This is a genomic window from Methanosarcina sp. 1.H.T.1A.1 (assembly GCF_000979295.1).
GTDB lineage: Archaea > Halobacteriota > Methanosarcinia > Methanosarcinales > Methanosarcinaceae > Methanosarcina.
Map to the genome: position 1 here is coordinate 1 of NZ_JJQY01000055.1, position 43356 is coordinate 43356.

A 43356-nucleotide genomic window follows, 5' to 3' on the forward strand; every position below is an offset into this window, starting at 1 on the left:
AGATAACAATACAAGATAACAATACAAGATAACAATACAAGATAACAATACAAGATAACAATACAAGATAACAATACAAATGATGTTTAGAAGCCGAGCATCAGATTAATAATTTTATTTCATTATAAGCAAGCATGTATAGAGTAAGTCTTAGATATAGATAAACAAACATGGTATTTATTTAGCAAAGAGCAAAGTTAGATATGTTAGATATGTTAGATATAATAGAATTATAAAGTAACAGTACAAATAAGAAAATATTTAAAAGCCATAGTTAAGACACAGGAAGATTCGTAATTTCAGGAATCATAATTTCGTGAACTGCCCCCAGGCTAAAGACCTGGAGGTTTTACATTTCTTCCTATAAATTTCATGGACCTTGAATCCGTAAATCCTTGGATCCATAAATCCCTGGATCCATAAATTATGAAAGTTTTGGAAGTTTTGAGAATCTGTCGTTTCATGCACATTGTGGTTTATGAGAGTCAGGGTATTCATCGGAGAGTAAGCGCTTATGACAAAAATAAAAATAGCAATTGCAGGAATCGGGAACTGTGCAAGCTCTTTGATACAGGGCATCGAGTACTATAAAACCGAAGATAAGGATCCCATAGGACTTATGCACAGGGACATTGGAGGGTACGGGCCCAGCGATATCAAAGTTGTTACTGCCTTCGACATTGATGCAAGGAAGGTAGGAATAGATGTGTCCGAGGCCATTTTTGCTCCCCCGAACTGCACAGCGGTTTTTTGTCCTGATATCCCCTCCACAGGTGTGAAGGTTAAGATGGGCAGAGTTCTTGACGGGTTCTCTGACCACATGAAGAATTATGGGGAAAATTACACATTTGTTGTCAGCAGAGAGCCTGAAGCCACAAAAGCAGACATCGTAAAAGAGCTGAAGGATTCAGGAGCCGAAATGCTTCTTAATTACCTTCCTGTCGGTTCTGAAGAAGCTGTCCGTTTCTATGCCGAATGCGCTCTTGAAGCCGGAGTGGCTTTAATCAACAACATGCCTGTTTTCATTGCAAGCAATCCTGAGTGGGCAAAACGGTTTAAAGAAAAGAATATTCCTGTTATCGGAGACGATATCAAAGCCCAGCTTGGAGCAACGATTACCCACAGGGTCCTTGCAGACCTATTTGAAAAACGCGGTGTAAAGCTCGAAAGGACATATCAGCTGAACACTGGCGGAAACACCGATTTCCTCAATATGCTCAACAGGGACAGGCTTGTTTCCAAGCGTGAATCCAAGACCGAAGCCGTACAGTCCGTGCTCTCGCATAGGCTTGAGGATGAAAATATCCATATCGGACCGAGCGACTACGTTGCCTGGCAGAAAGACAACAAGGTCTGTTTCCTTCGCATGGAGGGCAAGCTCTTTGGGGACGTGCCCATGAACCTTGAACTGAGGCTCTCGGTAGAAGATTCCCCTAACTCCGCAGGTGTGGTAATTGATGCCATTCGCTGCTGTAAGCTGGCTCTTGACCGCGGGATAGGAGGAGTGCTGTACTCCCCGGCTTCCTACTTCATGAAGCATCCGGCTATCCAGTACCCTGATGATGAAGCATACCGCAGAACCGAAGAGTTCATAGCCGGAACACGAGAACGTTAAAGCAAGACGGAAAAAAATTCCTGAAGAAGAAATTCCTGAAGGAGAAGAAATTCCTGAAGGAAAAGAAATTCTTATTGAAGACAGTTTTGAGGCCAGAAAATCCCGGAAACATCCGGGAATTTTACGTTTTTCTGTTCCTGAATATTTCCTGCTGACTGAAATTTTTCTACGGAATTGATCTCAACAGAATTTATCTCAATGTTTTTACTGATTTAACGGATTCCTTCAGCCGTAATTTTAAACTCCGCATTTGTGCCTTCGGGACGGGAGCGGTGTTTGAAGAGAGTGGCGCGCCTTGTCCCTTCACCTGTTTTTTCCAGCTGGATGATCGTCTTTGAGATATGTTCCAGGGAACTGCCCCCCAATGGACGCACCCCTCCTGCAATAATATTTGAATATACCTGATTTGTTATAACTGCAACAAAACCGTGTTTGCGAGCCAGAGCATGCAGAAACCCTATCTGGTTGGCAAGTTCTCTGCGGCTTTTTATACCGGCCTCCTCATCTTCGAGTTCAAACCTGTAGTATGAAGTTGCAGAATCCAGAATCACAAGCCCGATATTCTCACCTGCTATCCTCTCAACCTCTCTTACGGACGCATACTGCTCTTCAAAACTCAGGGGTTCGTAGATAATTATGCTCCTGGCTATTTCCTTGGCATTTTCCCCTGCAATCTGCTTGAAACGAACAGGAGAAAGCCCTTCCGTATCTATGAAAATGACTTTCTGTCCCTGCTTTACACATTCCACTGCAAGCTGGATACAGATATTTGTTTTTCCGGTTCCTGCGGCTCCGAAGACCTGAGTTACGATCCCTCTCTCGAAACCTCCTCCCAGGAGGTCATCAAGGGGTTTACAACCGGAAGATAATAGTTTCTCTATGGCGTGACACCTCTCTTTGCACTTGACAGAAGTATGAAAGACCCATGATATAATGCTTTTTTCATAATTTTCAACATATTCGGACAGAATAAAGATTTTCAAGGACGAATAAAAGTATTTAAGTAGACATAGAAGAAATGCTCAGGTTTGAATTCTCAGACCTGAAGAAACGGAGAAAAAAATTTTCATGAATATCTTGAAACTGAAAATATCCTTTACTAATATATTGCAATGTTTTCAAGGAATAAAGCCATATAGATGGTATCCATACCTATATCCATTAAAGTACCACCCATATAAAATAAAGTCTTCTGTACTTGAAAATAGTCCCACAAATCAGGTATTTTTTAAAAAACAGAAGCCCATAAGATTGTCACCAGATCTGATAACAAACAACGGTCTTTGTATACAAAGTAAGAGGGTAATTGTATTCAAAGATGAGTTGAAAAACCATTATAAGTAAGATCTGGCATTTAGAATAATTACCTGGAAATTAAGAGAACCTTCACTCAATAGAGTGAAAAAATGATATCAAGAGGGGCACTCTTTATAAAAAGCATGCCCTGTTCCTATATTGCTGACTAGTCTGGGAGAGTTATTATAGAATAAACCGGGTTGGCTAAGGAATAGTACCCATGCGGGGTTTTGTTTTATTGCTTTGATGCGCTCTGCGCCGGCATACTCACTCTCCGCACACCATAAATAAAACGAGGAAGTAAATAACGAAACATGTAAAAGGCATGTAAGAAACATGTTAAGAAGACTGTACCATTAAATCAGAGGGGCGCAAATTATGGCAAAAATAATAGTTTACACAACGGAACGTTGTCCGAAATGCAATAAATTGAAAAAATTCCTGGAAGCAAATTCAGTACCCTTCGAAGTAGCAGATATGTCCACCCCGGAAGCTCTGACCGAACTGCGTTTCAACGGGGTCTTCACAGTGACAGCGCCTGTATTACAGATCAATAGTGAATTCCTCACGTATACCGAAATATTCCGTGGGGAAGAAGTGAATCCGGAAAAACTCCGGGGAATTCTGTGACAAACCCCGCTAAGCTTCAAAACGACTTAAATAATTTCCATATCCCTCCTTAAAACAACAACTGAAGATGAGAAAATGACAGGCGATATTCTCTTAACCGATGATGAATTATCTGATAATCAGCCAGTGCAAAAGACACTTGACGGGCTCTCCACCTCTTCCCTCCCCAAAAAAGACCAATTATCTGATAATCAGCCCGTACAAAAGACACTTGATGGGCTTTCCGTCTCTCCCCTCCCCAAAGTAAGGACAACAGAAGGTTTCATCCTTAACTGGGACAGGAATATCATTGTAAGCCAGCTCCTGAAAGAAACAAAATTAAGTGAGATCTTCTACAACAAGCCTGCAATCACAAAAGAAGAAGCTGTTGATATTGCAAAAGAAGCGGAAAGGATCATCCGAAAGATGAATATCAAATTTCTTTCAGGACCTCTTATCCGGGAAATAGTCAACAATATTCTTCTTGACAGGGGGCGCGTAGAATGGAGAAATATCATGACAAGAGTCGGAGCTTCGGTCTACGATGCCTACGAAATCGACTCCGGATACGGCTTTGGGGCAAACGATAATGCAAACCAGCTGAACAACGCTGAGACATCCCACAAAAGAAAAGCCGACAAAATGTCCAAAGAGCAAAATCTCCTTCTGATGCCAAAAGAGCTTGCAGACCTGCACCTGAACGGGGACTTCCATATCCACGACCTCGAATACATGGGCACAAGGCCTTTTTGCCAGGACTGGGACCTCCGCTACTTCTTTTATTATGGGCTCATGCCTGATGGAGTAGGCACCCAATCAAGTGTTGCAAAACCTGCAAAGAATGCAGAGGTAGCTTTCCTTCATGCTGTAAAGGCAATGGGTTCGGCTCAGACCAACTTTGCAGGCGGGCAGGGCTTTTACAATTTCCTGACCTTTATGGCTCCCTATCTGGAAGGCAAGTCCGAAGTTGAGATAAGACAGCTTATGCAGATGTTCGTCTATGAAATGATGCAGATGATGTGCGCAAGAGGCGGGCAAACTGTCTTTTCATCCGTGCAGCTTTCCCCCGGGGTTCCGAAGCTCTGGAGAAACATTCCAATTGTTGCCATGGGCAAGGTCTGGGACGGCAAGCAGGCCCCCCTCAGAACCTACGGAGAATTTGAAAAAGAGGTCCGGCTTGGATTTAAGGCCATTATGGATGTCATGCTTGAAGGAGATGCCTGGGGCAAACCTTTCAGCTTCCCGAAGCCGGAAATTTCTCTCGAACCTGACTTTATGGAAGAAAACGAGGAGTTCAACAGGGCTCACCCCGAGCTTCCGACATATCAAGGGCTTTACAGGATGACCTTTGAACTGGCTGCCAAATTCGGAACTCCCTACTTTGACAACCAGCTTCCCGAGTACAGGGGCGCAGGAGAAGGAATTTCATGTTACCAGTGCTGTGCCTACCAGTTCTCTTCAAACCCTACCGACGATAAAGACTTCGGTGACAAGCTTCATTTCAAAGATGGAAGGCATTTCTCTATGGGCTCATGGATGGTTCTGTCCTTAAACTGTCCCAGGGCTGCATACAGGGCTGAATATGATGATGAGAAACTTTTCACCGAACTAAAGACCCTTATGAACAGGGGTGTGGAAGTTTTCAAGATCAAGCGAAAATGGATGAACAGCCTGATCAAGAAAAACAGGATTCCCTTTGCAGCCCAGTGTCCCAAGGACCCGAACACCGGAGAAAAAGGAGCAATGGCTGTGGACTTCGACAGCCTTGTGTATACTATTGGAGTAATAGGAATTAATGAGATGGTCCAGTACCACACCGGCTACCAGATCCACGAATCTCCTGTTGCATATAAGCTCGCCATCCGGGCTATGTTCGAAATGAAAATGCATGCTCAGAAGCTCTCAAAGGAAAACGATATGGAAATTGCCCTTGCAAGGACTCCTGCGGAAACTACAGCCCAGCGTTTTGCAGTCTCAGATCTCCTGCACAGGGAATATGCCGACAAAGCCGAGCTCACAATTAAAGGGGACCTGGAAACCGCAAAGAAAGATTTCAATGAGACCCACGATCTGCCCATTTACTATACCAACGGGACTCATATCCCACCAGGTGCCGATATCTCTCTGCCTGAAAGAATAAAGTATGAGCACACTTTCTTCCCGATAGTAGACGGTGGAAACATCATGCATATCTGGCTTGGAGAAGGTAAACCGGATCCTGACGGCCTGCAGGAACTTGCCATGCATATAGCAAAGAACACACAGACTGGGTACTTTGCCTTCACACGGGACATGACCGTATGCACTGACGAGGGATATGTAGCCGCCGGCCTGCTTGACAAATGCCCGAAATGCGGATCTGAAAATGTGCAGCACCTATCAAGGATTACTGGCTATCTCCAGTCCGTGGAAGGCTGGAACAAAGGTAAGCGCCAGGAACTCAAGGACAGAAAACGCTACAGCACAAGGGAACTCAAATGAGTCCCCTTAACCCTTTTTACGCAAACTGGAAATGGTAACTGCTATGAAGGTAAACTACGCAGGCACTGTTTCGATCTCAACCTGTGACTGGATAGGAAAGGCTGCAGTCACCATCTTTTTTAGGGGATGTCCTCTTCGCTGTCCTTACTGCCAGAACCATCCGTACCTTGAAGGGCCGGGTCTTGTGGAACTTGACTTTGTGAAAGAGCAGATTAAAACATCGAAACCTTTTGTAAGTGCGGTTGTTTTTTCGGGAGGGGAGCCTCTCATGCAGGACGCTGTTGTCCCCCTTGCAGAGTTTGCAAAAAATCTAGGGCTTGCAGTTGGGATCCACACAAACGGTTGTTACCCTGAAAGGGCAGCAGAACTGGTTGAACGGAAACTGGTTGATAAGTTCTTTATCGACGTAAAAGCCCCTCTTGACGATCCCGAGCTTTATGGAAAGGTTACCGGATGGAAAGCGTACAATGGGGAAAGCAGTACCGTCAAAAAGACTCCAGAAGAGATCACATCAGCCATTGCAAAAACGATCGAGACTGCAGATGCCAGCGGCCTGGAACTGGAACTCCGGACAACAGCGATCAGCGGCTTTATAGGAAACGAGAAGGAAATTTCCCTGATAGCAGCCTGGATTTCGGAACATATAAAAAATAGAGAGGTTACCTATGTGCTGCAGCAGGGAATCCCGGAACACAGCCTGCAGGAAGACCTCAGGAAAAACAGGGTTCTGGAGAGAGAGGAACTTCTTGAACTAGGGAAAATAGCAAAAGGATTCCTGGAAAACGTAAGGATAAGGACAAAAGAAGAAGGGGAAGAAATTATCTGATATTGTCTAGCATCATTAAGTAATCTTACTGGTGTCTGATATTTACCGATATTTATTACAATATTTATGGCATTTTACTGGCACTTTTTCCCTTTTTTTGCCTGTATTCCCCGGAACAGATTTTGATCAATTCACTCTTTCATCTTTCTATTAATATGTATCTGATTCTTTTTTATCGGATTCATTTTAACAGAAAAAAATATGTTTAAGGTTCAAATGAATTTGAAGTTTACAAAAGTCTTATACATGCCAAAGCATAAAGGAAACTGATTAAACCCCTGGTAAAACCCCCTTTATCCGGAATTCAATTATCCTGTACCTGGAAGTACAGATATCCAGGAAGTACAGATACCCAGGAATGTTTCCCCAAAGTAGCTCCTGGGATATTCCTGCTGTACTTTGCCAATATATCAAAAACTCCTGTATGCACGCCACCAAACTTTTGTGTAACCTCCGGGGTTACAAAAGTTACATAAAGGAGATAGACTCAGTCCATTTTAACCCGGAGAAGGGTACGTATCTATAAAAAAGGAAAGCGGAAGTCATCGCTTCCAAAAAATGACCATGAAAGAAACAAAAGTATCTTCAATCGGAGAGCGCTCTCTAATCTCCCGCTTATCTGAGATTTTCAATGCCCCTGAAGGAAAGGAAAGAGGACAGGAAGGAATCATTATAGGCGCTGGTTCCGATGACTGTGCCGTCCTTGACCTGAAAGGTGAAGACTGTCTGGTTGTTACGACTGATATGCTGCACAGGACCACGGACTTTCCGGTAGAGATGACTCCCTGGCAGATGGGATGGATGTCCGCAGCCGTAAACCTGAGCGATATTGCAGCCATGGGCGCAGAACCTGCTGGGCTCCTTATGGCAATAGGCATGCCTGCAGACACTGAAATTGCTTTTGTAGAGGAACTTGCAAAAGGCATACAGGCGTGCGCCGAGTTCTGCGGGACTGCTGTTGTAGGAGGTGACCTCGATACCCACGCAGAACTGACAATTACAGGGACAGCTCTGGGAAGAGTTAAAAAAAGTCAGCTCCTCCTGCGAAAAGGGGCAAAGCCCGGAGATCTTGTATGTGTTACAGGATATACAGGATCAGCCGGAGCCGCCCTTGAAGCGATTCAGTCAAAAAAGTCGGTCAGCGAAACCGTCCTGAAGGCTCTTTTTGAACCTGTACCCCGCACGCAAGAAGCCAGGAAACTTGCTGAGTCAGGTGCAGTCACATCCATGATGGATACAAGTGACGGACTTGCAATGTCTCTTTACGACCTTGCCAGGCAGAGTAAGGTAGGTTTCAGGATCCGGGAAAATGCCCTCCCCATCCTCCCGGAAGTCAGAGAGTTTGCCTCAGGTCCCGGGGAACTGCCGGAACTTGCCCTTTACACAGGCGGAGACTTCGAACTCATTTTCACAGTTGACCCGGAACGGCTGAAAAAAGTACAAAATATATGTAACTTGACTATCATAGGGGAATGCACAAAGTACGAAACGGGTATTGTACTCGAATCCCCGGAATTCAAGCTAACAACTATAGAACAGCGGGGATACCAGCAGCTAAAAGCCGAACCGGCTGATTAGCTTTCCTGAATAAACTGATGTTAACCCCCATAAACTAAAAGCCTGGAGTGAGAGAAAAAAATTAAAAATTATTGGCTGAGAAAGCTCACACGATCACAAAAAAAGAGCAAATTTCAGGCTAAACAGACTAAATTCGTAACTATAAAATTAGTAACTATATAATTTATGCACAAGGTTCAGAAGGATAGAATATGAAAAAAGCTAGTTTACAAATTTTTACAGCAATTCTGGTGCTGGGGCTATTCTGTGGGACTGCATCTGCAGTTCCAAGTATAATAGGAGATGTCACGCCCTCACAGAATTCTCCTGTTACAGGAACAGTGGGTGCAACTCAAACGTTCACCATTCCTTTAAACGAAACAGCAAGCGTTATATGGACTGAAAATGGTGTGGCCACAACAATACCAACTGAAGCAAACAATATTACAACTCTCAATCACGTGTTCAAGTTGGGTTCTTACCAGGTGGTCGCTTCCATAGAAGGAGTAGGACAAATAGCAGCCTGGAATGTGGAAGGTAAACAAGCAGTTCCGGTGATTACCTTATCGGACCCTTCGTCATCAAGTGTCAGCAACAACGCAGGAGAATTAAGGAAGTTCACCGCAACTGTGAACCAGATATCGAATATGACATGGTACCTTGATGGAAATTTCCTTTACACAAACCAGTCTGTAGATTCGTCTTCATATACGAGCAGTTCTGCAACAGTGGGTACACACACAATCAAAGTGGAAGCAGCGAACATTAACGGAACTGCAGATCCACAATCCTGGACATGGACGGTAGGAACAACAGTTCCGGTGATTACCTTATCTGACCCCTCGTCATCAAGTGTCAGCAACAACGTAGGAGACTCAAAGAAGTTCACCGCAACTGTGAACCAGATATCGAATATGACATGGTACCTTGATGGAAATTTCCTTTATACAAACCAGTCTGTAGATTCGTCTTCATATACGAACAGTTCTGCAAAAGTGGGTACACATACAATCAAAGTGGAAGCAGCAAACGTTAACGGAACTGCAGAATCAAAATCCTGGACATGGACGGTAGGAACAAACGGCGTACCTGTCACTGTTGACCCATCAGAAGGGACAGTTGAGATCGCTCAGGGAGGATCCAAGACCTTCTATGTCAATTATACACAGCCTATCAAAGTTGAGTGGTTTGTCAATGACGTGTCGACGAAAATCGAAGAAGGTGTAACTTCCTCTTCATACGAATTTAAAGGAGATACTACCGGCGAATACAATCTTAAAGCAGTGGCCAGTGACCCCAGCAACACTTATACTTCATCGACAAAAACATGGACTGTGAAAGTCCAGTCCAAGTACTATTCAAGCGGGAACAGGATCTGGGAAGAGGGGATGGCCACTACATACACATGGAATGCCCAGAGTTACTCAGGCTTCTATTATGACCTTGATACCGGAGTGTCTTCTGAAGAGATGACCATCACGGATATAGGCAGAAACATAGGTGACGGAGACATCGAGTACAGCACAAAACCTACTACAACTGACTTTGAGCACGGAGAATGGGGCTCATACCAGATAATAGGATTTATGGCAGAGAAATACTTCGCAGGCTACATTAACGAGAACACCACAGTTGAAGGAATAGACGATGTAAGCCTGATATCCGACGGTGTACTTGCCAAAATCCTGATCGACAGTGATGATAAAAAGTCCGCATATTCAGGAGACGCCCTTGTGCTTGAAGATGGTTATTCCCTGAACATTGTGGAAGTAGATGTTAATGGAAAATCCGTCTGGGTCCAGCTTGAAAAAGACGGAGACGTCGTGGACGATGATTTCATCACCTCTGGCCAGGACTACACCTATGAAGCCGAACTCGGAGAAGCAGAAGACGTACCCATAATCATTGCCCATTTCGGCACGGTTTTTGCAGGTGCTGAGACCTCTGCAGTCTTCATACAGGGTCTCTTCCAGGTCTCGGACAACTATGTGGAACTTACAAATGGAGATTCCTACGGGGAAATGGAAGTAACATCCCTCAGCAGCAGTGAAATAAAAATGAAGAATGAGGACGATATAGGCCTTGATAAAGGTGACACAATCGACCTTATGGGTAAGATACAGCTTCAGGTAGCTGATGACAACACACTGCGCTTTGCCCCTGTCCTTGATACCACAGAGGAAGGAACTTACGAACTGCGCGGGACTGTATACGATAAAGATGTCGATGGGGACTCTCTACCAACCTGGACACCCTACAACTTTGAAGGCTTCTATTACAACATAGATGAGGGAATAGGGACCGAAAAGCTGGAAATCCAGCAGTTTAGTGACAGGGAAATTCCCTCAGGAAAACTGGTCTACACGTCCTCACCTCAACCTGTTGAGTTTGAACATGACGATTGGGGCAATTTCACAGTTGTCGGGTTCATGGCAGAAAAATACTTTGCAGGATATCCAGATAATACCGCCGACGGAAAAATTAATGATGTGAGCGTTCTTTCGGATAATGTCCTTGCCAAAGTCCTTACAGACAGCGATGACAAAGAGTCCATGTACTCGGGTTCTGCCCTTGTGCTTGAGGACGGCTATTCTTTGAACATCCTGGAAGTCGATATTAATGGAGAATCCGTCTGGGTCCAGCTTGAAAAGGACGGAGACGTCGTGGACGATGATTTCATCACCTCTGGCCAGGACTACATATATGAAACCGCACTCGGAGAAGCAGAAGACGTGCCCATAATTATTGTCCATTTCGGCACGGTTTTTGCAGGCGCTGAGACCTCTGCTGTCTTCACACAGGGCATCTTCCAGATCTCGGATGATTACATTGAAATTAATAATGGGGATACCTTCGACGAGATGGAGATCACCAGCGTCTCAGAAAGTGGCATCACAATGAAGAACGATGATGATATCGGGCTTGGTGATGACGATACCATTGACATTATGGGCGACGTCAAGTTCAAGACAGCTGATGACAACACTCTCAGGTTCTACCCCTTCGTTGAAGTCGAAGGTGAAGGCGGATCCAGCAAGGAACTCGCGATAAGTTTGCCTGATGAGATTATTGTAGGCGAAACTTTTGAGATCAAGGTGAATGCAGGTAATGACTCAATAGAAGGCGTCAACGTAAAGGTCGACACGGCCAGCGCAGGCAAAACCAATGCAGATGGAATTGTTGAGTACACTGCCGAAGAGGAAGGAACCTTCAAGATAACCGCCGAAAAGGACGGGTACACCACCGCAAACAAGAACGCAAAAGTCATTCCTCCGAAAGAGAAGATGAGCCTCACTGTCTCTCCTGAAACAGTGTATAAAGGAGATACGATTACCATAGAGGCATTAAAAACAATTGGCGGAGACCCTATTGAAGGTGTAAACGTCTCAATCAATAGTAAAGCCCTTGGAAAAACCGGATCCGATGGAAAGATTACGTTCACCACGGAGGAAGTCGGTAAAATCAAAATCAACGCTGCCAGAGAGGGATTCCTTGACAAGAGCGTTGAAGTCGATGTGAAGGACTATGAAGCTATCTTCGAGTTCTCCAACCTGGTAATTGACCCGATAGAGGTCAGAGCCGGAAAGGAAACAACAATCACTATTAATGCCGAAAACACGGGTAATGCTGCAGGGAATTACAGCGTGGAACTGTTTGTGAACGAAAGTTCGGTTGATTCAAAGCAGATTTCCCTTGATATAGGAGAAAGCACATCAGTGACCTTCAAACACAGTGAAGAGGTCCCAGGCATCTATAATGTAAAAATAGGAGGGCAGGAGGCCACCTATAAGGTAAAAGAAAAGTCTTCTATGTGGCTTTATGCCCTGATAACTATTATCCTGTTACTGGGCGGCGGGATAGCTTACATGTTTACCAAAGGCGGCTGGAATGCGGCAACCATGCAGGCAAAGATAGATGAACTTATAAAGTCGGCAAACCTGAAAAAGTAAAAGTAGTAAAAGTAATAGAAAAGCTGAGAAAACAGGAAACTCAAACAAAAAAGAATTTAAATTCCCGCGTTAACTGAAAAACGCGGGTTTTTTCTATTTTTAAAAAAGAGATTCGATTATTAAGTACTTATTTTAAATCTTTAGATTTAGCAGGTAGTTTACTCCATCTTCTTGATCGCACGTTCGATGGCATCTATCAGGCTGTTCTTCGGGGCGATGGTTGTGACGGGGATGTTCAGTATTTTTTCCACTGTGGGACCCACGATTGGGGCACAGACCAGGGCTTTTGCTCCGTCCCTTTCGGCATTTACAGCTGAAATAATTGCTTCTTCCATAGATGTTGCCGAGTATTCCCTGATGGTGACAAGCCTACCCCCAATCTTTTTCTTCGTCTCAACGATGTTATCGAGCACCGAGCGGGCAGCAATTACGGCGATAAAGTCCCCGCTGTCGGACTCCTTAATTTCACGGATCGTTTTTACAATCTGGCGGAGGGTTTTGATGTTGGGGTCCCGGTTACCCGATAGGATCTTATAAAGGGTACTTGGAGGGATGCTTGCTTTTTTAGCAAAATCCACAGCAGTCAGATTAAGGTCCTCCTTAATTACAGCGGAAAGTGTTTTCTGAAACACTTCATCGGACTCAAATGCGGATTTGATGACCTTGTCTGCAACATTCATTAAAATTCAACCTCTGATCCTGTAAAAAATTTTAATAAATATAAAGGATTCACGTTTTACAGGAGTTTTGTTCCTGAATGAGAAATATCTCCAGATGTATTAATACATTTGGGTCATAATAGAAAGGCATTTGAGAAAGTATATATAGTAAATTTCGAAGAGCATTAGGTGTAAGAGACTAATCTTCATTTTCACGGGAATTGTTCTTTCAAACAAGAAATGAAAGAATGGGAGGAGAGAATGGCTTTTTAAACAGAGTTATAAAAAGCCAACAAAAAAGGGGGGGAAAAGACCTGCAGATTTTCCCGAAGAAAGCCCGATCCCAGTATATCTTATTTAGCAGGTGAGATATTATTGTTAGAAGAGATAATTATTGAGGTGAAGTTTTGAGAAAATCAAGCATACTTATCCTTACTTTACTGCTGGTCGCATCTATCTTCGTATCCGGTTGTGTATCCGAAGATACGGATGAAAACGTAACTGTAGAGGCTCCTGCAATTACTGAACTGAACATCGGCTACCAGCCGAGTACCCACCAGATTGCATACATGACTGCCTATGAGAAAGGATGGTGGCAAGAAGATCTTGCACCTTACGGAATTAAAAAAATAAATGAATACCAGTTTCCGACAGGCGCTCCTGAAATGCAGGCTATGATGGCTGGAGACCTGGACATAGCCTATGTTGGGGCAGCCCCTGCTATTAAAGCCCTTAGCAGTGGACTTGATGCAAAGATTATTGAACCTGTACAGATAAATGGCTCAAGTCTGGTTCTCAGGCCTGAGAACGAGTATGAAAGCCCTAAAGACCTGAAGGGACTCAAAATCGCCACCTTCCCCCCAGGAACAATTCAGGATACCCTGCTCAGAGACTGGCTCACGAAAAATGGACTTGACGTTGAGAAAGATGTGACAATCATTCCAATGGGCCCCGGAGACGCTGTTACTGCTATCTTAGCCAAGCAGGTTGATGCGGTATTCCTGCCTCACCCCTCCCCTACAATTATCGAAGAAGAAGGTAATGGGCGTACTATCGTACAATCTGGAGAGATGAGTCCAAACCATGCCTGCTGTGTGCTCCTGGTTAGTGGAAAACTTATCAGGGAACATCCGGATCTTGTGGAGCAGATTGTGAAGACCCATATAAAGGCAACCGAATACAACACGGAAAACATCGATGAAGCTGCCCAGATATATTCAAATAAGACTACTACAGATCTTGAAACTGTAAAGACTTCTCTTGAGGAATGGGATGGAGCCTGGATTACAGATCCTGCACTGATTGAAAACTCAACTGTCGAGTATGCTAACATTCAGTATGAACTCAAATATAACGAGAAAAATCTGACAGAAGAAGAAATATTTGACACCAGCTTCTACGAAGCAGCCATAAAAGAGGAATAAAAAGAGTTTTAAAGAAAATTTTTGAGATAAGTTCAACTGCCTCTATTACAAGAAGGGGCAGTTTGAACTCCAATTTGTTCTAAAAACGGAAAACTGCCGGAAAGATAAAAAACTAAGAATCCTTTTAATAAGACATGAAAATTAATTTCATAAAAACAATTGAAGAAAAAGGCGTTGAAGCATTATCACTTATATTCGTAGTTGCTGTATGGCAACTTGTCGCGGATAGGATCGTACAGAACAAATTGCTTCTGCCGAGTTTTTATGATGTGGTAATCGCTTTTTCCGTGATTGTCAAAAACGGGCTAATTTTTATGGATACCCTGACAAGTTTACTTCACTTTTCAATTGGTATTGCTGCTGCGTTTATACTCGGAATCCCTCTGGGAATAGCCATGGGATGGTTCAAAGCAGCAAACAGGGCACTCGACCCTATAATAGAAATCCTGCGTCCGATTCCTCCTCTTGCCTGGATCCCCTTTGCAATAATATGGTTCGGGCTTACCCATCAGGCAGCAGGTTTTGTTGTGTTTGCAGGAATGATCTTTCCCATTATCATCAATACCTATACGGGTTTCAAAAATGTACCGAGGGTTTATGTTGAGGCAGCAAAGGTTCTCGGTTGTAACCGGAACATAGACCTCATCCGCTTTGTTGCGATTCCCTCAGCCATGCCCTCAATTGCTGCAGGAATCAGGATTGCAATGGGTGTAGGCTGGATGTGCCTTGTAGCTGCAGAGATGTTCGGAGTCAGCAACATGGGGCTCGGCTACCAGATATGGCATAATTATTACCTGCACAGGATGGATTTTGTACTCGTCTATATGCTCCTGCTGGGGTTCATAGGTCTTTTAATAGACCGCTTCTTCAGATACTATGTGGATGAAAAAATGTTAAAATGGAAATCAGGAACTGTGGTATAAAATGGGGCAAGTAAGTGTAAAAAAGGTTTCACGGATCTTCGGAAAAAAAGAAGAGGGGTACGGGACCGAAGCTCTGCTTAACATAAGTTTTGATGTGCAGGATGGAGAGTTTATCTGCCTCCTCGGGCCTTCAGGCTGCGGGAAGACAACACTGCTCCGGATAACTGCAGGGCTTGAGACCCTGACCTCAGGGGAGATTACACTCAATGGAGTTCCTATAACAGGCCCTGATCCCAAAAGGGGCATGGTTTTCCAGCAGTATTCTCTCTTTCCATGGAGAACCGTTATAGATAATATCACCTTTGGGCTGGAAATGCAGGGAATCAAAAAGAGCGAAGCCCGGAAACAGGTGGAAAAGTACCTGGACCTTGTGGGTCTTGGCCAGTTCAAAAACAGCTATCCACACGAGCTCTCAGGAGGTATGCAGCAAAGAGCAGCCATTGCAAGAGCTCTTGCTAACGAGCCTGAGGTCCTCCTTATGGACGAACCTTTCGGAGCTCTTGATGCCCAGACTCGAAATGTACTTCAGGATGAACTCCTGAAGATATGGGAACAAAAACATGTAACATTCATTTTTGTAACGCACAGCGTGGACGAAGCTGTCTTCCTCTCTGATAGGATAGTGGTTATGACCTCAAGGCCCGGAAGGGTAAAGGAGATTGTAAAGGTGGACTTACCACGCCCACGTAGCCGCACAAGTCCGGAAGTAAACAGTTTAAGGGACCATGTCCTCAAACTTCTGGAAGAGGAACGGTTCAGCAGGTAAATTGTTGAAAAAAGTGCAGTTATCGAAAGAGGAAGTTATCGAAGAAGGAGCTCCTTGAAGGCTTGAAGGAAAAGAAACTGCTAAAGAGGAAACTGCTAAAGAGGAAACTGCTAAAGAGGAAGCTGCTAAAGAGGAAGCTGCTAAAGAGGAATTTACTGAAAAAGGTGCGAATAAATCGTGAACAAATCGAAGATCATTGTTCGGCCCGAATAATTACTTTTGTTAGCGGCTCTACTCTTTTCACGGCAACCTTCCCCACAAGCTCAAGAGTCCCTCCCGCTTTTACTGAACCGAAAGAGCAGCCAGGTCTTGCACGGATGTCCCCCTCACAGGCCGCAACATTTACCCTTGCTCTGTCAAGGAGAACAAGTTCGGAAACCGTTTCTATACTCCCTAGAATTTTTGCTGCCGCAGAGATAAGGGCACTTTCGGCTTTCACATTGCCCTGAATAATCGAACCTTTCCCGAGTTCAAGCCTGCCCGATACGGTGAGACTTTTCCAGAACTTCACTTCCTGCCCGACAATAACATTGCCGTTCAGCATAAGGTCCTCTTCAAAAAAAGCTCTTTTTTCAATCACATAAGTGTTAGACCGGGGGTGGTACTTGATAAAGCGCATCATTAAAAATCACTCTGGGTTACTGTCCCCGACTATCAATCAAAGAAAGCCGCAAACAACTGGTTTTTAAGACATCGGGAAAAACTTTGTCAATTGGATTTCAAAGTATGATTGAACACCTATTATATAATAGCATCGAATGTTCACTATTGGAGGTCCCAACAAAGATTGGTAAAGGTTAATGTATGAACAAAGGAAACTAAACCAGGAAGAACAGACTGAAAAAAAGAGATTCCGACACATTCTGGAAGCCGGAAATTAGTGAGAATATCTGAAATTAGCAACAAAAAGACTGAAAAATGCTTTATTTATGATTTTTCAGTCCTATTGTCCTTATATTAAATTGTCCTGCTTACTCAACGAGGCTGGCAAAACCGTATTTGGGAAGTACCCTTTCGATTTTGATCCTGACCTCGTCGCCGACCTTGGTGCCCGGGACAAATACTACAAAGCCCTCTATGCGGGCAATGCCGTCTCCCTGGCGGGCAAGGTCCTGGATTGTAACATCGTAGACTTCGCCTTCTTCAACAGGAACAGGGCTGCTTTCTTCTCTGAACATTAAAATCATTCCTTTAATTTAGTAATATTTGGCGTAACAGAGTCGTTTTTCCGGTTGCACTTACTCGACAACGCTTGCAAATGCAAATTTCGGAAGTACCCTTTCGACCTTAATGCGAACTTCATCGCCGACTTTGGTGCCTGGGACAAAGATTACAAAGCCCTCTATTCGAGCAATGCCGTCTCCCTGGCGAGCAAGATCCTGAATTGTAACATCGTAAACTTCGCCCTCTTCTACAGGGACTAAGCGACTTTCTTCTCTGAACATGAAAACCATTCCTTAATTATTTGAGTTAATTTTTAGCATTAATTAAATTGATTCTTTTACCCACACTTACTCGACGACACTTGCAAATGCGAACTTGGGAAGAACCCTTTCGACCTTAATCTGGACTTCGTCTCCAACACTGGTGTTAGGAACAAAGACTACAAAACCCTCAATACGAGCGATGCCGTCTCCCTGGCGAGCGAGATCCTGAATTGTAACATCATAAACTTCGCCCTCTTCGACAGGGACTGAGCGACTTTCTTCTCTGAACATTATAAATCATTCCTTTAATATTACTTTAATTAAAACTTAACATAATTAACTGATTTCTCAACCCAAACTTACTCGACAACGCTTGCAAATGCAAATTTCGAAAGTACCCTTTCGACCTTAATCTGGACTTCGTCGCCAACACTTGTATTCGGGACAAAAACTACAAAGCCTTCGATACGGGCGATGCCGTCTCCCTGGCGAGCAATATCCTGAATAGTTACGTCGTAAGTTTCGCCCTCTTCAACGGGCACAGAAATACGTTCTTCTCTAAACATTAGATTCATTCCTTTGACTTTTTTAATCAGCTTATGAAAGCTCCATCGATAGAACAGAAAAGAGTAAAAACAGTACTTAACAAGCCAAACTTGAAAAACCAAATTTAGGAAGTACGCATTCTACTTAATCTATTACGGTGAACTAATCCCCAATAGAGCTTCAGATAAGTTAATTAATTGGTCATACTCATATCCGCTTGTATATAATATTTTGCTTTAATACATTTCAAAAAAGAAAAGTAAAGAAGTTGGGAGATTATCTGAAAATTGATTTCTAGAGTTCAGGATTCTTACTTCAAAAACACAATAAGTAATGACAGTCATTAATAATTAATATAAAAAATAAAACTGCCCATAATAAAAGGCAGTTTTACCATAAAAAGCAACGTGTTCATATAAAAGAAAGATTCGTCCGGATCTTAAGGGAACGCAGAAAAAAAACTCTGCGTTCATATTCTAAAAAATGTAGTGAGTGCTTCCTTAAGCGCAACCTATAAATAATTGAAATACATTGTGAGAGTCGCTCATAAAATGAGAACTACAATGCGTGGGCTCGTAGCTTAGTCAGGCAGAGCGATGGACTCTTAATCCATAGGCCGGGGGTTCAAATCCCTTCGAGCCCGCTAATTTCACTAATCTCTTTTTATAGTTTTCTTTCATAGAATTCGTTTTCGGAAATCCTTTTCAAACCTTTATCCGACTCCTTAAATCTTAGCCGCAGATGATTCAGATAACCCGGCTAAAGAGTGTTTCTGAAGTCTTAAGCAGTATGCTGATGAGAAACCTTATGCCCTATGTTCTCCTAAGCATTGTACAACTTTCAGATCTATGCAACTCTAACAGATATCTTTCTAAACAACTCTAAAGACCTTTCTGAAACCCTCTCCAGTAAAAGAACCAATCGAGCCAGAACCAATCGAGTATGGAAGAGAGAAATAAGAGTTAAAGGAAGAAGTTATCAACCAGAAAGACAAAATTCGAAATCAAAAAAAATATTGGAGTACGACCCTGATGCCAAAAGTAAGTGTTGAAATCCCTCAGGAACTCCTGGATGACCTCAACAGGCATGTGGGAGATAACAAAAAATTCGTCAGCCAGTCTGATGCTATCCGAACTTCCATTCGTAAAATGCTGGACATGATGGACGACATAGATAGAAGGCGCGGAAGGCTGAATGAGTAACTTATAAAATTAAAAAAGAAGCTCATGAAGCCAGAAGACAGGAAAAGTCATGCGGAAGCAAAAAACAAAAACTTAATCAGAAGGCTGATCTGAACCAGAAAATTTTCGAAAATTATCGGAGACGCCTGAAAAAACACCCCATTATTTCTACTGTGTTTTGACATCAGTGGACTAATTTTATGAGATTTACAGGGTCTAGCAGAGTTTCCACTGGAGAGAAAAATGAGGGCTGACCTGGATATAGTTAAGAGAGTTTTCTGAATATTTCTGGTTGACTTATCAAAAAGAAATGGTTTCAGGGTTAACAACTTTCCCTGAAATCCCTGATGCCCTGCGCAACGTTCGAAAGCAGGATAAATGCTATCCTCTGATTGGGCCAGGCGCCCAGACCGCAGTCAGGACCCACATACTTTATCAGGCCGCCAAACCGCCTATAAGCCAGCTTCAGCCTTTTTGCAATAACAGCCGGAGTTTCCAGTTGTGTAACAATTTCGGGAAGATACTGCTGATCCTTCCAGACGTTGGTACAGTATTTCTCATTCAGGACCCCTGCCAGGGAGTAGATATCTGTTCTTGCGATTCCGAGCCTCAGGAAAGAATCCGTGTCTTCAAGCACTTTTTTGTCAATAAGCTCCAGATAGGAAGGCGTGCCTGCAGACTCCACCCCTATCACATTGATTGTAGGAGTCTCACAGGCAAAATTGTAGTAGAGGGGCGAATGAAGATGGATTTCCACATCAGCCCCCCTCTTACTCGCTGCCTTGGAGGCTTCGGTAAGGGCAGAGACTATATCGTTCTCCTCAAAGGCAAGTTCAGGGTTCAGCCCTATGCTTGGCTCATCAATTGAAACTGTTGCGATCTTGAAATGTTTTGCAGATTTCATAGAGTTCCGGACGAATTTGTTTACGTTTTTTGCAAAAAGAGAATATATGTCCGTATACCGTGTACCCCCAAATTCCTTAAGGTAAAGTTCTGTTGGGCCGGTTACACAGATCCGGACCTTTAAGGTTTCCCCGAATTTTTCTTTATAGGCTTTTGCAACCGTTTCCAGAGCCTCAAGCTCTTCGATCCTTGCACACTCCAGTTTTACCTCAAAGGGGCTTTCAGTACAATCAGAGTCCCGGATAACCTTCAAAAACTGTTCATTCATATCCTGGTACTGAGGATAAGTAGGGACCTCTACGCCTGCATCGATTTTCTGCTGAAAGGCATCATTGATTACAGTAAAGAGTTTCTCATCTTCTGCTCTTGTTTTAAAGGCGTTTCGGACCCATTCCTTGCCGACTCCTTCAGGGAGGGGATAGCTTCCGATATCGTCAAAGATGATTTCTTGCATGCCCTCTTAGTATACCTTTAAGAATTTAGCATTATTGGAAAGACAGTAAAATTATAAAAAGACAGATGGGAAAAACGGGGAATTTACCTCTCAGAGCAAATTCCCGTGAAACAAATTCATTAACCAGGGAGAATCGTTATAGGAGCTGCTTCTTTTCTGCATTAAATGCGTTGATGCCTTTTGCGGTATTCTCAAGCAGCCTGAAAGCAAGTTCCTGGTCAGGCCAGTATGCCAGCCCACAGTCCGGACTTGCATATTTTATGCAGTCCCCGAGAATAGAAGAGGCTTTCTCAAGCCGCTTTTTAATGACCTCAGGCGTTTCCATGTCAGTTACAATCTTTTGCATGTACTCTTTTTCTTTCCAGGCATTGACTCCATAGGTCTCGTTAACCATGCCCATAAGGCTGGAAATATCAGTCCTCGAGACCCCGAGCCTTATGTAAGTATTCGAATCCTCCAGGACTTTTTTGTCCATGAGATCTATGTAAGAGGGAGTTGCAGCATACTCAAACCCGATAACATTGATAGGGGTCTCGCAAACAAGTTTATACTTTAATGGAGAGTGCAGATGGATCTCCATATCTGCTCCCTGTTTTCGCGCGTAGGTAGAAGCCAGAGTAAGGGCAGAGATGATATCAGAGTCAGAAAACTGGATTCTATCGTTCATTCCAAGACTTGGTTCGTCCAGAGAAATAACCCTGATTTTGAAATTTTTCGCAGCTTTAAAAGCCTGTTTTATGAAATTCTCGATATTCAGAGCCATGATATGATATGCATCTGAAAAAGCAGTTGCTCCGAAAGCCTGAAGGTACAGGTCCGTAGGGCCAGCAACGCAAACTCTAACCCCCAGAGTTTCCCCTGTCTCTTCCCTGTACTGCTTTGCAACCTCGTCAATTATCTCGAGCTCAAGGATTTTTGCGTGCTCCTCTTTTACCACATAAGGCTCATAACAGTTCTTTTCATCTTTGATTATGTCCAGAAACTGCCCGATCATATCCCGAAACTGCGGATAAGTAGGAACGTGCACTCCAACATCGATTTTTCTCTGGAAAGTCTCCCTTACCAGAGAAAAGAGTTTTTCGTCCTCGTCCCGGTTTTCAGCTGCAACTTTCACCCATTCCCTCGTGAGACCCTCAGGGGTGGGAAGGCTGCCTCCGTCTATAAAAGTGATGTCCTGCATATGCGTAATGTAAGACAGATCGGGTATTATAAGTATTGGAATTACTCTGGATAATAAATTTAAAAGCATGGATGCTGAAGCTTTTTTAATTACAGAATGGACCCTGAGGTTTCTAAAAAAAGAAAGTATAAATTATTTAATTAACTGATTATAGAAAGAAATTTAAGGCATTGAAGATTATATAATAAAAGAGGTCTTTAGGGAAAAATTCCCTTAAAAGTTTCCTGTGAGAAAAATAAGGAAATTAAAGGGAAATAAATTAAGGCTTGATTGGGGGAAAATAGCTAGATATGGCCTTAACTGGAATAAAATAGATTAGTTGTCACACCATAAGAGACGCATCACTTTATGGAAAAAATAAATATGCTTCTTTGAGGTCATTTCTGGAAACTGATCCAGAAAGAAGAGCTTCCGGAAACTGAGTTTTTCGGAAATTAAGTTTTCCAGAGACTGACCCAGGAAACAGGATCAAGAATTGGATCAAGAGCCAGATCAAGAATAAAATCCCATACTTTCAGCCCTTTCCTGATATTGTTGAAATAATCCTCAGAATTCAACCAAAAATGTGTCTTCGACCAGATATATCCGGGTACAGAAAACCACCAAAATACACTACGAGAAAACCACCAAACTATACCTGGATGCAACAAAACCCCGGCTTTATAGTTTATTTAGAGCCATCGAAATTTAAAGCTGGAGACATGATGTCCAAATTAATAAGAAACACTATAAAATATGTATCAGTAAACACCATCTTACAGACTCTGAATGTGTCTGTCAGATATTTAGCTAAAATAAGTTGTAGCTCTGAAGTATCTGGAGCACTAACGATACCTGGTCTGCTTTTGAGCATGCAGAAAATAACTTCTGTTTTATCCAATCAGCTGCCACGGACAGGGTTACTTAATATCATTTTTTCATACAGTAGCCTTTTTCCATACAGCTTAAAAGTTTCCTTAAGAAATGGCTGTAAGAAAAAATTATTTTCAGGTACACAGCAGAGGGCTTTGACTTTTATTACATACTGTAAAATGTCCAATTTGGGGGTATGAACGATGAAAAATGAAATAAAGTTACTGAATGAATATTATCCCTGGAAAGAAGTAAAATTTAAGGGAGCCAGATGTTATCTAAAAGGAAACGTCTTTTTCGAGAATAACCTCCTGAGTCCGGAAAAACTTGCTGAGTTGATATCCCCTTTAATCTGTAAAGAGGGGCAGGGCAAGGAAAAAGAAATCAGAGATCTTCTCAAGCAATTAAATGGGGAGTTTGCGTTTGTTGCCGAAACTAAAAATACCATACTTTGCGCTGTTGATAAAACAAGAAGCATTCCTTTGTTTTATATAAAAACAAAAAACAATTTTATTGTATCAGACAGTGCCTACTATTTAAAAGATAAAATTAACCAGCACCTGAATGAGGAAAATGCAGCAGAGTTCATGGTTGCAGGATACGTAACAGGTAATGAGACACTCTTTAAAGACATAAAGCAGATAAGAAACGGGGAATTTTTAAATTATCAGAAAAATGAAAAGAGTCTGAAATCCTGTTGTTACTTCAGATTTTTACATGGAGACTACTACGAACTACCTGAGACCGAATTGCTTGAGATGCTGGACCAAACCCTTGTAAATACCTTCTCAAGGCTTATAGACAGCACCAGCAAGCAGGGAAAGCGGCTGGTAGTACCTTTAAGCGGTGGGCTTGATTCACGCATCATTGTTGCAATGCTGAAAAGGCTTGGAGTTAATGATGTAATATGTATGAGTTATGGAAGGAAGGGCAGCCGAGAATCAGAGATAAGCAAACAAGTTGCAGAAGCCCTCGGATATGAGTGGCTTTTCGTAGAATACACAGCGAAAAAATGGCGTGAATGCTATAATTCAAAAGAAGCCGACTTATTCAGGATATGGGCTGGAAACCTATCATCTCTACCACATATGCAGGACTTTCCGGCAGTAAGAGAATTGAAGGTCCAGGGAAAGATTCCAGAAAATTCAGTATTCGTCCCCGGACACAGTGGAGATATGCTTGCAGGCAGCCATATTCCTCCATATTGCCTCGACAATTCCGCGGATTTCAATTCGGAAGCCTATCTGGCAGCTTCCTTGAAAAAACATTATAATCTCTGGAAATGGCCTTATGATCAGGAGCTTGAAAACATCTTCAAACAGAGGATAAGCAAATCAACATCCGGACTGGAAATCAAAGATAATGAAACATTTGCAAACGCAATAGAATACTTTGATTTTAATGAAAGACAGGCAAAGTTTATTATCAATTCAGTCAGGGCCTATGAGTTTTTCAGATTTGGGTGGAGAATTCCGTTCTGGGACACAGAATTGATCAACTTCTTTTTGAAAGTTCCGATAAAATACAGAATAAACCAGGACCTCTACAAGAAATATGCCAGAGACTGTCTGTATTCAGGGGATCTGGAGATACTTAAAAAAATCGATTGTACTACCGATATACTGAACCTCAAGATCCTGGAAAAGCGCTCAAGGTATGAAAAACTCCTTCATTACAGTACATTCATTCATAGCTACTATGATGAAAAAGTGAATAACCCGGTATGGGGAAGATACTTTGAAAACCCTCTTATCTCGAGACTTCGAATTAAAATTTCCAGATATGAGAACGAAACTATTGAAGAATATCCACTACTGAAAACGATTCTGGAATACAGAAATGAAGAAAAGTACCCTCTATCAGTGAACGGAATAAGTGCTCTGGAATACCTGGCAGGCATCAAGGGAGAAGCTTATTCGTCCAGAAGCAAGAAGGTTGTGAAGCGGGCTGGTGCCCCGGAAAAAAGGCCTCTTTAATTAATAGAGGCTGAGCAAAACTCACGATAAGATTTGGGGAAAAGGGCAGGTAGAAAATTTCTGAACTTTGCAGTTATTCTTTTCTCCCTCTTCTTATCCCAACGTTCTGCCATATACAAGCAGAATTCGGCTGGCAATTTACTTGAAGAAACTGCAAAACTGAAGATTATCGAGAACATTGACAAAAATAGGATAAATGAAAGATTTAATTTGCTTATTTCTCTGATAACAGAAGATTAAGTAATTGGATTTATTTAATGTGTTTTCGATTAAACTGACTTTCCGAAGATGTCCTCTGAAAAATACAAAAAATAAAGAGATTGAAGAAAAGCCAACCAATTCAAAAAAATGGTCCGGTAAAACTGTAATTGAATATATCGAACAATCAGACACCGAAGTTCAGGACCGTTATTTACAAGAAACGTGAGAAACATCGGGCATTTTGGAACAGGTGATTTGGAGATAACCATACGATCCGATGAAGATTTGAAAAAAACAGAAGATCTTATAAGGCAAAGTTACGATAACAATTAAGACTAAAACTCCTATAAAAAGAAAAACAGAAAAGGGAAAAAAGAATCCTCCGAAAACAAAAATCTCCCCATTTTTCAGATATTCAATACCTTTTCTTGTACTTTGCAAGGACTTCTCTATTTGCCTCAAAAGCTTTCTCTTCAATGTAACCCTTTTCCCGGGCCCATTCAAAAAAGCTCTGGAGAACCTTTGCAGCTGTTCCGATAAATTTTTTACCTCCTCCTACTTCAACCACGTAGTCATCAAGGAAATCCTTAATTCCGGCGGGGCTGAGATGCTCAGGGCCAAAAACATCAAAGTAATTTTTGTTTTCGCGTTCAGGTCGGGCGGCACAAAGAGCCATGTCTTCTTCTGACAGATAATCTTCAGCACTGAGTTCAAGGAATTCCTCGTAAAGAAGAATCACATCTTCACAGTCCATGAAGGCATCAGGCTTTAAACAAGCTTCCTGTTCACTCAAGAATGTCCGAAAAGTTTCATTTATTGTGATCATACTTATCTCTGCAACGGTACTTTGTAGAGTACTATCAGTTTGCTATAAAAGATCTTATATTTTTCTAGAGAGGTTGAGTACAAAACTACTGTTACTGTTTCTATTTAATAGTGTTTCAAATGGCAAACCAAAAAAGCAAATCAAAACGAAAAATAAAAAACGGGAAATAAAAAACGGGGAATAAAAAAGAAAAAGAAAAAACGAGAAATAAAAAACGGAGAATCAAAAAGAAAAAGAAAAAACGAGAAATAAAAAAGGGGAATCAAAAAGAAAAAATAGAGAGGATAAAGAGAAAAATCAAAGGGAAAAAGAATATTTTATGTTCCCTTCCTTTTTTCTCATTTTCTATTAATCACTTCCGTTTTCCCCATTCTTTTTCACATTGATTCCGGAGCACCTATTCCCAGGGTATCAAGAGAGTTTGCAAGGACAATCCTTGCACAATCCACAAGTGCAAGCCTTGCAGCCCTGACCTTCTCATCCTCGGCTGCAATAACCGGGACAAAGCGGTAGAACTGGTTGAATGCATCGGCAAGTTCACGGGCATAGATAGCAAGGACGTGAGGCTTGAGTTCACGGGCTCCATGGTCGATTATGCTGTCAAACATTGCCATTTTCTTGATGAGATCGATTTCGCTGTCCTCGACAAGGAGAGAGGGATTAATCTCTTCCGCAGGGTCCCAGGCTGCTTCCTCTTTTGCTTTCTCAAGGATACTGCAGGCGCGGGCATGGGAGTACTGGATGTAGGGAGCGCCCTGCTTCTCAAAATCCAGGGCTTCTTTCCAGTTGAAAACTGTGGATTTTTCGGGGGAAACCCTGACTATATCATATCTCACTGCTCCTATTCCGACCATTTCTGCAACCTGTTTTTTAAACTCAGCTGAGGCTTCGGGGCGGCGGGTTTCTACCTGCTCGAATGCAGCTTCAGTGACCCTGTCAAAGAGGTCATCTGCACTTATGAACTGTCCGCGGCGGGTACTCATTGAGCCTTCAGGGAGAGAGACGAACTCAAAAATTACGACCTCAGGCTCCTTGATTCCAATTGAGTTCAGCGTCGCCCTGAGCTGGCCGGAAATAAGCTTGTGGTCTGCTCCGAAGATATCAATTATACGGTCTGTCTGCTCGGCTTTCCATTCGTGATAGGCAAGGTCGCGGGTTGTGTAAAGGGAAGTGCCGTTCGAGCGCTGGATAACAAGGGTCTTTTCAAACCCGTAATCCGAAAGGTCAACTACAAGGGCTCCTTTGTCCGTCTTTGTCCTACCGGTGGCCTTGATGCGCTCGACAATATCGTGCACTGCCCCGGATTTGAGGAAACTGGATTCGCTTACGAATTTATCATGAACGACATTTAAGCGGAGGAGGGTTTCTTTGATCCCGGAAACAGCCAGGGAAACTGCCTTCTCAAAACGTTCAATGGTCCTGACATCCCCGGCTTCAACCTTTTCCATAAGGGCATCGATTTCCTTTACATATTCAGGAGTTTTTTCCAGCTCGGCATTGGCTTTGATATATACGTCAGCAATTGCGGAGTCAGACTTTCTGGAAAGGTCAAGCTCAAAGCGTTCGCATGCCCAGGAAACTACCGCAATCTGACGCCCCATGTCGTTAACATAATACTGGACTTCCACATCGTACCCTGCGCGCCTGAGGATGCGGGCAAGAGTATCTCCTATAATCGAGTTGCGGATATGTCCTACATGAAGGGGGCCGTTCGGGTTTGCCGAGGTATGCTCAAGGAGTATTCTGTCCTTTGGAGCCCCACAACCGAATTTTTCTTTTTCTACCCGGACAGCAGTTACAGTTCTGTCCAGGTAGTGCCTGCCCGCAAGGAAGTTAATGTAAGGACCTGCGGCACTCACTTCTCCTATATATGAGCCTTCAGGAATTTCAATTGCAGAAACTATACGGGATGCAAGCTCTTTTGGGTTTTGCTTGTGCCTGCCTGCAAGCTTGAAGGCGACTCTGCTCGCAAGGTCAGCATGGGAAGAGGTTTCGAATTGAAGTTCGGAATCCTCAACCTCAAACCCGGCCTTTCGGATAGCTTCTTTTAAGATTAATGTAGCCTGATCTTTGAGTTCCAGGAACAAGATAAATCACCTGTATAAATTACCGTAAAAAACTAAAAGTCTTTAATGAAATTCTTCTGTGATAGATTTAATCTGTCAAATTCTGATCTACTGATCTGATCTACTGATCTGATTAATGTGATAGCCTTTAAGACATACTTTAATTTACCAACTTCTGATCCACTGATCTAAGGACAATTTAATTAAAAAAAGTATTGGGTAAAATTACTGGATAGGGGACCTTGCCCCTAAGTGAGCTCAGATTCCAGTACTGTACCTCAAAATTGCAGCTATGCCTCCAAAGGCGTTCATGAGCTGGGAACCTTCATCAAAGTCAGTGGATACGAAGATTAACTTTGAATTACTCTTGTCGGCAAGCTCTGAGAATTCGTCCACAATGTCCGTAACATCCGTAACCTCAAGGGACGAGCCGCATTTGGGACAGTTCCCGGCTGTGGGAGCAGGTTCTCCCGGTTTCCAGCGCCGTGTCCACTTATTTTCATATCCGCAGACACTGCATTTCGTAGTTACCCTTTCTGCACGCAGGTCTTCGGAGAGCAGGAGCACGTCCACTGAATTGATCTCGAGATTTGCCCTGACCTGGGCTTCCCCGTAAGCTACCTTACCCGAATCGGCAATCAGTTCCTTGAAAAAGTCTCTGACGGCATTCTTCTCTCCCATAAGCTCAAGGTCCTTGAGTTTATCCTCTGCGGCGTTAACAAGCTCGGAAAGCCCTGATTCATCGGTATATGCCGTATCAAAGAGCCCAAGGATTTTCTTAAGGAGCTCGTGGTGCAGGAACTCACCCGCATAGAACTCTTCCTTTGTCGGAGAGGGGCCTCCTATCAGGACGCCTTTGAGATCCTTGTGGTCTACAGCCATGAAAATCTCACTTGCAGCATCTCCTATCCTCTTGTAGAACTCATGAATTGCAATGAGCCTGAGCTGCTGGAAACGATGGGCACTCTGACCACCTTTTCTCTGCTTTCCAGGGACCGTTGAGGTAAGGTTGCGGAAAGCCTGGATTCGTTTTCCGACTAGAAGCCCTACGGTTGCTTCCCTGCGGTCAAGAACCAGAAGCCCGAAGGTGTTCTTATCCTTAAGCATATCCTCAAGAGGCTCAAGATAGAAAGATGAGTCACAGTGGTACTTGTAGACAGTGATGGGGTCAGGAGGGACAATTACCTCGCTTTCCATACTTGTCTTGTTGGCTCCGATATCCACAGCTCCTGTAAAGTACACTATCCCATTCTCAGGCACTTTGTCCAGGTATCTGAGCCTTGAGAGCAGAGACTCAATTGCTCCCTGCACATTCGTCTTCGTAAGCTTGGACTTTATATTTGCAGCCTGTCCGTGCTCGTCTTTTAATTGGTTTGTAACATCGAAAATCTGCTTGTCAGCAGGAATATAAAGGGAAATAAGCTCCGTGCTCCTTCCTCTCTTATCCCTGAGGCCTTCAAGCTTCTTTTTAAATTCGTACTTGTCGTGTGCGGATTGTTCAGTCATTTTAAGAATTCCCCGATGAATAAGGCAGTAAGATTCGTTATTATCGTGAGTCTGGTAGTAAATTGAGATTTGAGATTTGAGCTTTTTAAGCTAATCTTCAAACTGGCAAACTTAAGGTGAACGGGTTAGGTCTGTTTAACTTAGTTTGAGATTCCTGGATCCAGTGCAGATTTTCGATAAAAAATTATCAAATCCGGCATCATAGCAAATTTAGGTATTCAGTATGATATTTGTTTAGCATGTCGGTTGGCATACAACGGATAACCGGAGGATTTGATGAAGATAATCACACAGTGAGTTCCTGTCTCACCCGAAATCCGGGTATAAAAACCGCCTGGAACACGAAGAACCTTAGAGTGAGAAATACACCCTTTAGAAACCGGTATCTCAGCAAGTCGCTAAAGCTTGTATTTATGCTGCATAAACCTGCCAGGTTTCGCATTCTTTTGATCGCACTAGATATGAGACATAATATGAGACATAATCTTACTCAAACTGTATATAAGAATTAACGCCTTGATTTAAATTAATATTGGATTAACCCCTGCCGGGACGATATCCTAATTGAAACTTAGGTTTATATTTGTTTCTATCCCCGACTTGTTTTATATATTCACACAACTATAAAAGATTTCCTGTACGTTGACCTCTACTTTAGAATTCGCTTCCGGACAAAGGAGAAATAGAGAAAAACAGAAAAAAGGTTAGGTAAAAAAAGATTCGCAAATCAGGGTTTAATCCAGGCAGGAAATATTTTTCACAGGAGACTTTTTTCCGTCCTTTGAAAGCAGGACAACCCGGCTGATATCTGATTCATCTGTGATCTCGTACCCCAGATGCTTTGCAAGCTCTTTTGAAAACTCCAGCACCTCTGCATGGGTTGGCATGGCAGAGCGGTCAAGACGGAGGCGTGAAAATCCAAGGTGCATGTAAGCCTTTATTTCCACAAAATCCGGTGAGGCCTTTTTAATTAGTCTGGCATAACCCTCCGGATTGAACATATTTTCCCCCTTGACCAGTGTGGTCCGGATGACTGTTCTTGAGCTTTTCTCCTTCATAAAGTCCAGAGACTCGTTGATCCTGTCCCAGAGTGCAGGAGATTTTGGCTGGCAGACTCTGAGGTAGGTCTCGAGATCCGGAGCATCAAGACTCATGTATAACTGGGAAGGGTTGATCTTTGCAAGCATTGAAGGGACAGTTCCGTTTGTAACCAGAAAGGTAGTGAAACCTCTCTTTTTATATTCTTCGATAAGTTCAGGAAGGTAAGGGTAAAAGGTCGGCTCTCCGGACAGGGAGATTGCAACGTTATTCGGTTCATTGCCTTCAAGCCAGCGTTCCCTGAGTGCATTTGGAGAACCACCGAAACCTGTGATCAATTTGCGCTGGCAGGCGATGCTTTCCTCAACTATTTTTTCAGGAGAATCCCACTCCCCGGGCGCAGGGACCGGGACCTCAGTCGGACGCCAGCAGAAAAGGCAGCGCTGGTTGCAAATGAGAGTAGGGGTCATCTGGAGGCAGCGGTGGGACTGAACTCCATAAAACCTGGACTTATAGCAGAAACCCTGGTCATTCATTGCATGCCTGAGCCAGAGGCAGGTCTTTACTGCTGAATGGCGGCCTGCAAGGGCATAACCCTGTTTCTTCAGGAGAGTTGCAAAATCAGGGATATCAAAGGGGAGAGAGGTCTGCTCTTCATCCCGGTTTTCTCCCTGGACTTCCGGAAACTTTTCCCCAGAGTCTTCCTTTTCTTCCTTTTTTTCTTCAAGAGGCATTTTCCGAATATTAAATCTTTGTGGTATATATAAGGATCGGAAAATAATTTTAGAGAACTTCATAGGGCCAGAGAATTTAGAGAAATGGAGATTTAGAGAAATGGAGAATTTTATGGGGAATAGGGCTGATCGAAAGTTTTCGAGAAGAGGTTATCTGCCCTTACAGTCTACCGAATTAACCGGATCTGAGTTTTCGGACATGGACTTAATCAAATGCCAGGATTTTCACGTCAAAATCCGCAAGATCCACAACCGGAACTCTGGCTGGCACAGGCATCAGGTTTACACGCTTCTGGAACTCAGTCTGCGCCTGCCAGGTCCCGGAATTGACCAGTAGGACATTTTTGTATCGCTGGACTCCAAGGGTATGGACGTGACCTGTATGAATAATATCAGGAACAGGGTCAATTATAAAGTAGTCTTTTTTCTCCGGAGATATGGAAACCCTGCTCCCGTACGTTGGAGCCAGGTGCCTGCGCTTAAGCATCTCAAGGACTGCACCCGCAGGCTCCTGATACGAGACGCCAGGAACGCTTGCCACCAGATCGTCAATAGACCTGCCGTGGTAGATAAGGATTCGGACGCCGTCAAGGTCCACAAGAGCAGGGTTGCCTACGAAGGTGACATTCGACGGAAAATCCGCGCAGATCCTCTCAGGCAGGGCAGGCTGTGGTTCTGCCTGACGTACAGCGTCGTGGTTTCCAGGGCTTATGATCACGTGGATGTGTTCAGGAACTTCTCTGAAGTACTCTGCTGCTTTCCTGTACTGTTCATAGACATCCAGAATATCCAGTTCCATTTCCTGGTCAGGATAAATCCCGATACCGTCCACGAGGTCTCCTGCAACAACGAGATAACGGACCTGAGCTGCAATCTCCCGCATGTCTTCTGAGTCAGATTCTCCTTTCAAAAAGTCCAGAAAATCCAGCCAGGAATCTTCCAGGAACTGAGAACTGCCCACATGCACATCCGAGATAAGGACAGCTTTTCCGTGGCTTCCTGTCCTGCGCTGAACACTGTTCGGAACATCAGGCTGGAGGAGCTTTGTGGCAAGCATAAGCTTTCCGTCATTAGTAACCGAGCCTGTTACCCCTATGACCTCGTCCAGAAGAAGCCGCGAAGCAAGCTCAAAGAGTTCCTTGTCGCTATTTCGGATAAGAACTGAAAAAGAACCTGTAGGGTCTTCAATAGAAAAGATTTTGTGTCCGTTGGTGGTGGTGCTGATATCAGAAACCATCCCTATAATGGATATCTCTTCAGTGTTTCCGTCTGATCCGCGGCGAAAACTCCTCCTTTTCAAACTCTCTATAGGGCGTGCATTCATCCTGCCCCGGATGATCTCAGAGAGCCGGCTGTACCTGTCCTTGAAATATTGCACAAACTGCATATACTCCCCAACACAGGTAGAATGCCCGGTGATGTCGGAAAGCACGGTAACAGGGTTGCGGCCTGGAAGATACCTGACTTCCTCGTTCCTGGAACTCGAAGGAAAAGAATTTCCATGATTTGAAAAAAGAGAATCTTCCCTGGAAGCACGGTTAGAGGTCGAAGGAGAAACTGCATGCCCGAAAAAAGAGGAAGCTGGTTTATCTACACTTCTTGAAGAAGCAGAAGGATAAAAGGGATTGGAAAGAGATCCAGGAATAGATTCAGAAACAGAATCAGAAACAGAAACAGAATCAGAAACAGAATCAGAAACAGAATCAGAAACAGAATCAGAAACAGAATCAGAGACAGAATCAGAGACAGAATCAGAGACAGAATCAGAAACAGAATCAGAAATAGAATCAGAAATAGAATCAGAAATAGAATCAGAACCCTGAGAAGAAAGAATGTAAGGTTTAGTCTCCGGGTTGGAGTCCGAGACGTCAGCCGATGAAACCATATCCGGTTCAACACTTGAGAAAGATTCTGGTTCCTTAAGGGCATCCAAAGCAGAGTCAAACGCTTTTACAATGTGAGAGTCTGCAGGTTCTAAGGCAGGAGAGGAAATTTTATCTGGAGCTATTTGGGAAACTGTCCCGGGAGATGTTCCAGAGATAGGCCCGGAAACCGTTTTAGAAGTTTCAAAGCCCTTCAGGTCGACATGTTCAGGCTCAATAACGAAAACACAGTCATCAATAGTTGAAAGGATATATTTCAGAAGGTTTTCAGGGGAATTACTTAATTTGATTAGTTCTACGGCTTGCGGGCTTATCTGGTACCCTTCCTCTATAACTGCCCGTACAATATCGATCTCATTCATAATTCCTACCTGACTTTCTCGACCTGGCCTTATGGATACCAGCGTCTGTTGAACCTAATTTAACCTAAGATCAATCAACCTGAGGTCAAAAAGATTTAAGGCAAAGACCCACTTAAAATATAAAAACTAAACACATACAAAATTGCTTCGATGCCAGCAAAATAACATTTATATATTTTTAAAAAGTATTATCAGTTTTTATTCTCGTGAGAATAACCTATCAACAGAATTATATTTTAGATTCTGATTGGATGTTTATCTTCGTTGTCAGCCTTAGAGCCAATGTTTGTTGTTATCCAGACCACTTCGAAAGCGTTGAAAAAATATTAAGACCACCGGAGACTGCCAGGAACATGCAAGCATTCCAGAAACTCAATTTCCTGAACATCATAATTTTTCCCAGGTATCGGCATAATCAGATTTTTAAACAACTCAGATATCTAAACAACTTAGATCTATAAACAACTCAGATCTATAAACCTCAGATTTCTAAACAACTTAGATCTATAAACAACTTAGATATCTAAACAACTTATTCGGATTCCATGGAATTTCAGTCTATTTTTTCAGGAGTTGCATATAAAAATATCATAACCTGATGATAAATTGTAAGTTAAATATAGGATAAAAACAAATTGTATAGGCGAATATACTGAAAAGAGTCGTATAATAAAACAAAAAAGTCATGTACAGTTAAAAGCGTGAGAGTGAAATTCATACAAAAATATAAATTACATAGCTGATGAAATGCTGGCACAGGCAATACATATCAAGTCAACTACCCGCTAAATCTAAAGATTTAACAGGTTTCCTGCTGAGGGTTTATGAAATTTAATACGGTACCAGAAGAATAAGATAAAGGGAATAAAGGCTTACTATGAGCAAAACTAATACACAAAACAGTACCCGGGAGGAAGAAAGCTTCCTGGTTTCCCTTGGAAAGGATTTGCTGTCAGTTGCGGCTGTCCTGATAGCCTTTATGATTCTTTCCAAACTGGCATTCGGGCTCTGGACACCCATGGTCGCAGTGGAGTCCGGAAGTATGGAGCCGCATATGCAGGTAGGAGATATTATCTTCATCAAAAACATCGATCGAGTTGCTCTTGTTACCAATGAGGATGGGAAAGATTCAGGCTATATGACCTTTGGTGACTACGGAGACGTGATCCTCTATCGACCCTATGGGCAGGAAAGTACAACTCCTATAATACATAGAGCTATGTACAGGGTTGAAGCCGGAGAACCTATGTGGAAAAACGGTCCTGCTGCCCCTTACTCAGGATACATTACCAAAGGAGATAACCCTATGACCAACAAGCACTTTGATCAGGAAGGACAGATAAGTTACTATGTGCCTGTGAAGGATGAATGGGTAATAGGGGTTGCAAGATACAGGATTCCCTATCTTGGACATATCAGGCTTTTCTTTTCATGAACCTCTTGAGTTGTATAATCTCTCAGCTGTACATTTAACTTCAATCAACTTCCGTACTCTTCATAAAGATCCTGAACCAGATTTTTAATATCTGGTTCAAGCATCTTGTTTTTAACTTATTTTCCTTCAGATAGTTTCTATTTGTTTCTATTTATTCCTTAATCTGAACTTATTTCTCTATTCTTTTCACTTTCAAATAGTTTCACTTTAGAATAGTCCCTCAAACTTTCACCTTCGGCAGTTGTTCAAACCTTTTCCGTACTTTTTTGCGAAATCTTTTTGAGCTTTAACAAATCAGAGTAGACCGTAACTATAAGTGAATCTAAACTGAAAATAAGCCTAAAAAATAGAAGTAATTTAAAATGAAGTAGCAGGTAAGAGATTAGAAATAAAAAATGGATAAAGCAGAAGATAAGGAATAAAAAACAGCTGAAATCATAAGAAACATGAAACTTAAAAAACTGAAAATTGGCAGGACAGAGCTTCCCGGAAACCTTCTCCTTGCACCTATGGCAGATGTAACAAATCTGGCTTTCAGACTGCTTTGCAGGCAGTACGGAGCTGACCTGACGTACACAGAGATGATCAATGTAAATGCCCTGCTCAATGAAAGCAGGAAATCTTTTATTAGAGGGCTGAGTTCTCCTGAAGACAGGCCCTTCGGGGTTCAGCTTGTGGGAGGCTGCCCTGAGAAACTGAGGGAAGCTGCACTTATTGTTGAAGAGGCATACAGTCCTGAAGTTATAGACATTAACATGGGCTGCCCCGCAAGATGCATCACAGGAGCTGGCTGCGGCTCAGCTCTCCTCAATTCTCCGGAACTTATCTATGCAATAATCTCAGAGCTTACAGATGCCCTGAAGACACCTGTCAGCGCAAAGATCCGCCTCCTTGGGAGAGAGGAAAAAACTCTTGAAATTGCCCGCCTGATAGAAAAAGCAGGGGCTTCGGCCCTGACCGTGCACGGCAGAACAGCAACACAGATGTACTCAGGCAGCTCGAACCTTATAGAAATAAAGGCCGTCAAAAATGAGCTTTCGATTCCCGTTATTGCAAACGGGGACATAAGGGATGAGGAGTCGGCAGAAAGAACTCTGGAACTGACAGGCTGTGACGGGCTTATGATAGGGCGCGCAGCAATGGGAAACCCTTTTATTTTCAGAAGGATCAGGCACTACCTGGAAACCGGTGAAAAACTTGAAGCGAATGAGCAGTCCCGGCAACTGGAGGATTTTGAAAAATATATTGCCCTCCTTGAAGAACACAACCTGCTCTCATCCATAAACCTCAGGACGCACGCACACTGGTTTACCAAAGGACTGCCCGGCTCGCGGCAGGTCAGGGAAAAAATGAATGGTTTGACGGATGGAAAGGCCATAACTGAACTGATGAGAAGTTCCTGCCAGAAAAAATATTAAAAGATCTTATCTTTTTAGAAATGAACATTGTTTACAACAGTATTAGTAAAAAACATGGTTAAGAGACAGGTTAACCGGTGAAAAAGAATAATAAAACATCTAAAAAATAATTAGGAACTAGAAGTATATATAAACAATTTTTCGACTTTCACCGAAAAACTAATAATAATCTACACAATTATCCATGAACTATCAGGCACAAAACGGCGTAAACATATAATTGAAAATATATTACACTCGAGATACCTATGATCCATTAATTATGAATACTTTCAGGTTAACAATTTGCCGTCCAAAGTTTCGAATTACTGCAAATCTGCTTTTGCATATTGCAGTGGTGCCTGAAGAAAAAAACCAGATACGGACCCGTACAAGGGTAGGTACGGAGTTCCTAATCTGACAAGAATTAATAGAGATTAACATCAGGTTAACTCGATTAACAGCAGTGTGCCGACAACTAAATTATAAGGTGCCATACAGACTGCCGAAAACAGCGAAAAATATTAGAAAAACATTAAATTAAAACCGCGTTTAGAAGGAGAATCCAGATGAAGGAAATCAGAATACACGGTCGAGGAGGCCAGGGTTCTGTTACTGCGGCTGAAATGATCTCCATTGCAGCTTTTGAAGACGGAAAATTCAGCCAGGCCTTCCCCGCTTTTGGGGTAGAGCGCAGAGGTGCCCCGGTGCAGGCATTCACCAGAATCAGTGATAGTCCTATCAGGCTCCGAAGCCAGATCTACGCCCCGGATTACGTTATTGTCCAGGATGCCACTCTGCTTGAAACCGTTGATGTTGCAAGCGGGATAAAAGACGATGGAGTCATCATAGTAAACACCACCGAAAAGCCGGAGAGCCTGAAACTTGACACAAAAGCCAGGGTTATGACCGTGGACGCCACAAAGGTGGCAATGGACATCATAGGCCTCCCTATTGTGAACACTGTCCTCCTGGGAGCTTTTGCAGGCGCGACCGGAGAGATCAATGTGGAATCCATTAAGAAAGCCGTAAGGGACCGCTTTTCCGGCAAAGTAGCCGAAAAGAACGCACAGGCTATCCAGAAAGCCTATGAGCTTATCAGGAGGAGAGAAGCATGAAGATCCCAATCGGAGGAGTTTGTGAACCGGGTTCGACCCTGGTAAACAAAACCGGAGGCTGGAGAAACTTCCGTCCCGTATATATTTACGAAAAATGTACCAAATGCGGAATCTGCGAGATTGTGTGCCCTGACATGTCAATCCATCTCAAAGAAGACGGCTTTTTCGAATACAACTACGACTACTGCAAGGGATGCGGCATCTGCGCAAATGAATGCCCTGCAGATGCAATTGAAATGATTCTGGAGGAGAAATAATGCCGCTCAATTCAGCTGACAAGGCCAAAATGGTCGTCGTGGAAGGCTCCTACGCAGTTGCCCATGCAGCAAAGGTCTCCCGTCCAAATGTGATTTCCGCTTATCCTATCACCCCTCAGACCCATATCGTTGAGGACTTATCTCAGTTTATAGCAGACGGGGAAATCCCGAATTGTGAATACATCAACGTGGAATCCGAATTCTCGGCAATTTCTGCCCTTGTGGGAGCCGCAGCTGTCGGAGCAAGAACATATTCCGCAACCACCTCCCAGGGGCTTTTGCTCATGCACGAGGTACTCTTCAACGCCGCAGGAATGAGGATGCCCATCATCATGACCGTGGCAAACAGAGCAGTCAGCGCCCCGATCAATATCTGGAACGATCACCAGGATGCAATTTCCCAGAGGGACACAGGCTGGCTCCAGCTCTATGCCGAGGATGTCCAGGAAGCAGCAGACATGGTCCCCCAGATCTTCAAGATCGCAGAGGACAAAGATGTGCTCCTGCCGGGCATGGCCTGTATGGACGGGTTTATCCTCTCCCACGTCTACGAACCCGTGGTGCTGCTTGAGCAGGACCTTACCGACGAGTTCCTGCCCAAATATGAGCCGGAATATGTGCTTGACCCCAAAAACCCGATGACCTTCGGAGCCTTTGCAGACCCCTCGACTTACACCGAATTCAGATACCTGCAGGAAAAGGCAATGCAGGCAGCCCTTCCGAAGATCGAGGCTGTTTCCAAGGAATTCGCAGAGATCTTTGGCAGAGACCACGGAGGCCTTATCGACGGTTACCAGCTTGAAGATGCTGAAGTTGTAATCATGGCCATGGGCTCCCTTGTGGGCACCCTCAAGGATGTAGTTGACGAGTACAGGGCAAAGGGCGAGAAGATCGGTATCCTGAAAGTCAGGTCCTTCAGGCCCTTCCCGAAGATGCAGATAAGAAAGGCCCTGGCAAAAGCCAATGCTGTGGTCGTGCTCGACAAGAACATCTCCCTCGGAACCAACGAAGGTGCCCTCTTTACCGAGACCAAGTCCTGCATGTACAACAGCAGGTGCGATATTCCGATTATTGGCTACACCTTAAACCACGGTGGCCGTGATGTTCAAGTGGAGCTTGTCAGGAAGATAATCGAAGAGACCAAAAAGGTCGCAAAATCCGGTATTACGGTTGAAAGCCAGTTTGCTGACGTCAAGGAGGAGTTGCTATGAGTAAACCCGCACCAAAAACCTACCTTGCTCCGGGACACAGGGGCTGTGCAGGCTGCTGTGACGCCCTTGCCGCAAAGTTCATGCTTATGGGCGCAGGCTCGGACTGCATCATCATTAACCCAACAGGCTGCCTGGAAGTTATGACTACACCCTTCCCGGAATCTGCCTGGCAGGTCCCGTGGATACACTCCCTCTTCGAAAACGGAGGCGCAGTGGCATCAGGTGTCGAGGCAGCTCTTAAGGCCCTCGGCAGGAAAGGAAACACCAGGGTCATCGGAGTAGGCGGCGACGGCTCGACAATGGACATAGGGATTCGGTCCCTCTCAGGCGCTTTTGAGCGGGGCCACGACCTCACCTACGTCTGTGTAGACAACGAAGCCTACATGAACACCGGGATCCAGAGAAGCTCCGGAACCCCCTTCGATGCTTCCACAACAACAAGCCCCGCAGGCAAAGTCTCCTTTGGAAACCAGCGCCCGAAGAAGGACATGCCCGCTATCATGGTAGCCCACGGCTCTCCGTATGTGGCCACAACCTCAATCGGCTTCCCAAGGGACATGATCAGGAAAGTCAAGAAAGCCACCGAAACTGTGGGCCCGACCTACATCCACGCCCACGCTCCCTGCCCAACCGGCTGGGGTTTTGACGGCTCCAAGACCATCGAACTTGCAAAACTCGCAGTCGAAACCTGCCTCTGGCCGATGTACGAAATGGAAAACGGCGAGATCACCCAGGTAAGAAAAGTCAAGGACCCAAGGCCCGTCGAGGAATACCTCAGAGCCCAGAAGCGGTTCAAACACCTCTTCACCATGGAAGGCGGAGACAAGGAAATCGCAAAGATCCAGGCCGCTGCAGACTGGAACATTAAACACTACGGACTTCAGTGAAAACTGAAGTTCTACTTTTTTATAATTCTTTTATTTTTTTTAGTGAGTTTTTTTAATATTTTTGATTTTTTAGATCATCAGGGTATGATTTCTGGATGTTACTTTTTTGATTCGATCCCCTTTAATCCCCCTAATTTTAGTCAAGAACGATTATTTAAAATGGAAAGTTAATCTTATTTTCGGAGATTTTGTCTTAGAAGGGGAGAGATAGTATAGATCTGTGTAAAAATTTTAAAAGCTGAAATATTAAATATCATTTGAAAAAAAATTGATTTTTTCCTCTATGACAATATGAATTAAATAAAGATTAAATAAAGAGTTTTTCAGATAGAAAAAAAGAAACATTCGAAAAAAATATAATGGAAAAAACATTTAAAAACTCTTAAAAAGCAAAAATAAAGCTTTAAAATCCTAAAAAACAGACTAAATTATATCAAATATTTTAGATCTAAAATTATATATTACAAGGTATCTTATAATTAATATTGTTAGTAGTATTGTACTATAAAATACAATAAGTCTGACGATTAAAGATTCAATGGGAAGGGAAAAAAGAATAAAAAATTAGAATTTGTTTAACTTTGGTTTTACTGTTCAAAAAAATGATTTTCTAAACTTATTTAGTCTCAACATTATTTCCAAAATTTATTCAATAAGGAGTGAGGAATTAAAAACTGGTGTTTGTCCAGCTTAGATTATCTTTTCGACAAATGTTGATTTTTTTGAGATTAATTCTAAATATAGATTCAAATTTTGAGAAGAAAATCTGGAAGTGAATAAATGAGAAAGAATATTACAAGCTTTGTGGGGATGACCATGCTATCCATCAACCATTGGATGAGAAAAAACAGGCTATATGCGCTATTTGCGCTGATGTTTTCAGTGATGCTGATCATGTCTAATGCGGCACCATTTGTGCAAGTCGCATCGGCAACCGCATCCTCCGACCAACTGGAAACCGAATCTGACAGTGAAACAGCACCTATAAAAGTAACTTCGGCTTGCGAACCCGGTCCAGCATATAGAATAGAAAAGTGCATTACAGACGTAAATTGCGGTGGATCGAAAGCCAGTGTAAAAAAGGCAGGAGATATCATAACCTACCGGATAACAGTGACTAACACCGGAGATGTCGACCTGACAAATGTAACTGTCACAGACAAGTTAATTGAAACTCTAACAGGGCCAACAAAATCAAAGGATGCCGATGGAGTTCTGGATGCAGGAGAGATATGGACATATACCGGCAGCTACACGGTAACGCAGGAAGACATAGACACCAACGGGGGATGTGATGGATACATCGATAACGTCGCAATGGTAGACTGTGATCAGCTGGAGCCAAAATGTGACAGTGCCAGGGTACTGATAGAAGAAGCATCCACAGGAGATGATTCAACAGGAGATGATTCAACAGGAGATGATTCGACTGGAGATGATTCAACAGGAGATGATTCAACAGGAGATGATTCAACAGGAGATGATTCAACAGGAGATGATTCGACTGGAGATGATTCAACAGAAGGGAACCCGGATTATATTATATACAAATCAATAATCGGAGCTGATGAAGCCGGAGATAGTATAGTCAACAAAGCTGGAGACATAATAGAATATCAGATAATGGTGAAGAATGAAGGCAGCGCGAACTTAACAGGAGTTTCAGTAAGTGACCCGATGATTACATTGACAGGGCCGACTGGAGATGATGTTGACTCAGGAGTGTTGAATCCGGGAGAGACATGGAAATTCTTCGGAAACTATACGTTAACCCAGGACGATATTAACAGTAACGGTGGTGGGGACGGATTTATCGAAAATACGGCAATAGTAAGTTGCAACGAAATTCCTGATGAAAGCAGCAGTGTACAACAACTGATCGTCCTTAGCTCAGCCGATATTGATAGCAGTGGTGATGCTCGTAGCGCCCACCACAGTAATGGTGGCACTGGTCACGCCCGTATCATCTCTAAACCTACCACAAACGTTGAAGTGAACGAAACTACATGGAAAGAAACTGACACTGAAACGCAGCTTGGACCTGATATTAAAAACTTTGAACAAAACACTGAAAGTGCCGAAGCAGATGTTGAAAAGGAACCAGAGCAGGAAAGCGCAGGTATACCTGGGTTTGAAATCGTTTATGGTGCAGTCGGACTGCTTGCTGCAATATTCCTGTATAGAAGGAAGTAAAAACAAAGCGAATCAGATAAAAAAAGCATTAAAAGAGAACAAGGCTTAGAAAAAAATTAGATGAGGGAATTAAGCCTTCATCTAATTGTACATTTTTATTTTCACCCAAAGAAGAAATGTTTGTACATTTTTATTCTCATCCAAAGAAGAAATGTTTGTACATTTTTATTCTCGGCTCAAGAAAAGATGTGCAAGAAATGTGCTGTCTGTTTTGGTCCATTTCAAAGAGCAGCAAACCAGGAAAAACGAGGGATTGTTAGAGGCGTTAGAGGCGTTAAACCGTTAAAAAACAAAGAAATATAACTACGTTCGAAACTAACTAAACCTAAAAAAGATTTATACATCGAATGGTGTAGGCATCTGTTTTGTAATGCCGTTTTTTAAGCACCATTTTTCAAAGATTCCGTTTTGTGCCGTTTTTAAGGGATATCGTTTTTTAGGATATCGTTTTTCAAGATATCGTTTTTCAAGATATCGTTTTTCAGGATATCGTTTTTCAAGATATCGTTTTTCAGGATATCGTTTTTTAGGATATCGTTTTTCAAGACACCGTTTTTTATGTACCGTTTTTTCACAGATGCCTTGCACGCCAAATATCTTTTCCTAAATATAAGACTACGGATGTACTGAAAATTGAATATAAGTCTCCAGAGGTACTGTAAATTAATCCTAAAGTATGAGGTTAAAATCAAAAACAGAAGAGCTTTTGTGTATTTTTAGAAATTTTTAAGTGGGTTTCAGCTCCTTAAAAAGCTTTAGATTTAGATCAATTTTAAATTTACAAAGCATGGATTTTACAAAGCTCAGGTTTGTAAAACTTAGATTTGATAAAATTTTAGACGTAGGCAAAAAGAGAGGGGTTGTAGAAATGAAATACAAGAAAAAAAGAATAGAAAAAAGTAAGCTGCCTGAGGATTAAATGTCAACTAAGGGCAGCTGCCTTCTAAGGTCTGGCAAATAACCTTCTCTGTGAAGGGCAATCTTATAATCACTTATTGCTCTGCATACCCTGTGTGTATATTTTATGCAGTCGGTACCAACTTCACCTTTAAACAACAGCTTTTCTGTCTTTTCTATGAATTCCGGATAGGTAAATAACAGTTCTTCTTTGGTGTGCAGGAAAAGAGCTGTAAAGTCCCTGTGGATACCCATGCTTCTTTTAAGCAGCTCAACGTTGAGGTGACCCTCAGAGAGGTAGCTGTTGAATTTCACAAACGTATAAAAGTCTGCGATGTTCTGATTTAAGGAGTTTAGGATTGAATATAGCACATTATCGGTTTCCGGAAGGAGGATATCCGGAAGATTGAGGTTTTCGCCATCAAATGTTTCGTTTTCTTCAATATTTTGATCCCGGGTTGTTTCACGGTCCATTTTATCACCCTGGTATGACGTTTATATTTAAATGATTATATTTAAGGGTTTATATTTTAATAGGTGGATCTGGCTGTTTCCGCTTTATAGCAACGGAACCAGTCTTTTACCTTTTAGAGGTGGCTTTCGGATACACCTACTGGCTTGTTATGGAGGTGGCATAAGTTTATCAGTTGAAGTGCATCCAAGTACTATATGCCCTGTGCAGGCTCTGTCTCTTATACACATCTGACGCTGCCGACGAAT

General features: G+C 42.9%; 35 protein-coding genes and 1 tRNA gene. 20 read left to right on the forward strand and 16 right to left on the reverse strand.

Going from position 1 to position 43356, the window contains the following annotated elements; all coding sequences use genetic code 11:
- Window positions 1-514: 514 nt before the first annotated feature.
- Window positions 515-1615, forward strand: a complete 1101-nt coding sequence (locus EO95_RS05805; protein WP_048133105.1) for an inositol-3-phosphate synthase — start codon at window positions 515-517, stop codon at window positions 1613-1615.
- 212 nt (window positions 1616-1827) lie between these two features.
- Here the strand turns inward: EO95_RS05805 and radB are convergent, their stop codons facing one another.
- The gene (gene radB / locus EO95_RS05810; RefSeq protein ID WP_235282883.1) at window positions 1828-2598 is read right to left on the reverse strand and encodes a DNA repair and recombination protein RadB; all 771 of its coding nucleotides are present in this window, start codon (window positions 2596-2598) and stop codon (window positions 1828-1830) included.
- 691 nt (window positions 2599-3289) lie between these two features.
- Here radB and EO95_RS05820 point away from each other — a divergent pair.
- The 5 genes from EO95_RS05820 to EO95_RS05840 all read left to right on the forward strand — a co-directional run bounded on the left by EO95_RS05820 (window position 3290) and on the right by EO95_RS05840 (window position 12334).
- Window positions 3290-3541 (forward strand): glutaredoxin family protein, encoded by a 252-nt coding sequence (locus tag EO95_RS05820; protein ID WP_048133108.1) that lies wholly within the window; start codon window positions 3290-3292, stop codon window positions 3539-3541.
- Window positions 3542-3616: 75 nt separating this feature from the next.
- Window positions 3617-6001, forward strand: coding sequence for an anaerobic ribonucleoside-triphosphate reductase (gene nrdD, locus EO95_RS05825; protein ID WP_048133110.1), 2385 nt, complete (start codon window positions 3617-3619; stop codon window positions 5999-6001).
- A 31-nt stretch (window positions 6002-6032) separates the two neighbouring features.
- Window positions 6033-6827, forward strand: a complete 795-nt coding sequence (locus EO95_RS05830; protein WP_048133113.1) for an anaerobic ribonucleoside-triphosphate reductase activating protein — start codon at window positions 6033-6035, stop codon at window positions 6825-6827.
- Between the two features lie 564 nt (window positions 6828-7391).
- A complete protein-coding gene (gene thiL, locus EO95_RS05835; protein ID WP_048133166.1) occupies window positions 7392-8405 on the forward strand; it encodes a thiamine-phosphate kinase in 1014 nt (337 codons plus the stop codon).
- 191 nt (window positions 8406-8596) lie between these two features.
- A complete protein-coding gene (locus EO95_RS05840) occupies window positions 8597-12334 on the forward strand; it encodes an S-layer protein domain-containing protein (RefSeq protein WP_082105944.1) in 3738 nt (1245 codons plus the stop codon).
- 158 nt (window positions 12335-12492) lie between these two features.
- On the opposite strand, the gene EO95_RS05845 is transcribed toward EO95_RS05840, so the two are convergent.
- Window positions 12493-13014 carry a helix-turn-helix domain-containing protein gene (locus EO95_RS05845; RefSeq protein WP_048133115.1) on the reverse strand — a complete coding sequence of 174 codons (522 nt, stop codon included), beginning with the start codon at window positions 13012-13014 and terminating at the stop codon, window positions 12493-12495.
- A 386-nt stretch (window positions 13015-13400) separates the two neighbouring features.
- On the opposite strand from EO95_RS05845, the gene EO95_RS05850 reads away from it, so the two are divergent.
- The 3 genes from EO95_RS05850 to EO95_RS05860 all read left to right on the forward strand — a co-directional run bounded on the left by EO95_RS05850 (window position 13401) and on the right by EO95_RS05860 (window position 16106).
- Window positions 13401-14417: an ABC transporter substrate-binding protein gene (locus EO95_RS05850; RefSeq protein WP_048133117.1), complete on the forward strand. Its 1017-nt coding sequence runs from the start codon at window positions 13401-13403 to the stop codon at window positions 14415-14417.
- A gap of 134 nt (window positions 14418-14551) precedes the next feature.
- On the forward strand, window positions 14552-15340 hold the full coding sequence (locus EO95_RS05855; protein WP_048133119.1) for an ABC transporter permease: 789 nt from the start codon (window positions 14552-14554) through the stop codon (window positions 15338-15340).
- Window position 15341: 1 nt separating this feature from the next.
- Window positions 15342-16106, forward strand: a complete 765-nt coding sequence (locus tag EO95_RS05860) for an ABC transporter ATP-binding protein (RefSeq protein WP_048133121.1) — start codon at window positions 15342-15344, stop codon at window positions 16104-16106.
- A 193-nt stretch (window positions 16107-16299) separates the two neighbouring features.
- Here EO95_RS05860 and EO95_RS05865 read toward each other — a convergent pair whose 3' ends face one another.
- From EO95_RS05865 to EO95_RS05885, 5 genes are all read right to left on the reverse strand, one after another.
- Complete coding sequence (locus EO95_RS05865) at window positions 16300-16728, reverse strand: polymer-forming cytoskeletal protein (protein WP_048133123.1); 429 nt, start codon at window positions 16726-16728, stop codon at window positions 16300-16302.
- A 349-nt stretch (window positions 16729-17077) separates the two neighbouring features.
- On the reverse strand, window positions 17078-17284 hold the full coding sequence (locus tag EO95_RS05870; protein WP_048133125.1) for a TRAM domain-containing protein: 207 nt from the start codon (window positions 17282-17284) through the stop codon (window positions 17078-17080).
- Window positions 17285-17344: 60 nt separating this feature from the next.
- Complete coding sequence (locus EO95_RS05875) at window positions 17345-17551, reverse strand: TRAM domain-containing protein (protein ID WP_048133127.1); 207 nt, start codon at window positions 17549-17551, stop codon at window positions 17345-17347.
- A gap of 66 nt (window positions 17552-17617) precedes the next feature.
- Window positions 17618-17824 (reverse strand): TRAM domain-containing protein, encoded by a 207-nt coding sequence (locus EO95_RS05880; RefSeq protein WP_048133129.1) that lies wholly within the window; start codon window positions 17822-17824, stop codon window positions 17618-17620.
- Window positions 17825-17892: 68 nt separating this feature from the next.
- Complete coding sequence (locus EO95_RS05885) at window positions 17893-18099, reverse strand: TRAM domain-containing protein (protein WP_048130083.1); 207 nt, start codon at window positions 18097-18099, stop codon at window positions 17893-17895.
- 549 nt (window positions 18100-18648) lie between these two features.
- Between EO95_RS05885 and EO95_RS05890 the strand changes: the two genes are divergently transcribed.
- Window positions 18649-18722 (forward strand) — tRNA-Lys (locus tag EO95_RS05890).
- Between the two features lie 388 nt (window positions 18723-19110).
- Window positions 19111-19281, forward strand: coding sequence for a CopG family transcriptional regulator (locus tag EO95_RS05895; RefSeq protein WP_048128601.1), 171 nt, complete (start codon window positions 19111-19113; stop codon window positions 19279-19281).
- A 301-nt stretch (window positions 19282-19582) separates the two neighbouring features.
- Here the strand turns inward: EO95_RS05895 and EO95_RS05905 are convergent, their stop codons facing one another.
- On the reverse strand, window positions 19583-20617 hold the full coding sequence (locus EO95_RS05905) for a methionine synthase (RefSeq protein ID WP_048133131.1): 1035 nt from the start codon (window positions 20615-20617) through the stop codon (window positions 19583-19585).
- A 136-nt stretch (window positions 20618-20753) separates the two neighbouring features.
- Window positions 20754-21797, reverse strand: a complete 1044-nt coding sequence (locus tag EO95_RS05910; protein WP_048133133.1) for a methionine synthase — start codon at window positions 21795-21797, stop codon at window positions 20754-20756.
- A 1055-nt stretch (window positions 21798-22852) separates the two neighbouring features.
- Between EO95_RS05910 and EO95_RS05920 the strand changes: the two genes are divergently transcribed.
- Complete coding sequence (locus EO95_RS05920) at window positions 22853-24625, forward strand: asparagine synthetase B (RefSeq protein WP_048133135.1); 1773 nt, start codon at window positions 22853-22855, stop codon at window positions 24623-24625.
- Between the two features lie 616 nt (window positions 24626-25241).
- On the opposite strand, the gene EO95_RS05935 is transcribed toward EO95_RS05920, so the two are convergent.
- The 5 genes from EO95_RS05935 to EO95_RS05955 form a co-directional block, all read right to left on the reverse strand.
- Window positions 25242-25652 carry a hypothetical protein gene (locus EO95_RS05935; protein WP_048133138.1) on the reverse strand — a complete coding sequence of 137 codons (411 nt, stop codon included), beginning with the start codon at window positions 25650-25652 and terminating at the stop codon, window positions 25242-25244.
- Between the two features lie 377 nt (window positions 25653-26029).
- On the reverse strand, window positions 26030-27739 hold the full coding sequence (gene argS, locus EO95_RS05940) for an arginine--tRNA ligase (RefSeq protein WP_048133139.1): 1710 nt from the start codon (window positions 27737-27739) through the stop codon (window positions 26030-26032).
- 237 nt (window positions 27740-27976) lie between these two features.
- Window positions 27977-29224 carry a peptide chain release factor aRF-1 gene (gene prf1 / locus EO95_RS05945; RefSeq protein WP_048133140.1) on the reverse strand — a complete coding sequence of 416 codons (1248 nt, stop codon included), beginning with the start codon at window positions 29222-29224 and terminating at the stop codon, window positions 27977-27979.
- Between the two features lie 734 nt (window positions 29225-29958).
- Complete coding sequence (gene twy1 / locus EO95_RS05950; protein ID WP_048133141.1) at window positions 29959-30996, reverse strand: 4-demethylwyosine synthase TYW1; 1038 nt, start codon at window positions 30994-30996, stop codon at window positions 29959-29961.
- Between the two features lie 205 nt (window positions 30997-31201).
- Entirely contained in the window at window positions 31202-33241 is a 2040-nt protein-coding gene (locus tag EO95_RS05955) for a DNA-directed DNA polymerase II small subunit (RefSeq protein ID WP_048133142.1), read from the reverse strand.
- A gap of 877 nt (window positions 33242-34118) precedes the next feature.
- Here EO95_RS05955 and EO95_RS05960 point away from each other — a divergent pair.
- The 7 genes from EO95_RS05960 (at window position 34119) to EO95_RS05995 (ending at window position 41739) form a co-directional block, all read left to right on the forward strand.
- Window positions 34119-34676: a S26 family signal peptidase gene (locus EO95_RS05960; RefSeq protein ID WP_048133143.1), complete on the forward strand. Its 558-nt coding sequence runs from the start codon at window positions 34119-34121 to the stop codon at window positions 34674-34676.
- A 446-nt stretch (window positions 34677-35122) separates the two neighbouring features.
- Window positions 35123-36094, forward strand: coding sequence for a tRNA dihydrouridine synthase DusB (gene dusB / locus EO95_RS05965; RefSeq protein WP_048133144.1), 972 nt, complete (start codon window positions 35123-35125; stop codon window positions 36092-36094).
- Window positions 36095-36642: 548 nt separating this feature from the next.
- The gene (locus EO95_RS05970) at window positions 36643-37191 is read left to right on the forward strand and encodes a pyruvate ferredoxin oxidoreductase subunit gamma (protein WP_048133147.1); all 549 of its coding nucleotides are present in this window, start codon (window positions 36643-36645) and stop codon (window positions 37189-37191) included.
- Entirely contained in the window at window positions 37188-37448 is a 261-nt protein-coding gene (gene porD, locus EO95_RS05975) for a pyruvate synthase subunit PorD (RefSeq protein ID WP_048133149.1), read from the forward strand. The genes EO95_RS05970 and porD overlap by 4 nt, the downstream gene beginning before the upstream one ends.
- Complete coding sequence (gene porA, locus EO95_RS05980) at window positions 37448-38659, forward strand: pyruvate synthase subunit PorA (protein WP_048133156.1); 1212 nt, start codon at window positions 37448-37450, stop codon at window positions 38657-38659. Before porD ends, porA begins: the two co-directional genes overlap by 1 nt.
- Window positions 38656-39546, forward strand: a complete 891-nt coding sequence (gene porB / locus EO95_RS05985; RefSeq protein ID WP_048133159.1) for a pyruvate synthase subunit PorB — start codon at window positions 38656-38658, stop codon at window positions 39544-39546. Before porA ends, porB begins: the two co-directional genes overlap by 4 nt.
- A 915-nt stretch (window positions 39547-40461) precedes the next feature.
- Window positions 40462-41739: a PGF-CTERM sorting domain-containing protein gene (locus EO95_RS05995; protein WP_235282884.1), complete on the forward strand. Its 1278-nt coding sequence runs from the start codon at window positions 40462-40464 to the stop codon at window positions 41737-41739.
- 336 nt (window positions 41740-42075) lie between these two features.
- On the opposite strand, the gene EO95_RS17490 is transcribed toward EO95_RS05995, so the two are convergent.
- Window positions 42076-42327, reverse strand: a complete 252-nt coding sequence (locus tag EO95_RS17490; protein ID WP_156163989.1) for a hypothetical protein — start codon at window positions 42325-42327, stop codon at window positions 42076-42078.
- Between the two features lie 199 nt (window positions 42328-42526).
- On the opposite strand from EO95_RS17490, the gene EO95_RS18440 reads away from it, so the two are divergent.
- Window positions 42527-42658, forward strand: coding sequence for a hypothetical protein (locus tag EO95_RS18440; RefSeq protein WP_268767890.1), 132 nt, complete (start codon window positions 42527-42529; stop codon window positions 42656-42658).
- Here EO95_RS18440 and EO95_RS06000 read toward each other — a convergent pair.
- Window positions 42655-43110, reverse strand: coding sequence for a hypothetical protein (locus EO95_RS06000; protein ID WP_048133162.1), 456 nt, complete (start codon window positions 43108-43110; stop codon window positions 42655-42657). The genes EO95_RS18440 and EO95_RS06000 overlap by 4 nt on opposite strands.
- Window positions 43111-43356 lie beyond the last annotated feature (246 nt).

Coding starts and splice junctions, on each gene's coding strand:
- EO95_RS05840 (WP_082105944.1), top strand. CDS start 8,597: ATGAAAAAAGCTAGTTTACAAATTTTTACAGCAATTCTGGTGCTGGGG.
- EO95_RS05920 (WP_048133135.1), top strand. CDS start 22,853: ATGAAAAATGAAATAAAGTTACTGAATGAATATTATCCCTGGAAAGAA.
- EO95_RS05875 (WP_048133127.1), bottom strand. CDS start 17,551: ATGTTCAGAGAAGAAAGTCGCTTAGTCCCTGTAGAAGAGGGCGAAGTT.
- thiL (WP_048133166.1), top strand. CDS start 7,392: ATGAAAGAAACAAAAGTATCTTCAATCGGAGAGCGCTCTCTAATCTCC.
- porA (WP_048133156.1), top strand. CDS start 37,448: ATGCCGCTCAATTCAGCTGACAAGGCCAAAATGGTCGTCGTGGAAGGC.
- EO95_RS05860 (WP_048133121.1), top strand. CDS start 15,342: ATGGGGCAAGTAAGTGTAAAAAAGGTTTCACGGATCTTCGGAAAAAAA.
- EO95_RS05895 (WP_048128601.1), top strand. CDS start 19,111: ATGCCAAAAGTAAGTGTTGAAATCCCTCAGGAACTCCTGGATGACCTC.
- EO95_RS05960 (WP_048133143.1), top strand. CDS start 34,119: ATGAGCAAAACTAATACACAAAACAGTACCCGGGAGGAAGAAAGCTTC.
- EO95_RS05880 (WP_048133129.1), bottom strand. CDS start 17,824: ATGTTCAGAGAAGAAAGTCGCTCAGTCCCTGTCGAAGAGGGCGAAGTT.
- EO95_RS06000 (WP_048133162.1), bottom strand. CDS start 43,110: ATGGACCGTGAAACAACCCGGGATCAAAATATTGAAGAAAACGAAACA.
- EO95_RS05805 (WP_048133105.1), top strand. CDS start 515: ATGACAAAAATAAAAATAGCAATTGCAGGAATCGGGAACTGTGCAAGC.
- EO95_RS05870 (WP_048133125.1), bottom strand. CDS start 17,284: ATGTTCAGAGAAGAAAGCAGCCCTGTTCCTGTTGAAGAAGGCGAAGTC.
- EO95_RS05885 (WP_048130083.1), bottom strand. CDS start 18,099: ATGTTTAGAGAAGAACGTATTTCTGTGCCCGTTGAAGAGGGCGAAACT.
- EO95_RS05865 (WP_048133123.1), bottom strand. CDS start 16,728: ATGATGCGCTTTATCAAGTACCACCCCCGGTCTAACACTTATGTGATT.
- EO95_RS05910 (WP_048133133.1), bottom strand. CDS start 21,797: ATGCAGGACATCACTTTTATAGACGGAGGCAGCCTTCCCACCCCTGAG.
- porD (WP_048133149.1), top strand. CDS start 37,188: ATGAAGATCCCAATCGGAGGAGTTTGTGAACCGGGTTCGACCCTGGTA.
- EO95_RS05845 (WP_048133115.1), bottom strand. CDS start 13,014: ATGAATGTTGCAGACAAGGTCATCAAATCCGCATTTGAGTCCGATGAA.
- EO95_RS05905 (WP_048133131.1), bottom strand. CDS start 20,617: ATGCAAGAAATCATCTTTGACGATATCGGAAGCTATCCCCTCCCTGAA.
- prf1 (WP_048133140.1), bottom strand. CDS start 29,224: ATGACTGAACAATCCGCACACGACAAGTACGAATTTAAAAAGAAGCTT.
- EO95_RS05970 (WP_048133147.1), top strand. CDS start 36,643: ATGAAGGAAATCAGAATACACGGTCGAGGAGGCCAGGGTTCTGTTACT.
- EO95_RS05820 (WP_048133108.1), top strand. CDS start 3,290: ATGGCAAAAATAATAGTTTACACAACGGAACGTTGTCCGAAATGCAAT.
- EO95_RS05830 (WP_048133113.1), top strand. CDS start 6,033: ATGGTAACTGCTATGAAGGTAAACTACGCAGGCACTGTTTCGATCTCA.
- EO95_RS05935 (WP_048133138.1), bottom strand. CDS start 25,652: ATGATCACAATAAATGAAACTTTTCGGACATTCTTGAGTGAACAGGAA.
- twy1 (WP_048133141.1), bottom strand. CDS start 30,996: ATGCCTCTTGAAGAAAAAAAGGAAGAAAAGGAAGACTCTGGGGAAAAG.
- porB (WP_048133159.1), top strand. CDS start 38,656: ATGAGTAAACCCGCACCAAAAACCTACCTTGCTCCGGGACACAGGGGC.
- dusB (WP_048133144.1), top strand. CDS start 35,123: ATGAAACTTAAAAAACTGAAAATTGGCAGGACAGAGCTTCCCGGAAAC.
- nrdD (WP_048133110.1), top strand. CDS start 3,617: ATGACAGGCGATATTCTCTTAACCGATGATGAATTATCTGATAATCAG.
- EO95_RS05955 (WP_048133142.1), bottom strand. CDS start 33,241: ATGAATGAGATCGATATTGTACGGGCAGTTATAGAGGAAGGGTACCAG.
- EO95_RS05855 (WP_048133119.1), top strand. CDS start 14,552: ATGAAAATTAATTTCATAAAAACAATTGAAGAAAAAGGCGTTGAAGCA.
- EO95_RS18440 (WP_268767890.1), top strand. CDS start 42,527: ATGGATTTTACAAAGCTCAGGTTTGTAAAACTTAGATTTGATAAAATT.